The following is a 47,293-nucleotide window of genomic DNA, read 5'->3' as shown; positions in this document are numbered from 1 at the left end:
CCCCCCCCGCCGCATAGCCCACGCCCAGCCGTTCCGCCACTTGAGGGCGGAAGTTCTGCACGACGATGTCCGCCTGCAGCGCAAGGCCGAGCAGCACCTCCTTGCCGGCGTCAGTGGTGGCGTCGATGCAGGCGCTGCGCTTGCCGGCGTTATAGGCGATCGCCAGCGCGCTGGTATCGCCGCGCACGACCCCGACCTTGCGGCCCCAGTCGCCCGCGGGCGGCTCGACCTTGACGATTCCAGCGCCTTGCTGCCACAGGATGTGCGCGCAATACGGGCCGGCAATGCCCTGGCTGATGTCGAGCACGCGCAGGCCGGCGAAAGGCAGGTCGGTGTCGGACAGGTCGGAAGCGGGCAGTGCGGACATGGCGTTCGAAAGGTGGGTAAGCAGGAGGTTTATGCTAGGGTTGGCTTCCTGCCAGGACAATCCCTCGATTTGTGCCTACGGTGTTGACTCATGATTGACAATAATTTCGATCTCAACCTGGTGCGGCTGTTCGTGACCATGGTCGAGTCGCGCACGCTGACCGCCGCCGCGGAGCGCAGCGGCATGACCCGCTCCAACGTATCGCGCCGCCTGAAATTACTGGAGCAGCACCTGGGCGCCCAGTTGATGCGCCGCACCACGCGCCATGTCGAACTGACCGAGGCGGGCCAGTTGCTGTACGCGCATGGCTTGCGCATGCTGGACGAACTGCAGTCCGCCAATACCTCGATCGACAGCCTTGGCCAGGTGGTGCGCGGCGACGTGCGTATTCGCCTGCCCACGGGACTGGGTCATCTCTACCTGACCCCATTGCTGCTGGAATTCGCGCGCAACTACCCGCAGATTTCGCTGCGCGTCGTCATCAACGACAACATTGGCGACCTGATCCCGGCCGAGGTCGACGTGGCGCTGAAGATCACCTCGCAGCCGCCCGATGACCACGTGGCGAGGCGCATCTGCGATGTCGGCTGGTGCCTGTGCGCGTCGGCCTCGTTCCTGGACAGCCACGGGCCGATCCGGACCGTGGCCGACCTGGAGCGCTGCGACATGATTGCCCCGGCATCGCTGGGGCGCCGCTTTACGCTGAAGGTATGGCTGGCGGGCACGCCGATGACGCTGCGCGTGTCGCCCCGGATCCAGTCAGGCGACTATCCGTTCCTGTTCGAGTCGGTGATGGGCGGGCTGGGCGTGGCGCTGCTGCCGCGCTATGCGGTCTGGCGGCAACTGCAGTCCGGACAGATGCGCGAGGTGCTGGCCGAGTGCGAAGCCGAAGGCGTGGGCGACAGTGTCTACATGCTGACCGCGCCAAACCGCTATCCCACGCTGGCAACGCGAACGCTGATGGACTTTATCCGCCTGCACCTGGAGCGGCAGGCAGAGAACTGGGGGCGCCGCAACCTGCCTGCGGCAACGGCCAATGAAAGCCGTGCCGCCCCGGCGTCCTGACCGATGGGGCGGCATGGCGGGCACAGCGATTACTTCTCCTGCATCCTGGCGGCCTTGACAATCTCGCCCAGCCGCTTGCGCTCCGCCTCGACAAACTTCACGAAGTCCGCACGCGTGCCGCCGACCGGTTCGATGCCCACGGCCTTCAGCTTGGCGGCGGCGGCCGGGTCCTTCATGGCCTTGTCCACCGCGGCGGCCACCTTGTCCAGGATGGCGTCGGGCGTCCCCTTGGGGGCATGGACGCCGGCCCAATGCGCGATCTGCAGGTCCGGGAAGCCTTGCTCCACCGCGGTGGAAAGCTGCGGGTAGGCCGAGATGCGCTGCGTCCAGGTGGTGGCGAGCGCCTTGAACTTGCCATCGTGCAGGATATGCGGAAGGGCGATGATGCTGGCCTCGGAGGTTCCTTCCACCTGGCCGCCCAGCACTGCCGTAGTGCTTTCCGACCCGCTCTTGTAGGGCACCGGCTGCAGCTTTGCGCCGTACTTCACATTCAGGATCTCCGCCACGAAGTGCGGGGTGCTGCCGGTCCCCGCGGTCGCGAAGTTGAAACCGTTCCCCTTCTTTGAGGCCTCGACGAAGTCGCGCAGATCCTTGTAGGGCGCGTTCTTCGGCACCACGATGACCGAAGGCGCAAGGCCGATCATGGCCACGGGAACCAGCGCGTCATCCTTGAACGGCATTGACTTCTTGATCATGCTGTTGGAGATGACGCCGGCTGCGCTGATCAGGAAGGTATAGCCATCCGGCGCGCTCTTGGCCACGATGTCGGCGCCCACGGTGCCGCCCGCGCCGGGCCGGTTCTCGATCAGCACGGTCTGGCCCAGCGCCTTGGTTGCGCCCTCGGCCGCGGCGCGCGCCATCAGGTCATTGGCGCCGCCGGCGGCAAAGGGCACGACAAAGCGGATCGTCTTTGCTGGCCACTGTTCTTGTGCGCAAGCCGGGGCCGCCGCGATGAGGGCTGCCGTTGCCAACAGGCCCAGGGTGAATCGGTTTTTAATGGTCAAGGCATGTCTCCGTTCTTGGGTAGGGGTATGAGCGCCGGCGGCGGGCGCCGGCTATGGCGCCGTCACTCACCTGCGCCATCGGCGGCAGATCTGCGATTCCCGCCCTGCCTGCCATGACGCGATTATCCCATTCGACCAATACTGTCGGAGCTTGTGCTTCTCATATCAAGCAAGCGGCAATGGCGCAGGGCCAGGCGTGGTTCAGGTTCTCAGCAGACTGCAGACTTCGCCATGGCCTGGCCGTGCTTGCGCCGGCCCGTCGGCGCCCTGTTGCTATTCGGCGCCCAGCCCGCGACGCGCACGCCGCGAGTAGTAGGCAAAGGTGGCTTCGAACCGCTTTTGGGTGCTGACCCAGCGCTGCGCTTCGCAGCCCAGATCGTGCGGGATCGGCTGGATCGGGCCCGCCGCCATGGCCAGCAGTTGCAGCCGGGCGGCACGCTCGAACATCACACCCAGTACGCAGGCTTCTTCCACCGTGGCACCGGCCACCAGCAGGCCGTGGTGGGACAACAGGATGGCCTTCTTGTCACCAAGGGCTCCCGAGATGATTTCTCCCTCTTCATTGCCGACAGGAATGCCAGGCCATTTCTCAAGGAACGCGCACTGGTCGTAGAGCACGCACGTGTCCATATGCGAAATGACCAGCGGCACCTCCAGCATCGCCAGCGCCGAGGCGTGCGGCGCGTGCGAATGGACAATGCAGTTCAGGTCCGGACGCGCACGGTAGAGCCAGGAATGGAAGCGGTTGGCCGGGTTCGGCATGCCGCTGCCTTCCAGGACTTCCAGGTCTTCGTTGACGAGCAGCAGGTTGTCGGACGTGATTTCGTCGAAGCCCAGACCCAGGCGCTGGGTCCAGTAGGTGCCAGGCTGTTCTGCGCGCGCGGTGATCTGGCCTGAGAGGCCGGAGTCGTGCCCGAAGGCGAACAGGATCCGGCAGGTTTCGGCTACTGCCTCGCGCAGCGGCATTTTCTGCGTGCGCAGTTCCATCTGGATTTTCTGGAGCGAGGCGGCGACGATTTCGCTCTTGCTCAGTTGCATGGTGCTGGCCATGGGATTTTCCTTTCGTTGTGCTGGAGAAGGGGAGCTTTCAGTCCGCGTTACCTGGTCTTGTTGTCAGCCTTGAGCAAGGCCGACCAGCGCTGGTCTTCTTCTTTGATCAGCTTGCGGAATTGTTCGGGCGACGATGACATCGGTTCAGTGCCCTGTGCCATCAGCGTGGCCTTGAACTTGGGGTTCGATACCACGCCGGCAATGGCTGTGTTGAGCTTCTTCACGATGGCGGCATCAAGGCCGGCAGGCGCAATCAGGCCTGCCACCGAACCGGACACGATGGTCGGCAGGCCCAGTTCCGGTGTCGCCGGCACGTCCGGCGCGGTGGCCAGCCGCCGCGGATTGGCAACGGCCAACGCCCGCAGCTTGCCGGAGGCGACGAATGGCATCACCTGCGGCGTGGCTTCGAATGTCATGTTGACCTGCCCCGAGACGACGTTGGTCACCGATTCAGCGCCGCTCTTGAACGGTACGTGCAGGAATTCGGCCCGGGCCGCGTCCTGCAGCACGCGCATGCCCTGGTACGGCGAGCTGCCGACGCCTGCGGTGCCTACGCTGACGGCGCCGGGCTGGCGTTGCGCGAGCTTGATCAGTTCGGGCAGCGTCCTGGCCGGGACGTCGGCGCCGACCACCACCAGATGGGGCGTGGAACCGACGAGCGAGATATAGGTGAAGTCCTTCGCGCTATCAAAGCTGACCTTGACGTCCGTATGCGGATTGACCGCAAGGACGCCCACGGTGGCAAACATCAGTGTGTAGCCATCGGGCCGGGCACGACGTACGAAATCCGCCGCGATGTTGCCGCCCGCGCCGGGGCGGTTTTCCACGACGATCGACTGGCCAAGCTGTTCAGACAGGGCCTTGCCGGTGGCGCGTGCCACCAGGTCAGTGATGCCGCCGGCGCCGAATGGCACCACCAGCGTAATGGGACGATCCGGATAGCCGGCCGCGTGGGCAGCAGGCAAACCACTGAGGAAGAGGGTGACAAACAGGGCTGCTGCACCTGCGAGATGGGGGCGCTTGGGACTCACTTGCATGCTCCTTCGGGGGCGGGTGGGGAAACAAGTGTGTCTATAATGACACCGAAGTGTCATTTAGGCAAACCGAGTTGCCGATGTGTCGTGCCGACCTTACAATCCGAGCCGACCCATGCGCCTGTCCGGGCGCTTCTAACCAGTGACTGCGGATGATCAGGAAGCAAGAATCGGGCGCTCCGGCCGCTCTTTCGACCATCGCCGAACGGCTGGCGGCACTGCGCAAGCTCAACGGGCTGACGCTTGAGGAACTGGCGCAACGGGCATCGCTGACCAAGAGCTACCTGTCCAAGCTGGAGCGCGGCCTGTCGTCGCCGACCATCGGTACGGTGCTCAAGCTGGCCGAGGCGCTCGACGTGACCGTCGACCAGCTGATCGCCAAGCCGCAGCGCGGCAATGAGATCCTGCTGGTCAAGGCCGCGGACCGGGTTCCGTTCAGCCCGTCCGCCGAGCGCCAGGGCTATACCTACGAAGCCATTGCCACGGAGCGCGTGGACAAGGCGATGCAGCCCTTCGTCATGGTGCCGCCGTTTACGCTGGCACAAGACCAGCCAATGGCCAGCCATGCCGGCGAAGAGCTGATCTTCGTCGTATCGGGCGAGATGGAGGTGCTGTTCGATGACCGCACGGTACGGATGCGGGCTGGCGACTCGCTGTATTTCAACGCATCGATCCCGCATCGCTCGCGCTCGATTGGCAAGACCCTGGCACAGGCGCTGGTGGTAGTCAGCGACCGGAAGAGGGTGGGGTAGCGCGTGGTTTGCCACGCCATGGAATCTTCTGATCACGAGTTCGCGCTTTCACAACCGTGCAGGCAAGCGCCCCGATCCGGTGATTGCACCGGGACCGCGGACATGGCGGCCTGTGCTGAATGCCGCCCTGCCCGCGATCCGGCCCTCAGGCCTCAGGCGCGCTCGATCATGCGCAACACCGACGCGGCCAGGGCGCCATCGGCATCGCCCAGCAGGTCGACCGCGTCGAAATGATGGCCGCGCTCCTGCACCACCACCTGCACGTCAAAGCCGCATTCGCCCAGCAGCGCCTGGTATTCGCGCTGCAGCCGGTGGTACTCCGGCGACTCATCCCCGCCAACGGTCAGGATCATGGGCAATTTCACTCGTGGAACATGATGAATCGGGCTGTAGCTGGCGACATCCGCCTCGGTCAGGCCGACCACCTTGTTGAGATAGCACAGGCGGATAGGTTCGAGGTCATACAGGCCGCTGATCGCGCATCCGCCCTTGAGCACGTCAGCGGGGAGGCCGAACGACTCCCAATCGGTTCCTGCCAGCGTGGCGGTGAGATGTCCGCCGGCTGAGTGGCCGGATACATAGATGCGGTTCGCATCGAACCCCAGTTCGGCCGCATTGCCGTGGAGCCATGCCACGGCGTCGCGATTATCGCGGACGATCTCGGCCATCCCGACCTCCGGGGCGAGCCGGTAGTTCACCACGGCGACGTTGATGTCGTGCTTCAGGTACGGGGCGGCAACGTGGCTGAAGTCCGACTTGTCCAGCGATTGCCAGTAGCCGCCATGAATGAAGACGAGCAACGGACGGCTCCTGGTGGCTGCGGGAAAGAAGTCCAGCGCCTGCTTGGCGTCCAGGCCATACGCAAGGTTCTCCTTTACGGGATGGGCGCGACGGAATGCGGCGCTGGTGTTCTCCCATCCCTTGAAGATGTCCTGGAACCCGGGAATTCCCGCCCTGACGTTGTACTGCTTGTCCAGTTCTTCCTGATTGAAGTTTCGATACACTGACATTACTTTTGGCTCCAGACTGTGGGACCGATGCCTCGATTCCATTTGATCGTTGCGACGCATTTGGCGTCCGGCCAAAGATACGTATCGGCGTGTGGCTGCGCGCGCCCCTGGATGACAACGACTATCGCAAAGACGCCATGTTTGGAAAGAGCGAAAACCGGGATGACTACCAGGCGATAGACCGGCGAGTGGGCGGGATGGCGCGCAAGCTGAAGGACGGCTTCTATATCTCCGCGCATTCCCACCCGCGTGGCCAGCTGATCTACGCCTATGTGGGCGCTATCCTGGTGACCACCGATTTCGGCTCCTGGGTGGTGCCGCCTCAACGCGCGGTCTGGGTTCCGTGCAACGTCGAGCACGCCATGCAGGCCTGCGGCGATGTGGAAATGCGCACGGTCTATATTCGCGCTGATGCCATTCCTGATGAGTTGCGCAACTGTTGTGTCGTCGCTGTGCCGCCGCTGCTGCGCGAACTGATATCGGCCGCCGTGCGCATGCCGCTGGACTATGACGAAAGCGGCCGCGACGGCCTGGTGGTGCAGCTTCTGCTGCAGGAACTGCGCCCGCTTTCCGTGGTGCCGCTGCATCTGCCGATGCCCAAGGACCCTCGGCTGAGCAAGATCTGCGCAAAGATCCTCGAGGACCCTGCCGATGAGACTTCCGTGGCGGCGTGGAGCCGTTCGGTCGGCGCCAGCGAGCGCACCATCATCCGCCTGTTTCCCGAAGAAACGGGCATGACCTACAGCCGCTGGAAGCAGCAGGCCCGGCTGATGGCCGCGGTACGCCTGCTTGCCGAGGGCTGCCATGTCACGGACATCGCGCTGCAACTTGGCTATGAGAGTCCAAGTGCCTTCAGTGCCATGTTCAGGCGTGCGCTGGGCATGACGCCGACCGAATACTTCAGGGACATGGCTGGCGACTAGGCGCCAGCCGGCAGGTTGGCGTCTGCGCGACATCAACTGGCGTCGCCACGCGAATCTAAGGCTTAACTGTGCGGCACAGTCGTGGTGTCGGCGGAGGCCCGCACCGTGCTCACTTCGCCGACACTTTTTCAAGTCGAGGAGTCAGTATGTCAGTGATGGATCGTATCCAGGCTGCCGGCATTGTCTTGCCTGCCACGGAATTTCCCAAGGCGCACTATGTCCCTTACACCCTGCACCATGGTTTGCTGACGGTATCGGGGCAGTTGCCGCTTCAGGACGGCAAGCCGGTCTTCGTCGGCAAGGTCCCGGGCGCAGTCACCGTCGAAGCGGCACAGCAGGCCGCGCGGTTGTGCCTGGCCAACCTGCTGGGTTGGGTGGCGGCAGCGACCGATGGGGATTTCGAACGAATCCGGGGCATCGTCCGCGTTGGAGGCTATGTTGCGGCGGAGCCGGGTTTCCATGATGCGCCGCTGGTGATCAATGCAGCGTCGGAATTGCTGAACCGGATCTTTGAAGAGAGAGGGCGCCATGCCCGCCTGGCGCTCGGCGTGGCGAGCCTTCCCTTCGGTGCCCCGGTGGAGATCGAGGCGACATTTGCGCTGGACGCGTAGGCGATGGGCACCGCGAAAAAGGCGGGGTACGCCGACGTCCTGGTCGGACTGCAATATGGCGATGAGGGGAAGGCGCGGGTCGTCGATCACCTCGCCGGCGAGTACGAGGTGATTGCGCGCTTCAATGGCGGCGCGAACGCCGGGCATACCATCGCCACGCCTGACGGAACCTTGCGGCTACGGCAGGTCCCCTCCGGGGTGCTGCATCCCGGCGTTGCGCTCTACATCGGCTCAGGCTGCGTGATCGGGTTGCAGCAACTGGCAGCCGAAATCGAGATGCTCGCGGCGCAGGGGATCGATCTGGGCGGGCGGTTGACGATCAGTGACAGGTGTCCGGTCGTCCAGCCTCTCCATGTCCTGGCCGATCGCCACGATGGCGCCCAGATTGGCACCACCGGCAACGGCATCGGCCCGTGTTATGCGGATCTCGCGACCCGCGTGCGGGGAGGGGAGCGATCTTCGTTTCAGCTCCGCGACCTGGTGGTTGACGGGAGCCGGGTGTTCGAGCAGATGATGCGGCTGGCCGTGCAGCGCGACGGCGACGGCGAGGGTCTTGTGGCCGTGGTGAACGCGATGCGCCAGGCGTGGAAGGTGGTTGAGCCGTTCGTGACGGACGATCCGGTTGCGCTCTTGCGGCGGGTCGAAGCGGGTGCCAATGTGCTCTTCGAGGGCGCGCAGTCCGTCATGCTCGATGTGGTGCAGGGCGTTCAGCCTTGGGTCACGTCCAGCCATACGATGCCTTCTTACGCGTATGTGGGTGGCGACCTCCCATGCAAGTATCACCGCAAGACCATCGGCGTCGCCAAGGCGATCGTATCCCGGGTCGGCAGCGGGCCGTTGCCAACCGAACTTGGCGCAGGGCGATCCGAGGCCTATTGCGCCGATGCGGCGCGGGAGGGCCGCGGCGGGGCCGACGAGGCGGCCAGGCTGGATCCGCTGGCTTTGCTCGCCGAAGCGGACGAATTCTCCATCGGCGTGGCGATCCGGATGCTGTCGAATGAGTACGGCACCGGAACCGGCCGGCCACGGCGGGTAGGGCTGCTTGACGTGGCGCAGCTCCGGCTTGCTGTACGGCAATGCGGGGTTGACGAGGTGTATCTGAACAAGTGCGACAGCCTGGCGGCCTTTGACCGCACGCGCGAGCGCTGCATCCCGGTCGTTGCCGGCGCCACTGACACCGGTGGCCAGCGCGTGGTGCGGTTTCCTGCCTTTGCCGAAGACACCATCCCGAGGGATGCCACTTCCCCCCTGCCTCCGCAACTGGAAGCCCTGCTTGAATGGCTGGCGGATGCCATTGGCCGGCCCTTGCGCGGAATTGGTTTGGGGCCCGGACGCGCGCAGATGCGGCATTTTCAGAACCATCAGCAGACGAGACCATGACGACCACGACACCCGCCTACCTTCACAACGAAATGCGCCGGACCGACCTGGCCTGGACCGACTGGCCGGCCATCGAGGCCTTCCTCCGGAACGAGCTGATCTGCCGGGTCGCGGTGCATGACACACCCTATCCCTACATTACCGCGCAGAGCTTTACCTTCACCGGCGACGCCTTCCTGATCCACAGTTCCAGATTCGGAAAACTGGCCTCGGCGATTCGGGCGAATCCCCTGGTCACGATCGAGGTCGACCGGCCCGTGGCCTTGCTGAAGGCACCGAAGGGACAGAATACAAGCCTCGAGTACTACAGCGCCATCGCGCGATGCGAAGTCAGGCTGCGTGACAGTGCCGACGAGGTGCGTGCCCACCAGTACCAGGCGCTGGACAAGTTCCGGCCCGAGAAAGACTACTCGCCGATCGAGGACGGCGCAGCCAGCCAGATCGTTGCCTATCGCTGCGAGATTCGTGAGATGAGCGCGAAGAAACGCATTCTTGCCGATGGACAGTACTCGCCACCGGGTCAGCCGAAAGCGCCGTACCTGCGCTATCCCTTCCAGTCCGGTGCCACGCTGTCCGGCTTGCCGCCGGAGGCATTCGATCCCCACAGGTTTGCTTCCAGGTGAGTCAGGCCATCGCGCGACATGAAGAGGTGCTCCGGCACCTCTTTTTTTTGGTTCAACGAGGAATTCCGGGGAACGCCGCCTTGATCTTTAGGTAGAAGTATTCCTCGTCACGGTAGCCGTAGGCTCGGCGCTTGATGACTTTGATGGTGTTGTTGATGCCCTCAACGACGCTTGTGTTCAGCGGGTGCCGGCATCACGCGCTATACGATGCCCGAGCGAACTGTTACGCCTTCCTGTGAGCGGAGAGGTGAACATTCGGATATCCGCATATTCTGATTTGATGCCTTCATTGCATGCTGCACTGCAAGTGTCGAACAAATCGGAGACACGATTTCACAGCGCGGTCGGCCGTCTCAGTTCGACCCAGTGCTGCCTCTCAAATGAGATGGACGACCGTCAGGTTCCAGCGCGACATGAGACCATCGCGGATGAGACCACGTCCACGACTTTGCGAATTGGAGTTCTGGATGACAGCTAGCGTCACGCACGCAAGCTCGTCGCAGCCTACGGAAAGTCTTCACGGTGCTCCGCCCATGTCAGGATCGCATCCAGTGCCGGGCACAACGCCTGGCCCCAATCAGTCAGGCGGTAGTCCACCTTCGGCGGCACCTGATGATAGACCGTACGTGTCACGATGCCGTCCGCTTCGAGGCGGCGTAGCTGCTGGGCAAGCATCTTCTGTGTGATGCCGGGGATCAGTCTCTCGAGGTCCGAAAAGCGCTGTACCTGACCACCGAAAAGGTGAAACAAGATCACCAGCTTCCAGCGGCCTTCCAGCAGCTTGAATGCGGCTTCGACATCAATTGCGGCAGTCGCGGGAGTGTAGTTTTTTCGGTTAGCCAAGGGTTACTTACTTTTTTGTGCGTTCTTGCGATACGGTAACTGTAGCGCCATGATTGGGGCATGCAAACCTTCACGTTGAGGTAAACCCCGATGAACATGATGCTGCCTCCGCCACTGGATGCCTATCTGCTCGCGGAAACCGTCACGGACACCGCCCCTCTCTCGAACTGCTTTACCGCCGATGCCGTCGTGCGGGACGAAGGCCGCACGATCAAGGGGCTGGAAGCAATCCAGGCCTGGAAGAAGGACAGCAAAACCAGGTACCAGTACAGCGTTGAGCCGTTGGACGTCTCCCAGGACGGCGCCACTGTGACGATGCACGCACGACTCACGGGCACATTTCCCGGTAGCCCGGTCGAGCTGACCTACACGTTCGTCCTGGCCGGCGGCAGGATTGCGTCGCTGGAGATTCGCCAATGAGCTCCGCACCCGAACTTCTGGGGCTTCGGGCGCTCGTTACGGGCGGAACGAAAGGCGTCGGCAAAGCCGTCGTCGCACGCCTTTGCGAGGCAGGGGCGAACGTCCTGACGACGGCGCGTTCCCGTCCCGATGAACTTGCCGAAGAACGGTTCATCGGGGCGGACATCACGACGGCCAAGGGCTGTAAAGCCATTGTCGACGCCGTGCTCAAGCGGTTCGGTGGCGTCGATATAGTCGTGCACGTCGTGGGCGGCTCATCTGCACCGGCCGGTGGCTTCAGCGTGCTAGATGACGATGAATGGAACAAGGCATTGAACCTGAACCTATTCCCGGCAGTGCGCATCGATCGCGCGCTGTTGCCCTCGATGGTCGAGCAGCGTTCGGGCGTCATTATCCACGTCACGTCGATCCAGCGGCAATTACCGTTGCCGGAGGCGACGATTGCCTATGCCGCCGCCAAGGCTGCCCTGTCAAACTACAGCAAAGCCTTGTCCAAGGAGGTCAGTCCGAAGGGCGTTCGCGTCGTGCGTGTCTCCCCGGGCTGGGTCGAGACGGATGCCGCCGCAGGTCTCGTTGCCGAGATCGCCCGACAAGGCGGCATCGACGCGGAAGGCGCCCGCAAGGTCATCATGGATTCGCTCGGCGGCATTCCTCTTGGCCGGCCATGCTCACCCCGGGAAGTGGCAGAACTCATTGGTTTCCTCGTCTCTGGCCGCGCCAGCGCCATCACCGGCACTGAGTACGTCATCGACGGAGGAACTGTTCCGACTGCGTGATCTGAGCCGCTTGCCCGGCCGCCCTGGTGTCGAACGTGTCTGCCTACGGACAGGCAGCCACGACCAAGCCTCTTCTGCGACACAGGGCTTCTGTTCGCGACCGCCGCAACGGTCTACGAGCCGACGGTCACAGCATCATTGACGACTGTCTCTTATCGGTCCGGGAGCGGGCAGTCGTGAAATTTCCTTGAGCGACTCAAGCTGGCCAAACTCGGCCGTCGGACCAGTGGCCTTCCCCGGAAATCGGCGATGAACCTTTTTTTTTTTGGCCCACGCGACCCGCGGCAATTGGCTTGGCACCTGCGAGACAGACCTTGGCGTTCCCGCGCGCGTCGCGGCTGCGTCTCCACGCGACAGTAGCAGGCGATATCGCATCGATGCGTTATCGCCTGCCGCCAGTGCCCAAGAGCGCTGGCACTGGAACTACTGGAGACAAGATGAAGCTTACCTCTCTCGAGCTGATGCGCGTGCGCACCGGCGACCGGCTGGAACGGCTACCCGTATGCGGGTATCACCGCCTTCTGTTTGCCATCATTGCGCTGGCCTTCTTTTTCGATAACCTCGACCTGGCCATGATGACGTATCTGCTGGGATCGATTCGGACGGAATTCGGGTTGACCGCAGCGCAGGCCGGCATGCTCGGCAGCGCCAGCTTCGTCGGCATGGCCACTGGCGCGATCAGCTCCGGGGTGCTGGCGGACAAGTTCGGCCGCAAGCCGGTCTTCCAGGTCAGCATGATCATCTGGGGCGTGGGCAGCTATCTGTGCTCCACCGCGAACGGTCCCATGGAGCTGGGTGCGTATCGGCTGTTGCTCGGGCTCGGCATGGGCATGGAGCTGCCATTGGCGCAGACGCTGATGTCGGAATTCATTCCCGCGCGCCAGCGCGGCAAGTATCTGGCGCTGATGGACGGAAACTGGCCGATCGCCTTCATTTGCGCTGGGCTGATGTCGTACTACGTGCTGAGCGCCTACACCTGGCGCACGATGTTCCTGCTCGGCGCGGTCCCGGCGCTATTCCTGATCGTAGTCCGCCGCTTTGTGCCCGAGTCCCCGCGCTGGCTGGAGTCGCAGGGACGCCATGCCGAAGCGGCCGACATTGTCGACCGTATCGAGCAATCGGTCATGCGGCGGATGAAGCTCGATGCGTTGCCGGAAGTCACGCCGGCGGCAGCGGCGGCGGAGCCGGCCACATCGGGCCTGCGCGTGCTCTGGTCCCGCGAGTACCGTAGCCGGACCTTGACCGTATGGGGCCTGTGGTTCTTCGCCCTGCTGGGGTTCTACGGCCTCAATACCTGGATTGGCGCGTTGCTGCAGCAATCGGGCCTCGGGGTAACCAAATCCGTGCTGTACACGGTGTATATCTCAATCGGCGGCATTCCCGGCTTTCTCTGGGCCGCATGGGCGGTGGAGCGCTGGGGGCGCAAGCCAGCATGCGTGGCGACTCTGGTGGGCGGGGCGTGCATGGTGTTTATCTATGGCAGGGTCGCCGGGTCCAGTCCCGACCCCATGGCGCTCTTCCTTTCCGGCGGCATGATGCAGTTCTTCATGTTCGGCATGTGGGCAGTGCTCTATACCTATACGCCGGAACTGTATCCCACGCGGGCGCGCGCTTCAGGTTGCGGGATGGCGTCGACGGTCGGGCGGATCGGATCGCTGCTGGGTCCGGCGCTGGTGGGGCTGGTCCTGCCCGTTGCCGGCCAGGCCGGAGTGTTCTGCCTTGGCGCGCTGTGTTTCCTTGCTGCGGCCGGCGTCGTGTTCCGGTTCGGCATCGAGACCCGTGGCAGAGCGCTGGAGACCATTGCTGACTAATACCGCCCCTAGCGATGCATGCGCCCGGTCCCGGCAGTCTTCATGATGCACGCAGGCGCTTCGCATTTGCCATCGCGCGGCCGTGGATCGGCGCGAGGATCTGCTGCATCAGGTTTGTCGCCAGGTCTGCCAGCTGCAGCGGGTTGCCGGGGAACCCGGCGGCCAATTGCAGAAGGTCGGCCTGGCGTTCGAACCATTGCGCGGCGGATCGACTGGACGCCAGCGTCGCCGCGGCCGCGGAGGTCGCCCAAAGATGATCGCTGGTGTCCTTTGCGAGGGTCATGGTCAGGTTGATCCATCCCGAACCCATGGCAAGCAACGATTCAGACGCGGCCTCTCCTTTCTCAACGCTCATCAGGCTGAATTCGCGCTGGTCCTGTTCGCCAGGCGCCGGACCGGCGATGGCCATGCGCGTGGTGCGAATGCTGACGACATGTATTGCTGCCTGGAGCAGTTCGCACATGTCACGAAAGAGGCGGGAGGAGTTTGCAGAAGCGTCGAGGATCGGCTGCGGAAGAAGGGAGGAGGGCACGCGGGTTTTCCTTCGGCATCCGATGAATAACGGACACCTGGCAAATTCTTGGGAGGCGAGCGGCGTCCGGGTCGCTTTTCGAAGGCGTAGCCGGCCGGCATGCCTCCAAGCATAGGTGTATTTATGTTGCATTGCACCATTTCTTTTGGTTTTCTGCGCTGGATCGGCACGACACGACAGGACCCGGCTTCCCCCGAGCCGCGCTACGCCAAAGTCCTGATTGGTGTCGAAGCCTCAACAGTGTGGGTACCTTGGCGCGCCTACCGCCGTGCGCCGCCGCGGCCTACGATCTGCTCCATGCCGCGGCACGCAGTGGTGAGTGCCACGGCATCCCTTCACATTCTCCATCCCTCAGGAGCCGTCATGACCCAACGCGTGAATGCCATGAAGCAGTCTCCCGAACTCTTCAAGAAGTACCTGGAATTCGGCACCCTGCTGCAGGACAATGCGATCGAGCCATCCATCCGTGACCTGGTCGAGATTCGCGCTTCGCAACTCAATGGCTGTGCCTTCTGCCTGGACATGCACGTCAAGCAGTCGCGCATCCATGGCGAGCGAGAGCTCCGCCTTCACCATGTCGCGATCTGGCGCGAATCGACGCTGTTCCAGCCGCGCGAGCGGGCCGCGCTGGCGTGGACCGAGGTGCTGACCAACATCCCGCCGCACGGTGTGCCGGATGACCTGTACGAGCGCGTGCGCGCGCATCTGTCGGAAAAGGAACTCTCGGACCTGACCTTTCTGGTCATGGCCATCAATGGCTGGAACCGGCTGAACGTGGCCTTCCGGACCGTGCCGGGCTCGGCCGACAAGGCCTATGGCCTCGATAAGGCAAAGCTGGAGTGACATCGTGAAAATCACCAGAACGCCGGGCCTGGCCCCGCTGCTGCTTTCCGTCCTGCTGGTGGCGCAACCGGCCATGGCTGCGCCGCCGGAGCCCAAGGTGACATGGTGCTGTTGCTGAAGAACAAGGGCGCTCCGATCCTGACGCCAACGAAGTAGCACATTGGCCGGCCGCGGATGCGATCCCGAAGGTTCAGGGATCGCATCCGCGGGCCCGTCGTTGCGCGCAGCTCAGTCAACTACTGCCACGACGCTGACAATGCCCTGCCTGGCCATCTTCACATAGGGGCAGAAGCGCTCGGTATTGCGCACCAGTTCTTCCGCCACCTGTCGTTGCACGCCAGGCATCCTGACCCGGATGTCCGCGGCCAGCGCGAAGCCGCCGTCAACGGGATCGCGGCCGAACGCTATCTCCACTTCCACTGCGAGGTTGTCGACGCTGACATTGGATCGCCGGGCCAGCAGGTTCAGCGCCCCATGAAAGCAGGCGGCATATCCCGCGGCGAACAACTGCTCGGGATTGGTGCCGTGGCCGGGGCCGCCCAGCGCCGCCGGCAGCCGCAGGTCGATGACAAGATTGCCGTCGTCGGAACGCGCCACGCCCGAGGCGCGGCCGTGTCCGGTTTCCCCGCCCGAGACGGTGACGGTCGTGGTGTAGAGGGCGTGGAAGCCCTGCCCGCGATACTTGTCGAGCAGGCTCAGCGGGGGGGCTTGCAGCCCCTTGTTGTCCATATGGCCCGCCCGCGTTGTCAGGCCTTCGGCTTCTGGCTCTGTCGCAGCCACGCTTCGAAAGCGGTCTTGCCCAGGCGTGCCGGGCCTTCCGGTACCAGCGTATCGTCTTGCAGCTCGGCGCCGAAATAGCGGGCCTTGCCATCGACGACAACCTTGCGCGGATCCTTGGTGGCATCGAGATAGCGTTGCACGAGGTCGCTCAGGTGGAAGCGTTCCGGCCCGGCGATATCGACGATGCCGTTGACGGGATCGGCAAGGGCGTGGTCGGCCACAGCTTCGGCCACGTCATCCGAGGCAATCGGCTGGATCGATGCGGATGACAGGCGCACGGAATCGCCATCGGCGCCCGACTGGACGATGCCGCCAAGGAATTCGAGGAACTGCGTGGAGCGGACAATGGTGTAAGGGATGCCGGCGTTCCGGATCAGCGCTTCCTGCGCAATCTTGCCGCGGAAGTAGCCACTTTGTGAGAGCTTGTCCGTGCCGACCACTGACAGCGCCACATGGTGCGCGACACCGGCTGCCTTCTCCGCCGCCGCAAGGTTGCGGCCGGACGTCTCGAAGAAATGCAGGACGGCATCATCCGCGAACGATGGCGAGTTGGCCACGTCCACGACAACCTGCGCCCCGGCAAGTGCCTGGCTCAGGCCTTCGCCTGTCAGCGCATTCACGCCGGTCTGGGGAGACGCGGCAACGACTTCATGGCCTTGCCCGGCAAGCCGGGCGACGACCTTGCTGCCGATCAGGCCAGTACCTCCAATCACAACGATCTTCATCATGCACCTCGATTCTGGTGGAAGGGATGGGCATCCAACCCATGTCCCATGCTAGGCGAAGGGGGGCAGTGACGGTAGCGCCGGCGGCGGACGCATGGTGTTTCCCGTTCGGCACCAATGGTGCGGCCGGGTTGTGGCGTTTTCTCAGCCGGTCACCTTCGACCGATACTCGCTGGGCGAGAAGCCCAGGTTGCGCTGGAACGTAAGGCGCATCCGTTCCTCGCTGCCGAAGCCGCACTGCCTTGCGATCTGCTCCACCGGCAGATGCAGGTCCTGGAGCAGCCGGCGTGCGGCTTCCAGCCGGAAATGCTCAACCCCCTTGGCCGGGGTGCGCCCGGTCTTTTGCTTGTAGACCCGGGCAAAGTTGCGGGGGCTCATTCCGACCTGTTCGGCGAGCTGTTCCACTGACAGCCCTTCCCGCGACAGGTTTTCGATGATCCATAGATGGAGCGCCTCGAACAGCGGCACGTGCCGGCTCTGCGCCAGCAGGATCTCGCTGATCTGTGGCTGCGTGCCCGGCCGCTTGATGAAGACCGCCAGCTCCCTGGCCGCGCTCAGCGAGATATCGTGGCCATAGTCGTCCTCGACCAGCGCAAGCGCCATGTCGATGCCGGTGGTCACGCCGGCCGAGGTCCAGATGCGGTCCTGGCGGACGAAAATGGCGTCCCGGTCCAGTTCGACCGCGGCAAAGCGCGCGCGGAACTGCGCATGCATCGCCCAGTGAGTGGCAGCGCGCCTGCCGTCAAGCAAGCCCGCTTGCGCAAGCAGGAAGGCCCCGCTGCAGACCGAGGCAACGCGGCGTACCTGTCCGGCGGCCTGCTGCAGCCAGGCGACCAGCGAGGTGGCGCTGTCGAGCACCCTGACCATCTCGGGGGCACCCGGGAGGATGATCGTATCGATGTGCTGCAGATCGATTTCCGAGAGCGCCATGGCCTGCACGGCGGTGCCTTCGGCCGAGGCAACCAGGCCGCCGTGCTCGCTTGCCAGGTGGCTCCGGTAGCCGGCGAAGCCGCGTTCGCGTGCAAACCGGGAGGCAGCCCAGAACACGGTTTGCGGTCCGGTGAGATCAAGCAGGCTCATGTCCGGGAAGGCCACGAACAGAAGATTGCGTGGCTGGTCGTCAAGTGTCCGGGAAGAGGGCGCAGGCGGAGAGGGAACCATGGCAGGGATCTTGAAAGTCGATGGATGTTATGCCGCCGGCGCGATCCCGCGCAAGGCATGTGGCCGGCAAGCACGCGCAGTGCGACGCCTTCGCCACGGATCGCAGCGGAAGGCCCTGTGGACCGGCGCCTTCCGCTGCTTCATATCTGCATTGTCGCCGCTCGCGCCGGGCCGGATGGCAGAAATCCAGGGGCATCTGTCATTTACCCGGGCATGGCGGGTCATTACGATCATGCCATGGTTGTGCACCGCACAGCGTGGACCCTTATTCGTTGCGCCGCGCCGAAAGGCAATGACATGGACATCGTCGTTCCAGACGTTCACCCGACGTCCCCTGTCAACCGCGGGGGGGCGGATAGAGACGTAACCGGTATGCCGCAGCGGGGCTTTCGCCCCGGCCCGCCGGATCGCGCGGACGGGCTGTCCGCCAGTTTCGCGGCAAGCTACGCCGGCATCATCGCCTTCATGGCGGTCGCCACCGAGGGCAGCTTCTCCAAGGCGGGCGAGCGGCTGGGCATCGGCCGCTCAGCGGTCAGCCGCAACGTCCTGAAGCTGGAAACGCAGCTGAGCACGCGGCTGTTCCTGCGCACCACGCGCACCACCCAACTGACCCGCGAGGGCGAGCGCTTCTTCGAGAACTGTCACCAGGGCGTGGCGCATATCGTCGAGGCCATGAACGACATGCTGGAACTGCGCCTTGGACCGCCAAGCGGCCTGCTTCGCATTAGCGCGACGGCCGGCTTCGGGCGCAAGGTGGTGGCGCCGCTGCTGTCGAAGTTCTCGGCGGCTTATCCGGACATTTCCCTGGACCTGGTGCTCGATGACCGGCCAACGGACTTCGCGGCCGGGAACATCGACGTCGCGTTCCGCAATGGCCGCATCGAGGATTCAAGCATCGTTGCGAAGCAGCTGATCCCGATGCAGATGGCTGTGTGCGCGTCTCCTGCCTACGCGGCGCGGCATGGACTACCGTCGACGCTGGAGGATCTCGCCCGGCACGAATGCATCAACACCCGCATCGCCGGCGCGCGCATCCTTGAATGGGAATTCAAGGTCGAGGGGCATGTGCGCAAGGTTGTGCCTGCCGCAAGGCTGACGTTCAATGACCCTGAGCTGGTGCTGGCGGCGGTGCTCGACGGGCTGGGCATCGCGCAGATGGCGGGCTACCAGGCCTGCGACCGCATCGCCCGCGGCGAACTGGTCATCGCCATGGGACGGTATGCGCCTGACGACCGCGGGCATTACATCTGTTACCTCAGCCGCCAGCACCTGCCCTCGCGCATCCGCGTTTTTGTTGACTTCATGACTGAAGAGATCCGGGCGCTCAATCTGCATTGCCTGGCGGACTTCTACACGGACTACTCGACGACAGGCTACCGGTCCTTCAGATAGCGTTGTTGTAAGGGCGCGGGCAATCGAATGTCCCGCCTCAGCTCCCGCACGCGTGAATCAGGAACTCCCTCAGCGCATCCGCCGGCTTGCCCAGCTTGCGCCCGGGCTGCCACAGCATGCCAACTTCCATGTCCGGCACCGCATTGGCAATCGGGCGGGCCTCGATCTGCTTTCCCTCCAGTGACCACGGGCGATACACCATGTCGGACAGCACGGTGACGCCGAAGCCATGCGCCACCAGCCCGCGCAGGGCCTCCATCGAGCCGGTCCGGAATGCGACCTTGGGTGCGAGCCGGTGGCTGCGCCAGTAACGCAGCGTGGATTCCTCGGCCTCGTCCACGGTGATGAGGATATACGGATAGGCCGCAATATCGCGCAGCGAAGGGCGCTCGACGGCCAGCAGCGGATGGCTGGACGAAGTCCACAACTGGCGCCGGGATCGCATCAGCGTATGGCGCTGGAAGCGCTGGGGCCGCTCCAGGTTCGACAGCAGCGCGATGCCCAGCTCGATCTCCCCCGCCAGCACGGCCCGCTCGATATCGGGCCGGTCCATGTCGAGCAGATCCAGTTCGATGTCCGGATAGTTGGTGCGAAAGCGCGCCAGCAGCCCCGGCAGGAAGTAGCCCAGCACCGTATAGGAGGCGGCAAGGCGCACGCTGCCCTGCAACCCGTGCACCTGGAAGCGCGGCTCGCGCAGCGCATCCTCGACCGAATCCAGGATCTGGCGGGCGTGCTGGAAGAAGAGGTGGCCTTCTGCCGTCAACGTCACCCCATGGGGCCGGCGCTCGAACAGGCGCACCGCCAGGCGCTGCTCAAGCGCCAGCACGGCATTGGTGATGGCCGACTGCGAGACATGCTCGGCGGTCGCGGCCATCGAGAATTGCCCGGTCTCCGCGGCCGCGACGAAGTAGCGGAACTGCCTCAGCGTGACTTCCTTGGCCAGTCTTTCCGAGCCTTCGCGCGCCTTGGACATGGGAATCTCCGGGTTATCCGTTTTTCAGATATCAGGTGTTTGAATTCATGATTTTACGATGACGGCACGGATTTCTAAACTGCTCCGGATACAAGAGAACAAGCACGGAGACTGAGATCGTGAATGCCCCGCTGAACCCCGCCTTGCTCGAAGCCCTGGCCAGCGCCAGCCTGGACGACAAGTACACCCTGGAGCAGGGCCGCGTCTACATGAGCGGCGTGCAGGCCCTGGTCCGCCTGCCAATGCTACAGAAGGCGCGCGACCGCGCCGCCGGCCTCAACACCGCCGGCTTTATCTCGGGCTATCGCGGCTCGCCGCTGGGCGGCGTCGACCAGGCCCTGTGGAAGGCCAAGCAGCACCTGGCGGCCAGCGACGTGGTGTTCCAGCCCGGCGTCAACGAAGACCTTGCCGCGACCGCCGTCTGGGGCAGCCAGCAGGTCAACCTGTTCCCCGGCGCCACGCGCGACGGCGTGTTCTCGATGTGGTATGGCAAGGGGCCGGGCGTGGACCGGTCCATCGACGTGCTCAAGCACGCCAATTCGGCCGGCTCGTCGCGCCATGGCGGCGTGCTGCTGCTGGCCGGCGACGACCATGCCGCCAAGTCCTCCACCGTGGCGCACCAGTCGGAGCACGTGCTGCAGGCCGCCGGCATCCCGGTGCTGTACCCCGCCAATGTGCAGGAGTACCTCGACTACGGCCTGCATGGCTGGGCCATGAGCCGGTATTCCGGCCTGTGGGTGGCAATGAAGTGCGTCACCGACGTGGTGGAGTCGACCGCCTCGGTCGAGATCGATCCCGAGCGCGTGCAGATCGCGCTGCCGCAGGACTTTGTCATGCCGCAGGGCGGACTCAATATCCGCTGGCCCGATTCCCCGCTGGAGCAGGAGGCGCGGCTGCTTGACCACAAGTGGTATGCGGCGCTGGCCTATGTGCGGGCCAACCGCCTCAATCGCGTCGTGCTCGATTCGCCGAACGCGCGCTTCGGCATCATGACTGCCGGCAAGGCGTACCTGGACGTGCGCCAGGCGCTCGCAGACCTGGGCCTGGACGATGACACCTGCGCCCGCATCGGCATCCGCGTCTACAAGGTGGGTTGCGTGTGGCCGCTGGAGGCGCACGGCGCCCGTGAGTTCGCCACCGGCCTGGAAGAGATCCTGGTGGTGGAAGAGAAGCGGCAGATCCTCGAATACGCACTCAAGGAAGAGCTGTACAACTGGCGCGAGGATGTGCGGCCCAAGGTCTTCGGCAAGTTCGACCAGCGTGGCAACGATGGCGGCGAGTGGTCGGTGCCGCGTGGCAACTGGCTGCTGCCCGCGCACTATGAATTGTCGCCGGCGCTGATCGCCAAGGCCATCGCCCGCCGGCTGGAACGCTTTGACCTGCCGGAAGCGGTGCGCGCACGCATTGCCGCGCGCGTGGCGCTGATCGAGGCCAAGGAGCGCGAGGCCGCGCAGCCGCGCATCGCGGTGGAGCGCAAGCCCTGGTTCTGCTCGGGGTGCCCGCACAATACGTCCACGCGCGTGCCGGAGGGCTCGCGTGCGCTGGCCGGCATCGGGTGCCACTACATGACCCTGTGGATGGACCGCAATACCGACACCTTCAGCCAGATGGGCGGCGAAGGCGTGGCCTGGACCGGCCAGATGCATTTCACCGGCGACAAGCACGTGTTTGCCAACCTGGGCGACGGCACGTATTTCCACTCGGGGCTGCTGGCCATCCGCGCATCGATCGCGGCCAAGGCCAATATCACCTACAAGATCCTGTTCAATGACGCCGTGGCAATGACCGGCGGGCAGCCCATCGACGGCGTGCTGACGGTGCCGCAGATTGCGCACCAGGTGCTGGCCGAGGGCGCGAAGAAGCTGGTCGTCGTCACCGACGAGCCGCAGAAGTATGGCGACGGCGCCATGCTGCCGTCGGGCGTGACTGTGTTCCATCGCGACCAGCTCGACGCCGTCCAGGTCGAGCTGCGCGATACCGCGGGCGTCACCATCCTGATCTACGACCAGACCTGCGCGACCGAGAAGCGCCGCCGCCGCAAGCGCGGCACCTATCCTGACCCGGCCAAGCGCGCCTTTATCAACGACGCGGTCTGCGAGGGCTGCGGCGATTGCTCGGCCAAGTCCAACTGCCTGTCGGTGGAGCCGCTGGAGACCGAACTCGGGACCAAGCGCAAGATCAACCAGTCGTCGTGCAACAAGGATTTCTCCTGCGTCAACGGCTTCTGCCCGAGCTTTGTCACTGCCGAGGGGGCGCAGGTGCGCAAGCCCGCGGCAGCGGGTGGCAAAGGCACCGGCGCCGACTTCGAGGCGCTGCCGCTGCCGCGGCTGCCGGCCCTGGAGCGGCCGTACGGCGTGCTGGTCACCGGTGTGGGCGGCACTGGCGTGGTCACCATCGGCGGCCTGCTGGGCATGGCATCGCACCTTGAACGCAAGGGCGTGACCGTGCTCGACATGGCTGGCCTGGCACAGAAAGGCGGGGCTGTGATCAGCCACGTGCAGATCGCACCGGGCCCGGACGACCTGCACGCGACGCGTATCGCGACGGGTGAGGCGCGCCTGGTGATCGGGGGCGACGCCATCGTCTCGGCGTCGCCCGAGGTGTTGTCGAAGGTCCGGCATGGCCTGACCGCCGCCGTGGTCAACAGCGCCAACACGCCCACCGCGGAATTCATCAAGAACCCGAAGTGGAAGTTCCCCGGTGCCAGCGCCGAGCAGGACCTGCGCGCCAGCGTGGGCGATGCCTGCGCATTCTTCGACGCCAGCGCATGGGCGGTGACCCTGCTGGCCGACGCCATCTACTCCAACCCGCTGTTGCTCGGCTTTGCCTGGCAGAAGGGCTGGATCCCGCTGCAGCGTGAAAGCCTGCTGCGCGCGATCGAACTCAATGGAGTGTCGATCGACAAGAACCGGCTGGCATTCGAATGGGGGCGGTATCTCGCGCACCATGGCGAGGCGGCGGTCAAGGCGCACTTGCCGGGTGCTCCGGCGGCCCCGGCCGCACAGGTCGTGGCAATCCCGCAGGCGCTCGACACCCTGATCCGCAAGCGCGAGACGATGCTGGCCGAATACCAGAACTCTGCATATGCCGCCCGCTACCGCGAGGCTGTCGAGCGCATCCGCGCCGCGGAGCAGCAACTGGGCATCGACCGCAAGCTGCCGTTGACCGAGGCCGTGGCCCGTAACCTGGCCAAGCTGATGGCCTACAAAGACGAATACGAGGTGGCGCGCCTCTACGCCGATCCCGCCTTCCTGGACAAGCTGCGCGCCCAGTTTGAAGGGGAGCCTGGCCGCGACTACCAGCTCAACTTCTGGCTGGCGCCGCCGCTGCTGGCCAAGACCGACAAGGGCCACCCGGTCAAGCGCCGCTTCGGTCCGCGCACGATGACGGCATTCCGCTTGCTGGCGCGCCTGAAGGGGTTGCGTGGCACGGCGTTCGATGTGTTTGGCAAGACTGCCGAGCGCCGCGCCGAGCGGGCGCTGGTCAACGACTATCTGGCCTTGGTCGACGAGTTCGCGGCGTCCCTGAGCGCGGACAACGTCGACACCGCGCTGGCGCTTGCCGCGTTGCCGGAGGATATCCGCGGCTACGGCCACGTGAAGGAGGCCAGCATGGATGCGGCGGCGGTACGGCGGGACGCGTTGCTGGCGCAGTATCGCGGCGCGGCCCGGCGGGCTGCTGCTTGAGGGGCGGGCGGTTCGAGCCCTGCGCCGAACCGCCCCCCTGTCTATGCTTCGCGCCGGGCGAGCGCCAGAAAGGCGCCCAGGCCCAGCATCGTCACGCCCGACATCCGGGTCATCAAGCGGGCGCGAGCTTCGCGGGCGGCGCCGGACTTGAGCAGACGATGCGCGGCAAACACGACAACAACGTCGACCAGCGTATTGAGCGCGACGCAAATGCAGCCCAACAGCACCAACTGCGGCACCAGAGCTTCGCTCGCCGAGACAAACTGCGGCAGGAACGCCAGAAAGAACAGCGCCGTCTTGACGTTCAGGACCTCGACCATGATGCCCTCGACCAGAGCGCGGCGCGCACCTCTGGATGGCATGGTTTCGAGCGTGACCGGCGCCTGCTTGCGCATCAGCATGCGAATCCCCAGGTACACCAGATAAGCAGCACCCAGATACTTGAGCAGGTTGAATGCCACGGCCGACTGGGCAATGACCAGCGACAGGCCCAAGGCTGCCGCGAGCACATGGAGCAAGCCTCCGAGGGCGGTGCCGAAGCATGAAGCCAGGCCTGCGGATCGGCCGCCAGCCACCGTTCGTGCAACGACATAGGCGATGGCCGGGCCGGGGGTGATGGCGAGAACGATGGCTGCGATCAGGAAGGGGATGAATGACATGGCGGGGTATTCGTCAATGGTGAGGAAAAACTGAGCGCGGGCCCGGGGGCAATTCAACCAGCCTTGCGCATGGACTGCGCAAGTTCGCCATACCCCCGCGCCTCCAGGGTGTCGGCGGCACCGAGGCGATCCCGCAACTCCCTGTTCTGGCTGACCTTGACCTTGCCCACCAGCGAAGTGACGGCGATCTCGATGCCCACGATGTTGCGCAGCATGCTGTCGATGTACTCCGGCGCGGAGTCCCCCATCTTCCAGGGCCTGGGTTCGGCTGCCTCGTGCCGCCGTGTCAGGCGCGCAACCAGGCGGCGAACAAAACGCTCGTCGTCATGCACGGTGATCGTGCCGTGCGCGTGCACCACCTCGTAGTTCCAGGTCGGCACCTGGCGGTGCGCCTCATGCTTGCTCGGGTACCAGTTGGGCGAGATATAGGCCTCGGCGCCCCGGAACACGACCATGACCGGCGAGCCGGTGGGGCAACGCTGCCAGAGCGGGTTCGCGCGGGCCACGTGGGCTGTGAGCACGCCGTGGGTTCCCTCGCCGGGATCGAACTCGAACGGGATGTGGTCGGCATCCAGTCCGGCGCTGCCTTGCGTAACCAGCATCCCCAGCGGGTGCTCGCGGATGATGCGGCCCAGTTCCTCTGGCCGGTTTTCAGCAAAGTGAGCAGGAATATACATGGTGGGGAATCGGAAGCGATGGAATGCTCGATACTGTCGCCGACAACTGGCACAATCGGAAGGTCCGGTTTTCATGATTCTTTATGGGCCAGTCACGCCAGCCAGCCGGTACCCGTGCCGGAGCCACGGGCGCGGGGCGCCGCATCTACGATCTTCTGCGTGCCCAGATCGCGGACGGCACCCTGCCGCCGGGCGCCCGGGCGCCGTCCACACGGGCGCTGGCGTCCGAGTTGGGGGTGTCGCGTACCACTGTCACCGCCGCCTACGAACAACTTGCTGCCGAGGGCTTCCTCGTCACTGCGGTGGGGCGCGTGGCCCGAATCGCCAGCCCCCTGGCGGCACCGGCACCAGCCGGGATCAGCGCAGGCCGGCGCGCCAGGTCCGCCCCAACCCTGTCCGAATTCGGGCGCCGCGTGGCGGGACTCGGCATGCCGGCACTGCTGCAGGCTGAACCGGTTCGTTTCGACTTCCTGTATGGGGCGGTGGCTTCGCGGGACTTCCCAACCCTGGCCTGGCGGCGTGCCTACCAGGCCGAACTGCTGCGCCAGCAAAACAGCCTGTCTTACGCCCCGCCAGAAGGTGAGGCGTCGCTGCGACGCGCCCTCCAGGGCTATTTGCGGCGTGCCCGGGGACTGGCCTGCGAGGCCGAGCAGGTTCTGGTGGTGCATGGCTCGCAGCAGGCCATCGACCTGTGCGCGCGGCTGCTGCTGGATGCCGGCGACGCCTTTGCCTTCGAAGATCCCGGCTACCTGATGGCGAGGCGCTGCTTCGAAGCCACCGGCGCCAGGTGCCAGGCCACGCCGGTGGACGGGCATGGCCTGGATACCGCCAGCCTTCCCCAGGACGATCGTGTGCGCCTGGTGTACGTGACACCGTCGCACCAGTTCCCACTAGGGGGCGTGCTGCCGATCGGCCGGCGCCTGGAGCTGCTGCAATGGGCGCAGCGCCACGACGCCTGGATCATCGAGGACGACTACGACGGGGAGTTCCGCTACGGCCAGCGCCCGATCGACACGCTGCGCTCGATCGACACCGACGGCCGCGTGATCTACGTCGGCACTTTCTCCAAGGCGCTGTCGCCACAACTGCGGCTCGGCTACCTGGTGCTGCCGCCTGAGCTGGTGCCGGTGTTCCGGCAGGCCAAGCGGCTGGCCGACCGCCATGCGCCCGTGCTGGAGCAGCGCGTGCTGGCAGCGCTGATCGAAAGCGGTGCCTACGAACGCCATGTGCGGCGCATGCGCCGGGAAAACGAGCGCCGGCGAGCGGCCTTGCTGGATGGCGTCGCACGTTTCCTGCCAGCGGACGCGGAAGTCTGCGGTACGGCGGCGGGGCTGCATGTGGTGCTGTGGTTGCCGTCGCTGCGGCCCCGCGACGAGACAGCGCTGGTGGCCGCTGCGCGCAGCCAGGATGTGGGGGTCTACCCGGTATCACCGTTGTTTGCAGGGGCCCGGCCGCACGGACAGCGTCGAGCGGCCGGGCTGGTGCTCGGTTATGCGAGTTTGACGGTGGAGCAGATTCAGCGGGGGATGCAGATTTTAGGGGCGGTGATTGCGGCGATGGGGCGGGCGCAAGGCCAGCCACATCAGCTTGATGGCCGCCTGACTACTGGTCAGGAGGCTCCAGGCGGGGGCTGCATCAATAGTTCATCGTCACGTTGAGCATGGCCACCCGCGGATTGCCCACTGGTAGCACGTTGTTGTTCAGGCCGCCCGCGTAGTACATCTTGTCGAACACGTTCTTGACGTTGAACGCCGCGCGCCAGTGCGATGCCACGTAGCCGACGGCAAAATCGGCCACCGTGTAGCCCGGCACGGTGTAGTTAAAGCTGTAGCCGCGCTTGGCGCTCTCGCCGCGCACGCCGGCACCGACGTACCAGCCAGCCAGCGCGCCGCGGAAGCGGTACTGGCTCCACACCGAGAAGCTGTGCCGGGGCACGCTGTTGAGCGGCTTGCCGACGTTCGCAGCCGTGGTGTCTTCGGTGACTTCGCTTGCGATATAGGCATAGGCGCCCGAAACACTGAGGCCATTGCCGAGATCCTGCGTCAGCTCCATTTCCAGCCCGCGCGAACGCTGTTCGCCCACGGCCACGCTGAAGCCTGTGTTAACCGGATCGGTACTGAGCACATTGGTGCGGGTTAGGTCGAACGCGGCCAGGGTCAGCAGGCCGGTCTTGTCCGGCATGTCGAACTTGATGCCCACTTCGTACTGGCGGCCCTTCTCGGGCTTGAACGTGGCGCCGTTGACGTCGGTGCCGGCGTTCGGCAGGAACGAAGTGGCGAAGCTCAGGTACGGACGCGCCCAGTGCGTCAGGTCGTACATCACGCCCGCGCTGCCGGTGACGGCGTTGTCGTCGTTGCCGGTTCGCGACCGCGCCAGCCGGTCCTTCGTGCTCGTCTGCGCGGATTCGTAGCGCACGCCGCCGGTCACGGTCCAGCGCTCTGCGATACGGATCTGGTCGCGCAGGTAGAGGCCAACCGCGTTTAGCGTATCGGTCGCGTCCAGGCTATAGGCGGACGGGCAGTTGATGCTGGCGCCATAGACCGGGTTGTAGACGTTCAGCGCTGCCACGCGGCACGTCTTCTGCAGGCGGTCTTCCTTCGTATGGCGGTAGTCGATGCCAAAGGTCACGCTGTGGGCATGCCCCGTGAACGCGAAAGTCCGCTGCACGTTAGTGTCAACACCGAACGAGTCCCCCGAGAAGCTCTGCTGCGTGCCACTGCGGTTCATCGCCTGGCTGTTGACGGCCATGGTGCCGGCCGACACCAGCGTGCCGGTCAGCGACGACGTCTGGTAGCGCAGGTTCTGGTTCAAGGTCCAGCCGGAGTCGAAGCGGTGCGTCAGCGCGTAGCCGATGCGGTTCTGCTCGCCGTCATAAGACGGCGCATTCGGCTCGCCGATGAAGCGGTTGCTCGGCACCACGCCATTGCGGTTCGGCACCAGGGTGCCATTCACTGGAAGGCCCTGCTGGCGCACGTAGTTGCGTTGGCTGTGGCTGGCCAGGATCGTGAAGTCCGTGCGCGTGCCAAGGTCGAGCGTCAGCGATGGCGCGATCCAGCGGTTGCGATACCAGACGTAGTCGGTCGGATCGTCGCTGTTCATCATCAGCGCGTTCAGGCGGAACGCGGCCTTGCTGTCCTTGGCCAGCGGCGTGCCGACGTCGACCGTCGCCTGCCGGAAGCCGTAGTTGCCGACGGTCAGGCCCAGTTCACCGAACAGTTCGGCACGCGGGCGCTTGCTGACCATGTTGACCAGGCCGCCCGGCTGCACCGCGCCGAACAGGATCGAGGCCGGTCCCTTGAGCACTTCCACGCGTTCCACGCCGAACAGCTCCTGCGCCACGCGGTTGTTGCTGTCGACGAGCAATCCGTCGGCAAAGATCGATTCCGATGCACGCTGGCCGCGGATGATGAAGTCGTCCCAGCCGCGCCTGCCATAGACGTTGGTGACCACGCCGGCTGAGTTCTGCAGCGCGTCGCTGAGGTTCTGTGCCTGCTGGCTGTCGAGCAGGTCACGCGTAATGACGGTGATCGACTGCGCGGCGTCGGCCGCGGATTGATCCGACTTGGTCACTCCGGCCGGCCGCCGCGTGCTGAAGCCTACGTCAGTTTGCCCGTCGGCGGCGGCGCTGACCGTCACGGATGGCAGCGTGGCGGGATCTTCGGCGGCGTGGGAAACGACGGGAGGCAGGAGCAGGCAACTGACGGCGGCGGGTATGGCAAGACGGCGGACAAGCATGAGGGCGCAAGGTGAAAACGACGAAAGTGGCGCATCATAAATGAGAATGGTTTGTATTTACAAGAATTTCGTCCGGCAAAAGCCGTACTAACTTTTTGATTCGTATCCATCAACGCCGTTTCTATGGCACATGCTTTCCCTACATAGCGGTCCCTGCGCAGCCCCGTTGCTGCTATCAATGTTCTCTTCCCGGCCGCCTGCCCATGAAACGCACCACCACCATTCCAACCCCGCCGCCCGATGCCGCACATGTCCTGGTGCCGGCCGACGCGCAGGCGGGCCATGCCTGCGCCGACGACCGCAACTTCGTCACCGCGCTGGCACGCGGCATGGAGCTGTTGCGCGCCTTCGGGCCGCAGGACGATTACCTGGGCAACGCCGAGCTGTCGCGGCGCACCGGCATCCCGCGCCCGACCGTGTCGCGGCTCACCTACACGCTGGCCACGCTCGGCTATCTCACCTACATCGAAGCCACTGAGAAGTACCGGCTGGGGCAGGGCGCGATGGTGCTGGGCCACCGCTATGTAGGCGGCGCCGGCATCCGCGAGATCGCGCAGCCGCTGATGCAGTCGCTGGCGTTTGCCTCCGATTGCACGGTGGCACTGGCCATGCCGGACCGGCACGCCATGGTCTACCTGGAAAGCTGCCAGCCGCGCGGGGCGCTGGTGATCCGGCTGGCGCCGGGCGCGCGCCTGCCGATGGCCACCTCGGCGATCGGCCGCGCCTGGCTGGCGGGGCTCGATGCCGATCACCGCGAGGCCGCGCTGGCCGAACTGGCGCGCCACTATGGCTCGCGCTGGCCCGCCGTGCGCACCGGCATCGACCGTGCGCTGCGCGACTACGCACGGCGCGGCTTCTGCGTGGCGCATGCCGAATGGGACCGCACCGTCAGCGGCGCCGCCGCGCCGCTGCGCCTGGCGGGCAGCAGCGAGGTGCTGGCGTTGAATATCGGCGGGGCCGCGACACGGCTGTCGCCCGAGATCCTGGAAAGCAACCTGGGCCCGCGCATCCGCGAACTGGCCGAGACCCTGCAGGCGCGGCTGTGGCAACCCGGCGGCGCGCGCGCGACCGCCCGCTTTGCTTCCGCGCAGCCAGACCCTGATACCCATACCCACGCGTCCAACGCATGACGCGGGCACTGAATTCAACGAGGAGACAACCCATGGAAGTACGCAACAAGACCGTCGTGGTGACTGGCGCGGCCACCGGCATCGGGCGCGCGCTGGCGCTGGCCTTTGCGCAGGCCGGCGCGCGCGGCGTGGCCGTGGCCGACCTGAACGCGGCCGGCGCCGCCACCGTTGCCACCGAGGTCCAGGCCGCGGCGCCTGCGTGCCAGGTGTTCGCCCAGCCGGTCGACGTGGCCGATGCCGCCGCCGTGCAGGGCCTGGCCGACGAGGCCACGCGCCGCTTTGGCCAGGTCGACATCTTCTGTTCCAACGCCGGCATCATCCTGCGCAAGGGGCTGGATGCGAGCGCCGACGAGTGGCAGCGTATCTGGGAAATCAACGTGATGGCGCATATCCACGCGGCCAGGGCGGTGCTGCCGCAGATGCTGGAGCGCGGCGACGGCTACTTCATCAACACGGTGTCGGCAGCGGGCCTGTTGTCGCAGATCGGCTCGGCGCCGTATGCGGTGACCAAGCACGCCGCCATCGGCTTTGCCGAGTGGCTGTCGATCACCTACGGCGACCGCGGCATCAAGGTCAGCTGCATCTGCCCGCAGGGCGTGCAGACCAACATGCTGTTCGGCGAGAAGGGCGAGCGCAAGGGCTTCCTGCAGGAAGGCTCGGTCACCGCCGAGCACGTCGCCGCGGTGACGCTGGAAGGGGTGGCCGATGAGCGCTTCCTGATCTTGCCGCACCCGGAGGTGCTTGAGTACTATCGCCGCAAGGGCCAGGACTATGACCGCTGGCTGCGCGGCATGCGGCGCCTGCATGACAAGGTGATGCAGGAGTTCGGCGGCATCGCGGTATAGAGCTTAGCAGGTTCAGACGGCGGCAGTGGCCGCCGTCTTCACATAGCAGGCGGCCACGCAGCCGCCGGCAACAGGAGGAACACCCATGCGTTTCGGCACCCTTGCCGCGGCAATGCTTGTCACATCCGCGCTGGTCGGCGCGGCCCCCGCGCTCGCGCAAACCTGGCCCGCCAAGCCGATCCGGATCGTGGTCGGCTTCCCGACCGGCGGCGCGCCCGATACGCTGGCGCGCATCGTCTCGGAGAAGATCTCGCCATCGTGGGGCCAGCCCGTGATCGTGGACAACAAGCCCGGCGCGGGCGGCAATATCGGCGCCGAGGCGGTGGCGCACGCGCCGGCGGACGGCTACACCCTGGCACTGGGCACGGTCGGCACGCACTCGATCAACGGCGCGCTGTACAGCAAGATGCCGTACGACATGGTGAAGGACTTCGCGCCGGTCATGATGATCGCCTCGACGCCCAACGTGCTGGTGGTCAACCCCGGCGTGCCGGCGAAGACCACGGCCGAGCTGATCGCACTGGCGAAGAGCAAGCCCGGCGCGCTGACCTTCGGCACCCCCGGCGTCGGCACCTCGCCGCACGTGGCCGGAGAAATGTTCAATTCGATGGCCGGCGTCAAGATCACGCACGTGCCCTACAAGGGCCGAGCCATGGCCATCCCCGACCTGCTCGGCGGCCATATCACCATGATGTTCGACAACCTGCCGTCGGCCTTGCCCGTGGTGCGCGAGGGCAAGCTGCGCGCGCTGGGCATTACCAGCGCGAAGCGCTCGGCCTCGGCACCGGATATCCCGACACTGGCCGAGCAGGGCTTGCCTGGATTTGAAGCCGATTCATGGTTCGCCGTGTTCGCGCCGGCCAATACGCCGAAGGATGTGGTGGCCAGGCTCAACACTGAACTCAACCGCATCTTCACGCTGCCCGATGTGCAGGCGAAGCTGAAGACGCTGGGGCTGGATCCGATCCTGGGGACGCCGGAGAAACTGGCGGCATACCAGCGCCAGGAGATTGCAAAATGGGCGAGGGTGGTGAAGGAATCGGGGGCGAAGGCGGAGTAGGCCTTTAAATCCAGAGGGTTTGCTCCCCTCTCCCGCTTGCGGGAGAGGGGAGCACGCAATCACTGATCAGGCGTCCGGCTCCACCGCCCCCCGCGCAGGTTCCGCGCCGCTGGCATCGCGCAACCTGCTCAGGCTGATCAAGGCCCCCAGCGCCGCCACCACCGCCGCCAGATACAGCGCAATGCGGGCCGCGCCGGTCGGCGTCAGGCTGAACAGCAGCGCCACCACCGCTGTGCCGCTGGTCTGCCCCAGCAGCCGCGTGGTCGCCTGCGCGCCGCTGGCGCCGCCGCTGCGCTCGGGCGGCGTGGCGCCGATCATGGCGCGGTTGTTGGGGGACTGGAAGAAGCCGAAGCCCGTGCCGCACATCGCCATGCGCCAGACGATATCCAGGCTGCCGGCGTCCGGGCCCAGCGTGGCCAGCCCGACCAGCCCGCCCGCCAGCATGGCCAGGCCGATGCCGGCGAGGATGCTGGCCGGATAGCGGTCCGACAGCCGGCCCGACACCGTGGCCATCACCGCCACCATCAGCGGCCAGGGCGTGATCAGCAGGCCGGTTTCCTGCAGGGAGCGGCCGAGCTGGTATTCGAGATAGAACGGCAGCGCGATAAAGGCCAGCATCTGCGTCATGAAAGAGCAGAACGAGGTGCCCACCGCCAGCGTGAAGGAGCGGCTGGAAAACAGGTCCACCGGCACCAGCGGCGCGGGGCGCCCGTGCTGGCGCCGCACCAGCAGCCAACCCAGCATCACAGCGGCGGCCATGCCCGCGGCGCCTGCGATGCGCCAGCGGGCGTGGCCCAGGCCGTCGACGCCGAGGATGAACATGCCGAACACCAGCGCCGACAGCATCGCGCTGCGGTAGTCGAACTCGCGCGGCTGCGGCGGCGTCGCGGGCAGCGAAGTGCGGCTCAGCACCAGCGCGACGATGGCCACCGGCACGTTGACCGCGAACAGCCATTTCCAGCTGGCGACCGCCAGGATCAGCGCGCCCAGCGACGGGCCCACGGCGATGGTCACGCCGACCACCAGCGCGTTCAGCCCGATGCCGCGGCCCAGGCGCGTGGGCGGGTAGATAAAGCGCACCAGCGCCGTGTTGACGCTCATGATGCCGGCGCCGCCGATGCCCTGCAGCACGCGCGCGGCCACCAGCATCGGCAGGTTGACCGCCAGCGCGCACAGCAGCGAGCCCAGCAGGAAGGTGGCCAGCCCCGCCCGGTACACGCGCTTGTAGCCAAGGATGTCCCCCAGCGACGAGAGCGGCAGCAGGCACACGGTCACCGTAAGCTGATAAGCGTTGACCACCCAGATCGTGCTGGACGGATCGGCCTGCAGCTCGCGTGAGATCGAGGGCAAGGCGATGTTGGCGATCGAACCATCGAGCACGGCCATGATCAGGCCGAAGAAAACAGTGAGGATCGCCCAGGTCCGCTGTGGCTGGGGAAGGCCTTGTTCTGGCTGCATGGGGAGAGACATTGAAGACAATGCCGCGCCAGCATTGCTCAGGCATGGCCAGGACGGCCATGGCGCAGCGTTGCCATTATCGTCCCGCGTGGCGATGCTCGCAAATCCGCTAATTGTGGTAAGGCGCAGCGCGCCGCGCGCATTATTCCGCTGCGGCGGCCTGCGCGTATCCGCGCAGCCGTTCATGCAGGGCTTCGGCCGCGGCTGCGGCGGCCGGGGTCCACGCCTGGGCGCCGTCACACAGTGCTTCCAGTGCCAGGCATGCCCCGACGATGGGCTGGCGGCGCACGATCATGAAGGCGCCGGCTGCGGCATGGACCCAGTGCCGCAATGCCGGCAGGTTCTGCTGCGCAATGATGTGCGCTAACGCTGGCAGGTCTTGTTGCAGCTGCCGGCGCAGCATGGCTTCGTAGCGGCGGCGATCAGCGGTTTCTGCCTGGGAAGCCGCAGCTGGCTCGTCATTGGTGCGAGGGGCCGCGGCATGCCGGCGGCCGGGCAGGCCATGCAGGCACGCCTGCAGGTCCTGCAACGACGCCGGCTTGGCGATAAAGCCGGAAAAGCCGCGCAGGCGCCAGTCTGCGCATGGCTCGCTGCCAGTGAATGCGCTGAAGGCCAGTACCGGCATGTCGGGATGCTGCGCGCGCACCGCGCGCAGCAGCGCATGGCCGTCCATGACTGGCATATGGATATCGGTCAGCACGGCGTCGATGTGCGTGCTCTTCAGCTCCGCCAGTGCCTGCCTGCCGTTGCCAGCAACGATCGGGTGGCAGCCAAGTGCCTGCAGCTGTTCGGCGATCAGGGTCTGGTTCAGCGCATTGTCCTCGGCGACAAGGATCGTCAGCGGCGCCTCGGCCGATGCCGGGAGTGCCTGCGCCGCCGGCGCCGGGCCTTCGGCCGCCTGGGCCACGCAGTCGAGCAGCGCGCGGTGGCTGTAGGCCGTGACTTCGTGCATGCCGGGGGCGCACTGGCACGGCCGATGCGGGCCCTCCTGTGTCACCCACACAACCGGGACCTTTGCCGCATCGCGCAGGCCGGCCAGTGCGGCCAGGGGGTACTCTTCAGTGGCGACGATAACGCGTGGCACCTTGACCTGGAAAGACGCCAGTGCGGCCGCCTGCGATGCCAGCACATCGGCACGCCAGCCTGCCGTGGCGAGCCACGCGGCCAGGGCCTCGCCGGTGCGCATGTGCTGGCACAGCACGACCACGTCGCCGCACTGCGCCGCGGCGGGCGGGACCGGCGGCAGCGGCGTGCCAGCGGCCGCCGGCAGCGGCACCGAGACCGTGAACGCGCTGCCCACGTCCGGCACGCTGTCCACGCTGATGCTGCCGCCCATCAGCTCGCACAGCCGGGCGCAGATCGACAAGCCCAGGCCAGTGCCGCCGTAGCGGCTGGCGGTTGCGGCATCGCCCTGCACGAAGGGCTGGAACACGCGCGCCGCCAGCGACGGCGGCATGCCGATGCCGGAATCGCTGACGCGGCAGACCAGCCGCTGCGTGCCGTGGTGGTCCTGGCGCAGCTCGCCGCTTAAGGTGATGCGGCCGCTGGCAGTGAACTTGAAGGCGTTGCTCAGCAGGTTGTTCAACACCTGCACCAGGCGCATGCGGTCGCCTGTGACCTCAGCATCCAGCGATGGCGACAGCTGCAGGTGGAAGCGGATGGGGCGGCCGGCCACCATCGGCGCATGGGTCAGCGCCACGCTTTCCAGCGCCTCGACGGGGCGGAAGGGCGCGTTGACCAGCCTGAGCTTGCCGGCATCGATCTTGGAAAAATCCAGCACATCGTTGACGATCCGGCGCAGCGCCTCGGCGGCGCTGTCCAGCGCCCTGAGCCGGGGCGCGTGTGCCGCCAGGCCGCTGCCGCGCGCGAGCAGCTCCAGGTTGCCCAGCAATGCGTTCAGCGGCGTACGGATTTCGTGGCTCATCGCGGCGAAGAAGGTCGAGCGTGCGCGCATCATTGCCTCGGTGGCCTGCTGGGCGGAGCGCAACTGCTCTTGCAGTGCCTGCTGCGCGGTGCAGTCCTGCACGGCGCAGAACAGCACTGCCTCATCGCGGTAGCGCGCCGGCGCGTAGGTGATTTGCAGGAAGTGCTGGGTGGCGTCGCCGTGGCCGGATGGCTCATCCGCCGGCACGCGCGGCGGTGCCGCGACGGTAAAGCTGGAAATGGACGCTTGTCCGCTGCTGCCACCGCATGGCTGTTTCTTGAACGCCTCCGCTACGGCATCGGGCAGGTGCCCATGGGGCTGCCATTGCAGCAGCACGCCGGCCAGCGGGTTCGACGTCAGGACGGCGTAGTCGTGCTGGCGCACGATGCAAAGGCCGATCGGCGTGGCATTGACCAGCACCTGGTTCATCAGCTCGCTTTCCAGCGCACGCGAGGCTTCGGCGTGCGTGCGCCGCAGCAGGTGCCGGCTCCAGTAGCGCGCGGCCAGCCCGATGGCGCCGGTCAGCAGCAGCATGGCGCCGGCGATCACGGCCAGCTCCGCTGCCAGCGCCGTGCCCAGCATGCGATACGGCAGGTGGTAGACCAGCTGCCCGAAGCCTGCCGGCAGCGGCTGCACCAGCCGCATGCCCGATGGCGTGACATCCAGCCTGCTGTGCGACAGCAGGCGCGTGCCGGCTGCCACATCGTTGACGCTGGCCGAGGCCGCCGGCCAGTCTTGCGGCGATACATCGATGACCTGACCGGCTGGATTGAGCAGTGCCAGCAGCGCCGGATCCTCCGCGCGCTGCAAGTCGGCCAGGAAGGCGTGCAGGGGCACGCAGGCGGCCACCAGCATGGTGGGCGTGTCGCCGGCATAGGCGGCGCCGGCCAGCACCATGACCGGAGTGTCGTCCACCGGGTGGCGCAGCGGACCCACCCAGACCTGCTGCTCGCGCGCCGGCACGCTGCGGCCGCTGCGCTCCAGCAGCGCCTGGGTCAGCCATGTGCGCAGCAGCGGGATCAGCGCCGGGTCGAGCGCGAGCGGTGGCGCGCCGGCCTCGGGCTGGCTGATGACCACGGCGCTGTCCTCGTTCAGCGCGACCGCGTAGGCCCCGTGGTCGAGATCGAACGCCTGTTGCGTGGCCACCGCAGCCAGGGCAATCTGCCGCAGCCGCACGTACTGCGCCGGCAGCCCGGCGCCCCAGCCCTGCCGCGTTGCCTCGGTGGCAAGCAGGTGATAGTCCTTGCGCACGGCATCGACGTGGAGGCTGGCGGTGCCGGTGCGCCGGAAGGCCCCGAAGCCGGGATCGCGCGATGGCTCCGGTGCGGGTGCATCCAGGTTGTAGCGGATGCCCAGCACGGTGCGCCGCAGGAACGAGGACTCGTTATGCAGCAACTGCGAGACCGAGCCGGCGTACCGCGAGACGTCGCTGCGGCGGTAGTCCAGGTGTTGTTCCGTGGCCAGGCCGGCAAGCAGCAAGCCGGAGAACAGCACGATGGCGATCAGCACCGCGATGGTCACTGAATACTGGTGTTGCTGGCGCCTCGCATTGTCGGCAAGCGCATCGAAGGCGCTGGCCAGGGTTTCACGGGTACGGTCGACGGTTTGCTGCATCGGCGGGTTCCGGCCGTGTCAGATCAGGCGGTTTTCATAGGCGTAGCGGATCAGGCCGGTATTGGTCTGCACCCCCAGCTTGCGCATGGCCACGGTCTTCTGGCTGGAGATGGTGCTGACCGAGCGGCCGAGCTTGCCGGCGATGTCGGTCAACTGCAGGCCCTGCACATAGAGCCGGATCACTTCCAGTTCGCGCTGCGTCAGTTCGGTGGCCGGTGCGCCGGCCAGCGTGGCGTGTTGCAGGATGGCGTGCACCGCGGGCGAATAGAAGCAGCTGCCGCCGGATGCGACGTGGATGCAGGCGCGCACGACCTCGTCCAGGTGGTCTTCCTTGCTGACGAAGGCGCGCACGCCAAGCTTCATGGCGCGGCGGATGATGGCGGGATTGGTCTGGGCGCTGATCACCACCACGCGCGTCAGCGGATGGCGACGCGCCAGGCGGCCCAGCAGGTTGAAGCCGTCCAGCGAGGTATCGCCGTGGCCCATGCAGAAATCGGTGATGGCGATATCGGCGTGATGTTGGTCCAGCGCGCCGAGCAACTCCGTGCCGTTGCGGCATTCGCAGCTGATCTGGGCACTGCCGCTGCGCTGCAGGCAGTCGCGCAGGGCGGCCACGACCAGCGGGTGGTCGTCCGCCAGGGCGACACGCAAGACTCCGTCGTACATAGCTATCTCCGGATGGGCGGCAACCGGTCCACGCCGGTTGCACTGGGCGATTGCGCCACCACAAATCCGAGATTCTGGCTATGTTCCGCACCTCCTTGAATCGTAATTCAGCTAGTTCAGGGAACTAGCTGAGACGGGCATGGACACGGCCAGTTTGGGAAATGCGTGACCTGCCAATAGAACGGCGCCATGCCGCGATGCTTGACCTGGGTTTGCGCAGCATTGCGTCGCTTGTTCCGCGGCGAGCGCGGCCGGCTATTTGCCTTATGTCAATGCGTGGCGGAAGACGCATTCACGCAGCGGCAGGCAGGAGCGCCGCGAGAGAAAGTGAATTCGCGGTGACATCCCCGCATGCGCGCAGCGCGCCGGCTCCGGCACGGCGAACTTTCACGCTTCGGGGCACGGACCGCTGTCCTAGAATGAAGCTGACACGCGCCCCGCGGCGCGTGCACCGCGTTGGGGAACGCCATGCCCGTCTACCAATACCGCTGCGAGAAGTGCGGCCATATGTTCGAGAAAACCGAGCATCTCGCGGAACACGCCTCTGCCCATCCGAACTGCCCGAACTGCGGCAGCCAGTCCGTCCAGCACGCACCGGCCCCGTTCGTGGCAGTGACCCAGCGCAAGAGCTGAGTCCGCTGAGTCCGAACAACTACCTCCCAGGAGGGTTTGCGGCCCGCCGCAGTTGTGCGGCGGGCGCGCAGGTGTGCCGCCGGCCGACGGCCGCGGCATGTCTTTTCCAGGCGTGGTGCCCGTGCACCACGTGCGTTAGCGCTGCGCGCAAGCGGCGATCTCAACCTTGACGGAGGATGCCATGGCAACGAGACCGTTCACCGAATTTCCCGCCGACGAGCAGCAACAGGTCCTGCAGGTATGCAGGCAGGTCGGGCTGGCGGCCGAGATGTTCGAGATTTTCGAGGAAAGCCGCGAGGCCGGGGTGCGGCGCATCAGCGTGCACCGGGTCGGCACGGACAAGACCAGTGTCTACGAGGCAGGCCCCGGTTCGGTCTGGGTCGAGGAATTCGAGAGCGACCTGGAGTGCGGCCTGTTCGGCCAGGTGACGGCCTGACGGCGAGGCTCAGTGCCGTCCGCGTTCGCCGGTGCGCGACACCACTGACGCGCCGGCGATCAGCTCCTTGAGCAAGGCCAGCGACGCCGCACCGCAGGTGCGGTACGGATCCAGTTCGGCGCGCGCCGAGAACTTGAGCAGGGTGGCGGTGTTGATGCGCGCCGCATTGACCTGGCCCATCGCCCAGCCGGCAAAGTCGCGCGTGCAGGTTTCCTCGAAATGCAGCAGGGTCACGTCGTGGTGGCGCGGGTCGCGTGCGATCGCCTGGAACAGCTGTGATACGTCCTGGCGGTCGCCTTCCAGCGCCTGCAGGAAGATGCCGTTGCCGTGGCACAGCACCCCGGTGATGCCGTGGCGCGGATTGCGTTCCAGGCTGGTGGCCAGGATGGCGTCGAGCAGGGCGGCGTCGATGGCCTGGCGGGCACGGCTGGCATAGAGCAGGCGGACTAGCATGGGCGTGGCGCTCGGTTGTGGCGGCTGGTGGGCGGGGCGTGCGGCCTAGCCGCGGTTGTGGTTCAGCAGCGTGAGGAACTCGCGGCGCAGGCTGTCGTCCTTCAGGAACGAGCCGCGCATCACGCTGTTGGTCATCTTGGCATCGGTGTCGCGCACGCCGCGCCAGTGCATGCAGAAGTGCTCGGCTTCCATCACGATGGCCAGGCCGTCGGGACTCATCTTTTCCTGCAGCAGGTCGGCGACCTGTGCCACCGCCTCTTCCTGGATCTGCGGCCGGCACATGATCCATTCGGCTAGCCGCGCGTACTTGGACAGGCCGATCAGGTTGGAATGCTGGTTCGGCATCACCCCTACCCACAGCTTGCCGATGATCGGGCACAGGTGATGCGAGCAGGCACTGCGCACGCGCAGCGGGCCGACGATCATCAGTTCGTTGAGCTGGCCGACGTTGGGGAACTCGGTCACCGGCGGCGCCTTGGCGTAGCGGCCGGCGAAGATCTCCTTCAGGTACATCTTGGCGACCCGGCGCGCGGTTTCCTGGGTGTTGTGGTCGTTGTCGACGTCGATCACCAGCGCGCGCAGCACGTCCTCCAGGCGCGCCTGCACTTCGGCCTGAAGCTGCTCCATCTCGCCCGGCTCGATGTGGTGCGAAATATTGTCGTTGGCGTGGAAGCGCTCCTGCGCGGCCTCGAGCCGTGCGCGGATGCGGGCGGAGACGCTGTGGGCGTGGGGGTGGCCGGCATCGTCGCCGGCGTTGCTGTCCTTCGCGCGGTGCGCCGCGTCCTTGCTGGTCATGGTTATGCGTGGTGGGATGGATGACTGCGCAGCGGGTGTGCCGGATTCACTATATGGCAGATGCCGTGGCCTCACAACCCGCACGGGGCATGGCAAGGTGCGGCGCGGTGGGCCGATTACGCCACAAGCCGACGTTGCTCCGTGAATAGTTCATGACATCGCTAAAGCCCGCGCCGCACAACGCCGACAAGCGCACATAATGTCTGCACAACGCCAGGCAGCCCGCCATAAAGCCGCCGGCACCCGGCCGCTGCAGCGCGCGGCCTGACTCTTTGTCGGGAATAACGTCATCATGCCGATTGCCTTTCCGTGCAGCAGCCTGATGCTGCTCCATGTGGTCACAGTGCCGCTGCCGGCCACGCCGGTGGAAACTGGCGTGGCGGAACACCACGCCAGTGCCGTGCGCCATGGCGCGACCGGCCTGCGCCGGCCCCTGCTGCAGGCCGCCAACACCCCCGCGGCCAATGACGCCGCTACCAGCTGAGCCAGCAGCCTAAAGCAGCAAAAGCGCCAGTGCCGGCAGCATCGCTGCCGGCATCACCACGGCCCCCACGCGCAGGAACTGGCCGGCGCTGACCATATGCCCTTCGCGCCGCAGCGCCGTGAGCCACAGCAGCGTGGCCAGCGAGCCGGTGACGGACAAGTTGGGGCCAAGGTCAATGCCGATCAGCACGGCACCGGTCACGGCATGCGAGGCATGTCCGCCCGCCAGCGCCGAGGCGGCGATCAGGCCGGCCGGCAGGTTGTTGGCGATATTGCCCGCCAGCGCCACCACCGCGCCCACGCCCAGCAGGGCCAGTGCGCCGCCGTCGCGCGACGCCGCTGCGACGGCATCGGCCAGCTGGCCGATCACCACGGTCTGCTCCAGTGCCGCGACCAGCACGAACAGCCCCGCCACCATCGGCAACACCCCCCATGACACCTCGCGCAGCGCCGGCACCAGCAGCTCGCGCCGGGTCGCGCAGACCAGCAGCAGCGTGGCCACGCCCGCCGCGCAGGTCGGCCAGCCCAGGTCGTTGCCGCGCAGCGAGGCCACCAGCAGGATCAGGCCGGTCAGCACGATGCCCAGCGCGGTCAGCCGGGCCTGCGGCGACAGCGGCGGCACCGGCACGTCATGTTCGATGGGCTCGGCCAGCGCCGCGCGCTGGGTCCACCACAGCGCTGCCAGCGTGGCCAGCACCGCGGCCAGCGACGGCAGCGCGAAGCTCGCCAGCCAGCCCGCCAGCGGCGGCATGCGTGTGCCGAAGATGACCAGGTTGGCCGGGTTGGAGATCGGCAGCACGAAGCTGGCGGCATTGGCGATGAAGGCGCACGCGTACAAGTAGGGCAGCGGCTGCCGGACCCGCGCGGCGCGGGTGGCGGCCAGCACCGCGGGCGTCAGCACCACGGCGGTGGCGTCGTTGGACATGAATGCCGTCACCAGCGTGCCGAAGCCGTACACCATCAGGAACAGCCGCGGCGCCGAGCCGCGCGCCCGGCGCACGGCGAGCGCGGCGACGTGGTCGAACAGCCCGGTCTTGCGGGCCAGCTCGGAGATCAGCATCATGCCCGCGAGAAACAGGTACACGTCGTAGCCGCGCAGCACCGCCGCCAGCGCGTCGGGCAGCGTCATCAGGCCGGTGACGCACAGCAGCAGGGCGCCGGCGGCGGCCCAGAAGGCTTCGGGCAGGCGGAACGGGCGGAACAGGACGCCGGCCGTGGTCAGCGCGGCGACCGACCAGATCAGCAGCGGGGCGTGGCTGGACATCGGGATCGGGGACAGTGGAAAGCCGGAAGTCTACAGCCTGGCGTCCGCGGGGACGGCCGGCGTGGCAGCGCCGGGCGCCGGCAGGCCAGTTGCCTCGCTGGTGACAGGTGTCGGCGCGGGGGCAGCCGGGGCCGGCGCCGCGGTCCCGCCGAGGTTGCTGGCGACCGGATCGACCGCCGGCGCCGCCGCGGGTGCCGGCGGCGGGAAGCCGATGGCGGCGATGCCGTGGCTGCCATCGGCATACTCCGCGTACATCCAGTCATCTCCCACGCGGACCACGCCGGCGGGCGCTTCAGCTTCAGGCACGGGCACGCCCGCAAGGCGGCCCTCCATATAGGCGGCCCACACCGGCAGCGCGGTGGTGGCGCCGAACTCATGTTCGCCCAGGCTGCGGTTGTCGTCGTAGCCCATCCACGCCACCGTGACGACGCCGCCGGCGTAGCCCGCGAACCAGCCGTCGACCGAGTCATTGGTAGTGCCGGTCTTGCCGGCCACGTCGGCGCGGCGCAGGTAGCGGCGCACGCCGGCGCCGGTGCCGTCGTCGACCACGCTGCGCAGCAGGCTGTCCATGACGAAGGCGTTGCGGGCGCTGATCACGCGCGGCGGGGCCGGGCTGTCCGCGGCGTCCTCCGACTCGGCAGAGAACAGCACCTTGCCTTCGCTGTCGGTGATGCGCGCGATCAGGTAGGGCTCGATGCGGTGGCCGCCGTTGGCAAAGACGCCATAGGCCGCGGCCAGGCGCAGCGGCGAAGTGGTGCCGGTGCCCAGTGCCAGCGGCAGGTAGCGCGGCAGCCGCCTAGGCGCGAAGCCGAAACGGCTGGCGAACTCCACCGTGTACGGAATGCCGATCGCCTGCAGCGTGCGGATTGCCGGCAGGTTGCGCGATTCCGCCAGCGCCTGGCGCACGGTGATGGGGCCGACAAAGCGCCCGTCGTCATTGGACGGCTGCCAGCGCGAACCATTGGGCAGCGGCGCGTCGTTGATCAGCGTGCCGGGCGACACGCCGCGCTCCAGTGCCGCCGCATAGACGAAGGGCTTGAAGGTCGAGCCCGGCTGGCGCTGCGCCTGGGTGGCGTGGTTGAAGCGGCTGGTGGCAAAGTCGGCGCCGCCCACCATCGCCTCGATCGCGCCGGTGGCGCTGTCCAGCGATACCAGCGCACCCTGCGGGCCCTGCGACAGGTCCTTGACGAACTTGCGGTGGCGCCGCGCGTAGCCTTCCAGCCCGCCGTGCACCGCATCGTAAGCCAGGGTCTGGCGCACCGACGACACCGTGGTGTAGACGTTCAGGCCGCGCGTGTAGGCCTCGTCGCCAAAGCGCTCGCGCGCCAGCTGGCGCGCGAGTTCGGCCACGTACTCGGCATGCCCGGCAAAGCTGCCGGGGCTGTCGTCGGAGATTGCCAGGCGCGCGGCGCGGGCCTCGCGGTAGTCGTCCTGGCTGATCATGCCCAGTGCCAGCATGCGGCCCAGCACATATTCCTGGCGCCGCTTGGCGCGCGGGAAGTTGACCACCGGGTTGATGGACGAAGGGGCCTTGGGCAGCCCCGCCAGCATCGCCGCCTCGGCCAGCGACAACGACGCCAGCGGCTTGCCGAAGTACGCATGCGCGGCGCTGCCGAAGCCGTAGGCATGCTCGCCCAGGTAGACCTGGTTCATGTACAGCTCAAGGATGCGGTCCTTGGGCAGGGTCTGGTCGATGCGCCAGGCCAGCAGCATTTCATACCACTTGCGCGCCAGCGTCTTCTCGCGCGACAGGTAGAAATTGCGCGCCACCTGCATGGTGATGGTGGACGCGCCCTGCGCATAGCCCTGGCCCAGGTTGGCCAGCGCGGCGCGCAGCACGCCGGGCATGTCGACACCCTCGTGCTCGTAGAACTGGTCGTCCTCGGCTGCCAGCAGCGCCTGGACCATGCGCGACGGCATCTGCCCGAAGGGGATGAACTCGCGGTGCTCGCTGCCGAACTCGCCGATCTGCACATTGTCGCTGGTGTAGATCCGCAGGGGCACGTCGGGCCGGTAGTCGCGCAGGGAGTCGACTGCGGGAAGCTGCCGCAGGCTTACCACCGCGGCAAAGCCGGCAAGCAAGGCACCGGCTGCAGCCAGCGCCAGTACGGCGCCGCCTGCCTTGACTGCGATTTTTTTCATGCGCGCATTTTACCCGCTGCCTGGCTGGCGCTAGCGGCCGGCCGCCAGCGGCAGCGGGTTGCCGAGCTCGTCATGGTCGATGGGCGGCGTGCCGGTGGCGGCCGGCGGTGCGGGCTGGGCTGTAGCCACGCGCAGTCTGGCCTGGCCGTGATGCCGGGCAAATTCGCACAGCGCCAGCCAGGTTTCCTCGCGTTCGATAATGGTGAAGTGATTCGTGGCTGGCACGGTCTGCAACGCCACCGGGCCGGGCCAGGCAGCCATGAGCCGTTCCGAGCATTCATGCGGCACCACTTCATCGGTCTCGGCCAGCAGCACCTTGGTGCTCTGCACGACCTTCTTGCAATGCGAGATCGAATCGAAATGGTGGCGCATCAGCTGGCGCAGCGGCACCAGCGGGAAGCGCTTGCGCACCAGTTCAAGCAGCGAGTCGTAGGGCGTGATCAGCTGCAGGCTGTCGAAGTCCTGCAGATCCGCCAGCTGGATCGCGACGCCGGTGCCCAGGCTGCGGCCCACCACATGCACCCGGGTGTCGGGGAAGACACGCCGCGCATGCAGCAGGAACTGGCTGGCGTCGGCCACTGCGGCGCCCTCGGACGGCAGGCCGTCGGAGTGTCCCAGGCCGCGGTAGTCATAGGTGGCGAAGGCCATGCCGGCGGGCAGCCAGCGCGCGTACTGCAGCGTTTCGAGCACATCCTCGCCACGCCCGGGCAGGTAGAACAGCAGGTCGCGCACGTTGTCGCCGGGGCTATGGTAGATGTAGCCGCGCACCACGCCGCCGGGGATCAGGTGCGAGTAGCCAATGATGCCGTCGGGCAGGTCGCGCGGCGGACGCCGGCGTGCATCGAACAGCAGCCGTTCCTGGTTGAGCGTCAGGTAGGTCCAGTAGCAGGCGAAGCCGCTGGCAGTCATCAGCGCGGCTGCCAGCGTACGGCGGGTGATCAATGGCATGGCTAGTCTTCAGTGTCGCTGCCAGGCGGGGCGCACCAGCGCCGGCCTTGCCGCCCAGCCGCGCAGCCTACCTCATTTTTGTCAGGCGCGAGCGCGCAGCGCAAGCCGCCCGGCGCAGTTCTTGTACGATATACCTCATTCACGCGCGCGCACCCCCTCCCGAGACGGCGCGCATACGGAGCAAACGGGCATGAGCGAGCAGAAACACGAGCAATACCGCGCCGAAGAGGCGCAGGCCATGGAACGCGTGGTCGCGGCCACGCGGCAGGTGCAGGTGGCCTTCACCGCCTTGCAGGCCCACTATCCGCCGCAGGGCAGCGGCAAGCCTTCCAAGCTTGCGCTGCAGACGTTCGATGCGGCGCTGCAGGCGCTGGAAGATGCCCAGGCCACCTTCGACGAAATCCTGAACGACCTGCTCGACGAAAAACGCTGACCCCGGCCCGGCATGGCGCGGGGGCAATACATGGCCGGGAGCCTGTGATAAGGTTGCCGGACTACAGCCGCCCGGCCTGCCGCCGCACCTGAGCTGCACGGCACGCGCCACGGGACGGCAGGCAGCGGCCGCGACGCGCGCCGCCTGCTGATACAGGAGACCCGCCGCCATGCACCGTGCCGCCCATCCCGCTGCGCCTTCCGATGTCGCCCGCCAGGCTGCCCATGTCGACCCGGCCGATGCCGACCGCGCTGGCCTGATCGCCCGCGCGCATGCGCGTTCGGCCGGCTTCGGGCTGGATGTGCGCCATGCGCCCGGCTTCGATGCCGTCAGCCCGCGCGCGCTGGGTGAGCTGGTGGACGCCAGCCGCGACTTGTACCGCCATGCCTTGCCGGTGATGGAGACCCTGCACGCGCAGATCGCCAATACCGACAGCATGGTGCTGCTGACCGACAGCAGCGGCGTGATCCTGCACAGCCTGGGCGACGGCGTATTCGTCGCGCGGGCGCGGCGCGTGGCGCTGGCACCGGGGGTATCGTGGTCGGAGCCGAGCAAGGGCACCAATGCCATCGGCACCGCACTGGCCGAGGCCCGTCCCACCCTGATCCATGCCAGCGAGCATTTCCTCGAGTCCAACCACCAGCTGACCTGCTCCTGCGCGCCGATCGCCAGCCCGACCGGTGCCATCCTGGGCGCGCTCGATGTCAGCGGCGATCATCGCGGCTTCCACCGGCACACCATGGCGCTGGTGCGGATGTCGGCGCAGATGATCGAGAACCACCTGTTTGCCAACCACTTCCCGGACGCGCTGCTGGTGCGCTTCCATGCGCGGCCCGAGTTCGTCGGCACGCTGTTCGAGGGCGTGGCGGCGTTCTCGCCCGACGGCGCCTTCCTGGCTGCCAACCGCAGCGGCCTGTTCCAGCTGGGGCTGGCCCCGCACGCGCTGGCGGACGCCGGTTTTGCCGGGCTGTTCGGCCAGCCGGTGCGCGCGGCGATGCAAGCGCGCGGTGGCGCGGCGGGATCGCTGCAGACGCTGACGCTGCCCAGCCGGGTGCAGGTGTTTGCCCGCATCGAATACCTGGCCGCGCCCATCGCGGTGCGCCAGCCCGGCGCCGAAGACCCGCTGCCGCCGGCACTGGCCGCGCTCGATACCGGCGACGCAGCGGTGGCCGCGGTGCTGCGCCGCGTGCGCAAGGTCAGCGGGCGCGATATCACCATCCTGGTCCAGGGCCGCACCGGCACCGGCAAGGAGTGGCTGGCGCGCGCCATCCACGCCGCCTCGCCGCGCGCCGGCGGGCCTTTCGTCGCGGTCAACTGCGCGGCCATCCCCGAATCGCTGATCGAGGCCGAACTGTTCGGCTATGAAGAAGGCGCCTTCACCGGCGCGCGTCGCCGCGGGAGCGAGGGCAAGGTCGTGCAGGCGCACGGCGGCACGCTGTTCCTGGACGAGATCGGCGACATGCCGCTGGCACAGCAGGTGCGGCTGATGCGCGTGCTGCAGGAGCGCGCGGTCACCCCGCTGGGCAGCGCCCGCGCGCTGCCGGTCGATGTGCGCGTGGTCTGTGCCACCCACCGCGACCTGCGCGCGATGATTGCCGATGGCGCTTTCCGCGAAGACCTGTACTACCGCATCAATGCGCTGGCCGTGACCCTGCCGCCGCTATGCGAGCGCAGCGACCTGCCGCTGCTGGTCGATCGCATCCTGCAGCGGCAGTGCGAAGAAGCCGGCCTGCCGTCCCCGGTGCATGTCGACGCGCAGGTGCTGGCGCTGCTGCGCCGGCACCCGTGGCCGGGCAATATCCGGCAGCTTGCCAACGTGCTGCGCACCGCGGCGATCCTGGCGGAAGGGGAGGCGCAGATCGGGGTGGAGCACCTGCCGGAAGGGTTTGAGCAGGAGTGCGGCGATGAGGCGGAGCGCTGTGACGCGGCGGCTGCCGTGCAGGCGCCGGCGCCATCAAAATCCGCCCGCATGCGCGACTGGGAAGCAGGCCTGATCCGGCAGGCGCTCGCCAGGCACGGCGGCAATGTCAGCCACGCGGCGCGTGAGCTGGGGGTGTCGCGCAATACGATCTATCGGAGGTTGAGGGAGGGGTTGGAGGGCGACGAGGAAGCGGAGCGCTGAAGGCCTTCCGATCCCGCTTGTTTGCTCCCTCTCCCGCTTGCGGGAGAGGGAGCAC

Annotated in this window: 43 protein-coding genes and 1 pseudogene; 21 read left to right on the top strand and 23 right to left on the bottom strand. The window is 66.6% G+C overall.

What is annotated here, in order from left to right; genetic code table 11:
* A partial coding sequence (locus tag AC3WRR_RS04970; RefSeq protein WP_492296347.1) for a CoA transferase occupies positions 1–367 on the bottom strand: 367 nt, incomplete at its 3' end.
* Between the two features lie 90 nt (positions 368–457).
* Here AC3WRR_RS04970 and AC3WRR_RS04965 point away from each other — a divergent pair.
* Positions 458–1,432, top strand: a complete 975-nt coding sequence (locus AC3WRR_RS04965) for a LysR family transcriptional regulator (RefSeq protein WP_010812756.1) — start codon at positions 458–460, stop codon at positions 1,430–1,432.
* 29 nt (positions 1,433–1,461) lie between these two features.
* Here AC3WRR_RS04965 and AC3WRR_RS04960 read toward each other — a convergent pair whose 3' ends face one another.
* From AC3WRR_RS04960 to AC3WRR_RS04950, 3 genes are all read right to left on the bottom strand, one after another.
* Entirely contained in the window at positions 1,462–2,436 is a 975-nt protein-coding gene (locus tag AC3WRR_RS04960) for a tripartite tricarboxylate transporter substrate binding protein (RefSeq protein WP_011617586.1), read from the bottom strand.
* Between the two features lie 273 nt (positions 2,437–2,709).
* Positions 2,710–3,486, bottom strand: coding sequence for an aldolase (locus AC3WRR_RS04955; protein ID WP_010812758.1), 777 nt, complete (start codon positions 3,484–3,486; stop codon positions 2,710–2,712).
* Positions 3,487–3,533: 47 nt separating this feature from the next.
* Positions 3,534–4,523, bottom strand: coding sequence for a Bug family tripartite tricarboxylate transporter substrate binding protein (locus AC3WRR_RS04950; RefSeq protein WP_011617585.1), 990 nt, complete (start codon positions 4,521–4,523; stop codon positions 3,534–3,536).
* 149 nt (positions 4,524–4,672) lie between these two features.
* On the opposite strand from AC3WRR_RS04950, the gene AC3WRR_RS04945 reads away from it, so the two are divergent.
* Positions 4,673–5,272, top strand: coding sequence for a helix-turn-helix domain-containing protein (locus AC3WRR_RS04945; RefSeq protein WP_010812760.1), 600 nt, complete (start codon positions 4,673–4,675; stop codon positions 5,270–5,272).
* Positions 5,273–5,424: 152 nt separating this feature from the next.
* Here the strand turns inward: AC3WRR_RS04945 and AC3WRR_RS04940 are convergent, their stop codons facing one another.
* Complete coding sequence (locus AC3WRR_RS04940; RefSeq protein ID WP_010812761.1) at positions 5,425–6,282, bottom strand: alpha/beta hydrolase; 858 nt, start codon at positions 6,280–6,282, stop codon at positions 5,425–5,427.
* A 137-nt stretch (positions 6,283–6,419) separates the two neighbouring features.
* Between AC3WRR_RS04940 and AC3WRR_RS04935 the strand changes: the two genes are divergently transcribed.
* The 4 genes from AC3WRR_RS04935 to AC3WRR_RS04920 all read left to right on the top strand — a co-directional run bounded on the left by AC3WRR_RS04935 (position 6,420) and on the right by AC3WRR_RS04920 (position 9,819).
* The gene (locus AC3WRR_RS04935) at positions 6,420–7,205 is read left to right on the top strand and encodes an AraC family transcriptional regulator (protein WP_011617583.1); all 786 of its coding nucleotides are present in this window, start codon (positions 6,420–6,422) and stop codon (positions 7,203–7,205) included.
* Positions 7,206–7,351: 146 nt separating this feature from the next.
* Positions 7,352–7,816: a RidA family protein gene (locus tag AC3WRR_RS04930; protein ID WP_011617582.1), complete on the top strand. Its 465-nt coding sequence runs from the start codon at positions 7,352–7,354 to the stop codon at positions 7,814–7,816.
* Positions 7,817–7,819: 3 nt separating this feature from the next.
* The gene (locus AC3WRR_RS04925) at positions 7,820–9,196 is read left to right on the top strand and encodes an adenylosuccinate synthetase (RefSeq protein ID WP_010812764.1); all 1,377 of its coding nucleotides are present in this window, start codon (positions 7,820–7,822) and stop codon (positions 9,194–9,196) included.
* Positions 9,193–9,819 (top strand): pyridoxamine 5'-phosphate oxidase family protein, encoded by a 627-nt coding sequence (locus AC3WRR_RS04920; protein WP_010812765.1) that lies wholly within the window; start codon positions 9,193–9,195, stop codon positions 9,817–9,819. The genes AC3WRR_RS04925 and AC3WRR_RS04920 overlap by 4 nt, the downstream gene beginning before the upstream one ends.
* A 52-nt stretch (positions 9,820–9,871) precedes the next feature.
* On the opposite strand, the pseudogene AC3WRR_RS04915 reads toward AC3WRR_RS04920, so the two are convergent.
* Both AC3WRR_RS04915 and AC3WRR_RS04910 read right to left on the bottom strand, forming a co-directional pair.
* Positions 9,872–10,012: pseudogene (locus tag AC3WRR_RS04915) on the bottom strand (transposase); the annotation flags it as partial.
* Between the two features lie 311 nt (positions 10,013–10,323).
* Positions 10,324–10,662, bottom strand: a complete 339-nt coding sequence (locus AC3WRR_RS04910) for a winged helix-turn-helix transcriptional regulator (RefSeq protein ID WP_011617580.1) — start codon at positions 10,660–10,662, stop codon at positions 10,324–10,326.
* Positions 10,663–10,752: 90 nt separating this feature from the next.
* Here AC3WRR_RS04910 and AC3WRR_RS04905 point away from each other — a divergent pair, with 90 nt between their 5' ends.
* The 3 genes from AC3WRR_RS04905 (at position 10,753) to AC3WRR_RS04895 (ending at position 13,669) form a co-directional block, all read left to right on the top strand.
* A complete protein-coding gene (locus AC3WRR_RS04905) occupies positions 10,753–11,082 on the top strand; it encodes a nuclear transport factor 2 family protein (protein WP_492296344.1) in 330 nt (109 codons plus the stop codon).
* Complete coding sequence (locus tag AC3WRR_RS04900) at positions 11,079–11,858, top strand: SDR family oxidoreductase (protein ID WP_011617578.1); 780 nt, start codon at positions 11,079–11,081, stop codon at positions 11,856–11,858. Before AC3WRR_RS04905 ends, AC3WRR_RS04900 begins: the two co-directional genes overlap by 4 nt.
* 437 nt (positions 11,859–12,295) lie before the next feature.
* The gene (locus AC3WRR_RS04895) at positions 12,296–13,669 is read left to right on the top strand and encodes an MFS transporter (RefSeq protein WP_454749714.1); all 1,374 of its coding nucleotides are present in this window, start codon (positions 12,296–12,298) and stop codon (positions 13,667–13,669) included.
* Between the two features lie 40 nt (positions 13,670–13,709).
* Here the strand turns inward: AC3WRR_RS04895 and AC3WRR_RS04890 are convergent, their stop codons facing one another.
* Complete coding sequence (locus tag AC3WRR_RS04890) at positions 13,710–14,201, bottom strand: polyhydroxyalkanoate granule-associated phasin (protein WP_492296342.1); 492 nt, start codon at positions 14,199–14,201, stop codon at positions 13,710–13,712.
* A gap of 363 nt (positions 14,202–14,564) precedes the next feature.
* Here AC3WRR_RS04890 and AC3WRR_RS04885 point away from each other — a divergent pair, with 363 nt between their 5' ends.
* A complete protein-coding gene (locus AC3WRR_RS04885) occupies positions 14,565–15,044 on the top strand; it encodes a carboxymuconolactone decarboxylase family protein (protein WP_010812769.1) in 480 nt (159 codons plus the stop codon).
* A 228-nt stretch (positions 15,045–15,272) separates the two neighbouring features.
* Here the strand turns inward: AC3WRR_RS04885 and AC3WRR_RS04880 are convergent, their stop codons facing one another.
* The 3 genes from AC3WRR_RS04880 to AC3WRR_RS04870 form a co-directional block, all read right to left on the bottom strand.
* Positions 15,273–15,773: an Ohr family peroxiredoxin gene (locus AC3WRR_RS04880; RefSeq protein ID WP_010812771.1), complete on the bottom strand. Its 501-nt coding sequence runs from the start codon at positions 15,771–15,773 to the stop codon at positions 15,273–15,275.
* A 17-nt stretch (positions 15,774–15,790) separates the two neighbouring features.
* Complete coding sequence (locus tag AC3WRR_RS04875) at positions 15,791–16,549, bottom strand: SDR family oxidoreductase (protein WP_010812772.1); 759 nt, start codon at positions 16,547–16,549, stop codon at positions 15,791–15,793.
* 144 nt (positions 16,550–16,693) lie between these two features.
* Positions 16,694–17,710, bottom strand: a complete 1,017-nt coding sequence (locus AC3WRR_RS04870) for a GlxA family transcriptional regulator (protein ID WP_058696543.1) — start codon at positions 17,708–17,710, stop codon at positions 16,694–16,696.
* A 372-nt stretch (positions 17,711–18,082) separates the two neighbouring features.
* On the opposite strand from AC3WRR_RS04870, the gene AC3WRR_RS04865 reads away from it, so the two are divergent.
* Positions 18,083–19,102: a LysR family transcriptional regulator gene (locus tag AC3WRR_RS04865; protein ID WP_058696542.1), complete on the top strand. Its 1,020-nt coding sequence runs from the start codon at positions 18,083–18,085 to the stop codon at positions 19,100–19,102.
* A 37-nt stretch (positions 19,103–19,139) separates the two neighbouring features.
* On the opposite strand, the gene AC3WRR_RS04860 is transcribed toward AC3WRR_RS04865, so the two are convergent.
* Entirely contained in the window at positions 19,140–20,075 is a 936-nt protein-coding gene (locus AC3WRR_RS04860; RefSeq protein ID WP_081050135.1) for a LysR substrate-binding domain-containing protein, read from the bottom strand.
* Between the two features lie 119 nt (positions 20,076–20,194).
* Between AC3WRR_RS04860 and AC3WRR_RS04855 the strand changes: the two genes are divergently transcribed.
* Positions 20,195–23,761 carry an indolepyruvate ferredoxin oxidoreductase family protein gene (locus AC3WRR_RS04855; protein ID WP_011617573.1) on the top strand — a complete coding sequence of 1,189 codons (3,567 nt, stop codon included), beginning with the start codon at positions 20,195–20,197 and terminating at the stop codon, positions 23,759–23,761.
* Between the two features lie 41 nt (positions 23,762–23,802).
* On the opposite strand, the gene AC3WRR_RS04850 is transcribed toward AC3WRR_RS04855, so the two are convergent.
* The gene (locus AC3WRR_RS04850; RefSeq protein ID WP_058696540.1) at positions 23,803–24,420 is read right to left on the bottom strand and encodes a LysE family translocator; all 618 of its coding nucleotides are present in this window, start codon (positions 24,418–24,420) and stop codon (positions 23,803–23,805) included.
* Positions 24,421–24,473: 53 nt separating this feature from the next.
* Positions 24,474–25,097 carry an FMN-binding negative transcriptional regulator gene (locus AC3WRR_RS04845; RefSeq protein WP_011617571.1) on the bottom strand — a complete coding sequence of 208 codons (624 nt, stop codon included), beginning with the start codon at positions 25,095–25,097 and terminating at the stop codon, positions 24,474–24,476.
* 83 nt (positions 25,098–25,180) lie between these two features.
* On the opposite strand from AC3WRR_RS04845, the gene pdxR reads away from it, so the two are divergent.
* Positions 25,181–26,755 carry a MocR-like pyridoxine biosynthesis transcription factor PdxR gene (gene pdxR / locus AC3WRR_RS04840; protein ID WP_492296339.1) on the top strand — a complete coding sequence of 525 codons (1,575 nt, stop codon included), beginning with the start codon at positions 25,181–25,183 and terminating at the stop codon, positions 26,753–26,755.
* On the opposite strand, the gene AC3WRR_RS04835 is transcribed toward pdxR, so the two are convergent.
* Positions 26,733–28,832, bottom strand: a complete 2,100-nt coding sequence (locus AC3WRR_RS04835; RefSeq protein ID WP_492296337.1) for a TonB-dependent siderophore receptor — start codon at positions 28,830–28,832, stop codon at positions 26,733–26,735. The two genes, pdxR and AC3WRR_RS04835, sit on opposite strands and share 23 nt — an antisense overlap.
* Positions 28,833–29,035: 203 nt before the next feature.
* On the opposite strand from AC3WRR_RS04835, the gene AC3WRR_RS04830 reads away from it, so the two are divergent.
* The 3 genes from AC3WRR_RS04830 to AC3WRR_RS04820 all read left to right on the top strand — a co-directional run bounded on the left by AC3WRR_RS04830 (position 29,036) and on the right by AC3WRR_RS04820 (position 31,867).
* A complete protein-coding gene (locus AC3WRR_RS04830) occupies positions 29,036–29,962 on the top strand; it encodes an IclR family transcriptional regulator (protein ID WP_010812781.1) in 927 nt (308 codons plus the stop codon).
* 32 nt (positions 29,963–29,994) lie between these two features.
* The gene (locus AC3WRR_RS04825; protein ID WP_010812782.1) at positions 29,995–30,807 is read left to right on the top strand and encodes an SDR family oxidoreductase; all 813 of its coding nucleotides are present in this window, start codon (positions 29,995–29,997) and stop codon (positions 30,805–30,807) included.
* Between the two features lie 85 nt (positions 30,808–30,892).
* Complete coding sequence (locus tag AC3WRR_RS04820; RefSeq protein WP_010812783.1) at positions 30,893–31,867, top strand: Bug family tripartite tricarboxylate transporter substrate binding protein; 975 nt, start codon at positions 30,893–30,895, stop codon at positions 31,865–31,867.
* A 66-nt stretch (positions 31,868–31,933) separates the two neighbouring features.
* On the opposite strand, the gene AC3WRR_RS04815 is transcribed toward AC3WRR_RS04820, so the two are convergent.
* The 3 genes from AC3WRR_RS04815 to AC3WRR_RS04805 form a co-directional block, all read right to left on the bottom strand.
* Positions 31,934–33,325, bottom strand: a complete 1,392-nt coding sequence (locus tag AC3WRR_RS04815) for an MFS transporter (protein WP_081050134.1) — start codon at positions 33,323–33,325, stop codon at positions 31,934–31,936.
* A gap of 142 nt (positions 33,326–33,467) precedes the next feature.
* Positions 33,468–36,863 (bottom strand): ATP-binding protein, encoded by a 3,396-nt coding sequence (locus AC3WRR_RS04810; protein ID WP_439669260.1) that lies wholly within the window; start codon positions 36,861–36,863, stop codon positions 33,468–33,470.
* A gap of 18 nt (positions 36,864–36,881) precedes the next feature.
* Positions 36,882–37,529 (bottom strand): response regulator, encoded by a 648-nt coding sequence (locus AC3WRR_RS04805; protein ID WP_439669259.1) that lies wholly within the window; start codon positions 37,527–37,529, stop codon positions 36,882–36,884.
* A gap of 468 nt (positions 37,530–37,997) precedes the next feature.
* On the opposite strand from AC3WRR_RS04805, the gene AC3WRR_RS04800 reads away from it, so the two are divergent.
* The gene (locus AC3WRR_RS04800) at positions 37,998–38,162 is read left to right on the top strand and encodes an FmdB family zinc ribbon protein (protein ID WP_010812787.1); all 165 of its coding nucleotides are present in this window, start codon (positions 37,998–38,000) and stop codon (positions 38,160–38,162) included.
* 181 nt (positions 38,163–38,343) lie between these two features.
* Positions 38,344–38,598 carry a hypothetical protein gene (locus AC3WRR_RS04795; protein ID WP_439669258.1) on the top strand — a complete coding sequence of 85 codons (255 nt, stop codon included), beginning with the start codon at positions 38,344–38,346 and terminating at the stop codon, positions 38,596–38,598.
* Positions 38,599–38,607: 9 nt separating this feature from the next.
* On the opposite strand, the gene AC3WRR_RS04790 is transcribed toward AC3WRR_RS04795, so the two are convergent.
* Positions 38,608–39,051 carry a BLUF domain-containing protein gene (locus tag AC3WRR_RS04790; protein WP_010812789.1) on the bottom strand — a complete coding sequence of 148 codons (444 nt, stop codon included), beginning with the start codon at positions 39,049–39,051 and terminating at the stop codon, positions 38,608–38,610.
* A 45-nt stretch (positions 39,052–39,096) separates the two neighbouring features.
* Complete coding sequence (gene folE / locus AC3WRR_RS04785; RefSeq protein ID WP_439669257.1) at positions 39,097–39,846, bottom strand: GTP cyclohydrolase I; 750 nt, start codon at positions 39,844–39,846, stop codon at positions 39,097–39,099.
* 292 nt (positions 39,847–40,138) lie between these two features.
* On the opposite strand from folE, the gene AC3WRR_RS04780 reads away from it, so the two are divergent.
* Positions 40,139–40,330 carry a hypothetical protein gene (locus tag AC3WRR_RS04780; protein ID WP_010812791.1) on the top strand — a complete coding sequence of 64 codons (192 nt, stop codon included), beginning with the start codon at positions 40,139–40,141 and terminating at the stop codon, positions 40,328–40,330.
* Positions 40,331–40,339: 9 nt separating this feature from the next.
* On the opposite strand, the gene AC3WRR_RS04775 is transcribed toward AC3WRR_RS04780, so the two are convergent.
* The 3 genes from AC3WRR_RS04775 to AC3WRR_RS04765 are packed head-to-tail and all read right to left on the bottom strand — an operon-like array spanning position 40,340 to position 44,683.
* On the bottom strand, positions 40,340–41,593 hold the full coding sequence (locus AC3WRR_RS04775) for an arsenic transporter (protein ID WP_492296333.1): 1,254 nt from the start codon (positions 41,591–41,593) through the stop codon (positions 40,340–40,342).
* A gap of 30 nt (positions 41,594–41,623) precedes the next feature.
* Positions 41,624–43,735: a penicillin-binding protein 1A gene (locus tag AC3WRR_RS04770; protein ID WP_010812793.1), complete on the bottom strand. Its 2,112-nt coding sequence runs from the start codon at positions 43,733–43,735 to the stop codon at positions 41,624–41,626.
* 30 nt (positions 43,736–43,765) lie between these two features.
* Positions 43,766–44,683, bottom strand: coding sequence for an alpha/beta hydrolase (locus AC3WRR_RS04765; protein ID WP_011617563.1), 918 nt, complete (start codon positions 44,681–44,683; stop codon positions 43,766–43,768).
* Between the two features lie 190 nt (positions 44,684–44,873).
* On the opposite strand from AC3WRR_RS04765, the gene AC3WRR_RS04760 reads away from it, so the two are divergent.
* Positions 44,874–45,116 (top strand): hypothetical protein, encoded by a 243-nt coding sequence (locus tag AC3WRR_RS04760; protein WP_010812795.1) that lies wholly within the window; start codon positions 44,874–44,876, stop codon positions 45,114–45,116.
* Between the two features lie 169 nt (positions 45,117–45,285).
* Positions 45,286–47,238, top strand: coding sequence for a sigma-54-dependent Fis family transcriptional regulator (locus AC3WRR_RS04755; protein ID WP_058696534.1), 1,953 nt, complete (start codon positions 45,286–45,288; stop codon positions 47,236–47,238).
* Positions 47,239–47,293: the final 55 nt, after the last annotated feature.

Source organism: Cupriavidus sp. FW305-3-2-15-C-LB2, assembly GCF_058787575.1.
Note: the sequence above shows the minus strand (reverse complement) of the source record. Positions and strands in the feature narration are given on the sequence as shown.

Coding starts and splice junctions, on each gene's coding strand:
- folE (WP_439669257.1), bottom strand. CDS start 39,846: ATGACCAGCAAGGACGCGGCGCACCGCGCGAAGGACAGCAACGCCGGC.
- AC3WRR_RS04950 (WP_011617585.1), bottom strand. CDS start 4,523: ATGCAAGTGAGTCCCAAGCGCCCCCATCTCGCAGGTGCAGCAGCCCTG.
- AC3WRR_RS04820 (WP_010812783.1), top strand. CDS start 30,893: ATGCGTTTCGGCACCCTTGCCGCGGCAATGCTTGTCACATCCGCGCTG.
- AC3WRR_RS04825 (WP_010812782.1), top strand. CDS start 29,995: ATGGAAGTACGCAACAAGACCGTCGTGGTGACTGGCGCGGCCACCGGC.
- AC3WRR_RS04800 (WP_010812787.1), top strand. CDS start 37,998: ATGCCCGTCTACCAATACCGCTGCGAGAAGTGCGGCCATATGTTCGAG.
- AC3WRR_RS04850 (WP_058696540.1), bottom strand. CDS start 24,420: ATGTCATTCATCCCCTTCCTGATCGCAGCCATCGTTCTCGCCATCACC.
- AC3WRR_RS04810 (WP_439669260.1), bottom strand. CDS start 36,863: ATGCAGCAAACCGTCGACCGTACCCGTGAAACCCTGGCCAGCGCCTTC.
- AC3WRR_RS04945 (WP_010812760.1), top strand. CDS start 4,673: ATGATCAGGAAGCAAGAATCGGGCGCTCCGGCCGCTCTTTCGACCATC.
- AC3WRR_RS04955 (WP_010812758.1), bottom strand. CDS start 3,486: ATGGCCAGCACCATGCAACTGAGCAAGAGCGAAATCGTCGCCGCCTCG.
- AC3WRR_RS04865 (WP_058696542.1), top strand. CDS start 18,083: ATGCCGCAGCGGGGCTTTCGCCCCGGCCCGCCGGATCGCGCGGACGGG.
- AC3WRR_RS04860 (WP_081050135.1), bottom strand. CDS start 20,075: ATGTCCAAGGCGCGCGAAGGCTCGGAAAGACTGGCCAAGGAAGTCACG.
- AC3WRR_RS04925 (WP_010812764.1), top strand. CDS start 7,820: ATGGGCACCGCGAAAAAGGCGGGGTACGCCGACGTCCTGGTCGGACTG.
- AC3WRR_RS04935 (WP_011617583.1), top strand. CDS start 6,420: ATGTTTGGAAAGAGCGAAAACCGGGATGACTACCAGGCGATAGACCGG.
- AC3WRR_RS04880 (WP_010812771.1), bottom strand. CDS start 15,773: ATGGACAACAAGGGGCTGCAAGCCCCCCCGCTGAGCCTGCTCGACAAG.
- AC3WRR_RS04770 (WP_010812793.1), bottom strand. CDS start 43,735: ATGAAAAAAATCGCAGTCAAGGCAGGCGGCGCCGTACTGGCGCTGGCT.
- AC3WRR_RS04755 (WP_058696534.1), top strand. CDS start 45,286: ATGCACCGTGCCGCCCATCCCGCTGCGCCTTCCGATGTCGCCCGCCAG.
- AC3WRR_RS04805 (WP_439669259.1), bottom strand. CDS start 37,529: ATGTACGACGGAGTCTTGCGTGTCGCCCTGGCGGACGACCACCCGCTG.
- AC3WRR_RS04780 (WP_010812791.1), top strand. CDS start 40,139: ATGCCGATTGCCTTTCCGTGCAGCAGCCTGATGCTGCTCCATGTGGTC.
- AC3WRR_RS04760 (WP_010812795.1), top strand. CDS start 44,874: ATGAGCGAGCAGAAACACGAGCAATACCGCGCCGAAGAGGCGCAGGCC.
- AC3WRR_RS04875 (WP_010812772.1), bottom strand. CDS start 16,549: ATGAAGATCGTTGTGATTGGAGGTACTGGCCTGATCGGCAGCAAGGTC.
- AC3WRR_RS04845 (WP_011617571.1), bottom strand. CDS start 25,097: ATGTATATTCCTGCTCACTTTGCTGAAAACCGGCCAGAGGAACTGGGC.
- AC3WRR_RS04965 (WP_010812756.1), top strand. CDS start 458: ATGATTGACAATAATTTCGATCTCAACCTGGTGCGGCTGTTCGTGACC.
- AC3WRR_RS04930 (WP_011617582.1), top strand. CDS start 7,352: ATGTCAGTGATGGATCGTATCCAGGCTGCCGGCATTGTCTTGCCTGCC.
- AC3WRR_RS04795 (WP_439669258.1), top strand. CDS start 38,344: ATGGCAACGAGACCGTTCACCGAATTTCCCGCCGACGAGCAGCAACAG.
- AC3WRR_RS04775 (WP_492296333.1), bottom strand. CDS start 41,593: ATGTCCAGCCACGCCCCGCTGCTGATCTGGTCGGTCGCCGCGCTGACC.
- AC3WRR_RS04765 (WP_011617563.1), bottom strand. CDS start 44,683: ATGCCATTGATCACCCGCCGTACGCTGGCAGCCGCGCTGATGACTGCC.
- AC3WRR_RS04815 (WP_081050134.1), bottom strand. CDS start 33,325: ATGCAGCCAGAACAAGGCCTTCCCCAGCCACAGCGGACCTGGGCGATC.
- AC3WRR_RS04940 (WP_010812761.1), bottom strand. CDS start 6,282: ATGTCAGTGTATCGAAACTTCAATCAGGAAGAACTGGACAAGCAGTAC.
- AC3WRR_RS04900 (WP_011617578.1), top strand. CDS start 11,079: ATGAGCTCCGCACCCGAACTTCTGGGGCTTCGGGCGCTCGTTACGGGC.
- AC3WRR_RS04885 (WP_010812769.1), top strand. CDS start 14,565: ATGACCCAACGCGTGAATGCCATGAAGCAGTCTCCCGAACTCTTCAAG.
- AC3WRR_RS04870 (WP_058696543.1), bottom strand. CDS start 17,710: ATGGTTCCCTCTCCGCCTGCGCCCTCTTCCCGGACACTTGACGACCAG.
- AC3WRR_RS04830 (WP_010812781.1), top strand. CDS start 29,036: ATGAAACGCACCACCACCATTCCAACCCCGCCGCCCGATGCCGCACAT.
- AC3WRR_RS04835 (WP_492296337.1), bottom strand. CDS start 28,832: ATGCTTGTCCGCCGTCTTGCCATACCCGCCGCCGTCAGTTGCCTGCTC.
- AC3WRR_RS04790 (WP_010812789.1), bottom strand. CDS start 39,051: ATGCTAGTCCGCCTGCTCTATGCCAGCCGTGCCCGCCAGGCCATCGAC.
- AC3WRR_RS04905 (WP_492296344.1), top strand. CDS start 10,753: ATGAACATGATGCTGCCTCCGCCACTGGATGCCTATCTGCTCGCGGAA.
- AC3WRR_RS04895 (WP_454749714.1), top strand. CDS start 12,296: ATGAAGCTTACCTCTCTCGAGCTGATGCGCGTGCGCACCGGCGACCGG.
- AC3WRR_RS04920 (WP_010812765.1), top strand. CDS start 9,193: ATGACGACCACGACACCCGCCTACCTTCACAACGAAATGCGCCGGACC.
- pdxR (WP_492296339.1), top strand. CDS start 25,181: ATGGGCCAGTCACGCCAGCCAGCCGGTACCCGTGCCGGAGCCACGGGC.